The organism is Psychrobacillus sp. OK032 (assembly GCF_900111345.1).
Taxonomy (GTDB): Bacteria; Bacillota; Bacilli; order Bacillales_A; family Planococcaceae; genus Psychrobacillus.
This window is the reverse complement of record NZ_FOGY01000010.1, coordinates 115344-173014: the sequence shown is the minus strand read 5'-3', so window position 1 is coordinate 173014 and position 57671 is coordinate 115344. Positions and strand designations below refer to the sequence as shown.

General features: G+C 36.9%; 54 protein-coding genes and 3 riboswitches (2 of these 57 cut by a window edge). Of the genes, 26 read left to right on the top strand and 28 right to left on the bottom strand.

Going from position 1 to position 57671, the window contains the following annotated elements; all coding sequences use genetic code 11:
- The 3 genes from BMZ04_RS18505 to rlmH all read left to right on the top strand — a co-directional run.
- Window positions 1-1203 carry the 3' portion of a S1C family serine protease gene (locus BMZ04_RS18505; protein ID WP_093275379.1) on the top strand. The gene continues 30 nt to the left of window position 1, outside the view, so only the last 1203 of its 1233 coding nucleotides appear in the window; the start codon falls outside the window, past its left edge; its stop codon occupies window positions 1201-1203.
- A 166-nt stretch (window positions 1204-1369) separates the two neighbouring features.
- Window positions 1370-1537 carry a CxxH/CxxC protein gene (locus tag BMZ04_RS18500; RefSeq protein WP_093275375.1) on the top strand — a complete coding sequence of 56 codons (168 nt, stop codon included), beginning with the start codon at window positions 1370-1372 and terminating at the stop codon, window positions 1535-1537.
- An 87-nt stretch (window positions 1538-1624) separates the two neighbouring features.
- Window positions 1625-2104, top strand: a complete 480-nt coding sequence (gene rlmH / locus BMZ04_RS18495) for a 23S rRNA (pseudouridine(1915)-N(3))-methyltransferase RlmH (RefSeq protein ID WP_093275370.1) — start codon at window positions 1625-1627, stop codon at window positions 2102-2104.
- 150 nt (window positions 2105-2254) lie between these two features.
- On the opposite strand, the gene BMZ04_RS18490 is transcribed toward rlmH, so the two are convergent.
- Both BMZ04_RS18490 and BMZ04_RS18485 read right to left on the bottom strand, forming a co-directional pair.
- Complete coding sequence (locus BMZ04_RS18490; RefSeq protein WP_093275361.1) at window positions 2255-3223, bottom strand: SDR family NAD(P)-dependent oxidoreductase; 969 nt, start codon at window positions 3221-3223, stop codon at window positions 2255-2257.
- Window positions 3224-3247: 24 nt separating this feature from the next.
- Window positions 3248-3826 carry a TetR/AcrR family transcriptional regulator gene (locus tag BMZ04_RS18485; RefSeq protein WP_093275356.1) on the bottom strand — a complete coding sequence of 193 codons (579 nt, stop codon included), beginning with the start codon at window positions 3824-3826 and terminating at the stop codon, window positions 3248-3250.
- A 146-nt stretch (window positions 3827-3972) separates the two neighbouring features.
- Between BMZ04_RS18485 and BMZ04_RS18480 the strand changes: the two genes are divergently transcribed.
- Window positions 3973-4470: an LURP-one-related/scramblase family protein gene (locus BMZ04_RS18480; protein WP_093275351.1), complete on the top strand. Its 498-nt coding sequence runs from the start codon at window positions 3973-3975 to the stop codon at window positions 4468-4470.
- A 74-nt stretch (window positions 4471-4544) separates the two neighbouring features.
- Here BMZ04_RS18480 and BMZ04_RS18475 read toward each other — a convergent pair whose 3' ends face one another.
- The 3 genes from BMZ04_RS18475 to BMZ04_RS22510 all read right to left on the bottom strand — a co-directional run bounded on the left by BMZ04_RS18475 (window position 4545) and on the right by BMZ04_RS22510 (window position 6763).
- The gene (locus BMZ04_RS18475; protein ID WP_093275346.1) at window positions 4545-5459 is read right to left on the bottom strand and encodes an EamA family transporter; all 915 of its coding nucleotides are present in this window, start codon (window positions 5457-5459) and stop codon (window positions 4545-4547) included.
- Between the two features lie 318 nt (window positions 5460-5777).
- A complete protein-coding gene (locus BMZ04_RS18470; RefSeq protein ID WP_093275339.1) occupies window positions 5778-6521 on the bottom strand; it encodes an SDR family NAD(P)-dependent oxidoreductase in 744 nt (247 codons plus the stop codon).
- 101 nt (window positions 6522-6622) lie between these two features.
- The gene (locus BMZ04_RS22510) at window positions 6623-6763 is read right to left on the bottom strand and encodes a hypothetical protein (protein WP_177184498.1); all 141 of its coding nucleotides are present in this window, start codon (window positions 6761-6763) and stop codon (window positions 6623-6625) included.
- Window positions 6764-6994: 231 nt separating this feature from the next.
- On the opposite strand from BMZ04_RS22510, the gene BMZ04_RS18465 reads away from it, so the two are divergent.
- From BMZ04_RS18465 to BMZ04_RS18455, 3 genes are all read left to right on the top strand, one after another.
- Window positions 6995-7780: a nucleotidyltransferase domain-containing protein gene (locus BMZ04_RS18465; protein ID WP_093275334.1), complete on the top strand. Its 786-nt coding sequence runs from the start codon at window positions 6995-6997 to the stop codon at window positions 7778-7780.
- Window positions 7781-8012: 232 nt separating this feature from the next.
- Window positions 8013-8621, top strand: a complete 609-nt coding sequence (safA, locus tag BMZ04_RS18460) for a SafA/ExsA family spore coat assembly protein (protein WP_093275329.1) — start codon at window positions 8013-8015, stop codon at window positions 8619-8621.
- A 117-nt stretch (window positions 8622-8738) separates the two neighbouring features.
- Window positions 8739-9728 (top strand): VanW family protein, encoded by a 990-nt coding sequence (locus BMZ04_RS18455; protein ID WP_093275324.1) that lies wholly within the window; start codon window positions 8739-8741, stop codon window positions 9726-9728.
- 57 nt (window positions 9729-9785) lie between these two features.
- Here the strand turns inward: BMZ04_RS18455 and pgeF are convergent, their stop codons facing one another.
- On the bottom strand, window positions 9786-10556 hold the full coding sequence (pgeF, locus tag BMZ04_RS18450) for a peptidoglycan editing factor PgeF (RefSeq protein ID WP_093275320.1): 771 nt from the start codon (window positions 10554-10556) through the stop codon (window positions 9786-9788).
- Window positions 10557-10653: 97 nt separating this feature from the next.
- The gene (locus tag BMZ04_RS18445) at window positions 10654-11979 is read right to left on the bottom strand and encodes a short-chain fatty acid transporter (protein ID WP_093275316.1); all 1326 of its coding nucleotides are present in this window, start codon (window positions 11977-11979) and stop codon (window positions 10654-10656) included.
- Between the two features lie 290 nt (window positions 11980-12269).
- On the opposite strand from BMZ04_RS18445, the gene BMZ04_RS18440 reads away from it, so the two are divergent.
- From BMZ04_RS18440 to BMZ04_RS18410, 7 genes are all read left to right on the top strand, one after another.
- A complete protein-coding gene (locus BMZ04_RS18440) occupies window positions 12270-13145 on the top strand; it encodes a LysR family transcriptional regulator (protein ID WP_093275313.1) in 876 nt (291 codons plus the stop codon).
- 12 nt (window positions 13146-13157) lie between these two features.
- Complete coding sequence (locus BMZ04_RS18435) at window positions 13158-13943, top strand: GNAT family N-acetyltransferase (protein ID WP_093275308.1); 786 nt, start codon at window positions 13158-13160, stop codon at window positions 13941-13943.
- A 366-nt stretch (window positions 13944-14309) separates the two neighbouring features.
- A complete protein-coding gene (locus BMZ04_RS18430; protein WP_255368011.1) occupies window positions 14310-15881 on the top strand; it encodes a malate:quinone oxidoreductase in 1572 nt (523 codons plus the stop codon).
- Window positions 15882-16025: 144 nt separating this feature from the next.
- Window positions 16026-16364 carry a zinc ribbon domain-containing protein YjdM gene (locus BMZ04_RS18425; RefSeq protein WP_093275303.1) on the top strand — a complete coding sequence of 113 codons (339 nt, stop codon included), beginning with the start codon at window positions 16026-16028 and terminating at the stop codon, window positions 16362-16364.
- 180 nt (window positions 16365-16544) lie between these two features.
- A complete protein-coding gene (locus tag BMZ04_RS18420; protein WP_093275299.1) occupies window positions 16545-17786 on the top strand; it encodes a sensor histidine kinase in 1242 nt (413 codons plus the stop codon).
- Between the two features lie 10 nt (window positions 17787-17796).
- A complete protein-coding gene (locus BMZ04_RS18415) occupies window positions 17797-18699 on the top strand; it encodes a response regulator (RefSeq protein WP_093275295.1) in 903 nt (300 codons plus the stop codon).
- Between the two features lie 128 nt (window positions 18700-18827).
- Window positions 18828-20102: a cation:dicarboxylate symporter family transporter gene (locus tag BMZ04_RS18410; protein WP_093275291.1), complete on the top strand. Its 1275-nt coding sequence runs from the start codon at window positions 18828-18830 to the stop codon at window positions 20100-20102.
- Between the two features lie 51 nt (window positions 20103-20153).
- On the opposite strand, the gene BMZ04_RS18405 is transcribed toward BMZ04_RS18410, so the two are convergent.
- The 9 genes from BMZ04_RS18405 to BMZ04_RS18365 form a co-directional block, all read right to left on the bottom strand.
- A complete protein-coding gene (locus BMZ04_RS18405; RefSeq protein WP_093275286.1) occupies window positions 20154-21335 on the bottom strand; it encodes an SLC45 family MFS transporter in 1182 nt (393 codons plus the stop codon).
- Between the two features lie 76 nt (window positions 21336-21411).
- Window positions 21412-22665: a glycosyl hydrolase family 18 protein gene (locus BMZ04_RS18400; RefSeq protein WP_255368010.1), complete on the bottom strand. Its 1254-nt coding sequence runs from the start codon at window positions 22663-22665 to the stop codon at window positions 21412-21414.
- A 769-nt stretch (window positions 22666-23434) separates the two neighbouring features.
- Window positions 23435-24730: an MBL fold metallo-hydrolase gene (locus BMZ04_RS18395; protein ID WP_093275278.1), complete on the bottom strand. Its 1296-nt coding sequence runs from the start codon at window positions 24728-24730 to the stop codon at window positions 23435-23437.
- Entirely contained in the window at window positions 24727-26061 is a 1335-nt protein-coding gene (locus tag BMZ04_RS18390; RefSeq protein ID WP_093275275.1) for an ABC transporter substrate-binding protein, read from the bottom strand. Before BMZ04_RS18390 ends, BMZ04_RS18395 begins: the two co-directional genes overlap by 4 nt.
- Before the next feature lie 579 nt (window positions 26062-26640).
- Entirely contained in the window at window positions 26641-27465 is an 825-nt protein-coding gene (locus tag BMZ04_RS18385) for a carbohydrate ABC transporter permease (RefSeq protein WP_093275270.1), read from the bottom strand.
- A gap of 12 nt (window positions 27466-27477) precedes the next feature.
- Entirely contained in the window at window positions 27478-28356 is an 879-nt protein-coding gene (locus BMZ04_RS18380; protein WP_093275266.1) for a carbohydrate ABC transporter permease, read from the bottom strand.
- 7 nt (window positions 28357-28363) lie between these two features.
- Window positions 28364-29407, bottom strand: a complete 1044-nt coding sequence (locus BMZ04_RS18375) for an ABC transporter ATP-binding protein (protein ID WP_093275261.1) — start codon at window positions 29405-29407, stop codon at window positions 28364-28366.
- A 383-nt stretch (window positions 29408-29790) separates the two neighbouring features.
- On the bottom strand, window positions 29791-31344 hold the full coding sequence (locus tag BMZ04_RS18370; protein ID WP_093275256.1) for a bifunctional metallophosphatase/5'-nucleotidase: 1554 nt from the start codon (window positions 31342-31344) through the stop codon (window positions 29791-29793).
- A 384-nt stretch (window positions 31345-31728) separates the two neighbouring features.
- Complete coding sequence (locus BMZ04_RS18365; RefSeq protein ID WP_093275251.1) at window positions 31729-33129, bottom strand: purine-cytosine permease family protein; 1401 nt, start codon at window positions 33127-33129, stop codon at window positions 31729-31731.
- Between the two features lie 251 nt (window positions 33130-33380).
- Window positions 33381-33565, top strand: a riboswitch (Lysine riboswitch).
- 127 nt (window positions 33566-33692) lie between these two features.
- Here BMZ04_RS18365 and BMZ04_RS18360 point away from each other — a divergent pair.
- From BMZ04_RS18360 to BMZ04_RS18345, 4 genes are all read left to right on the top strand, one after another.
- Window positions 33693-34532, top strand: coding sequence for a transporter substrate-binding domain-containing protein (locus tag BMZ04_RS18360; RefSeq protein WP_093275247.1), 840 nt, complete (start codon window positions 33693-33695; stop codon window positions 34530-34532).
- Window positions 34533-34595: 63 nt separating this feature from the next.
- Window positions 34596-35348, top strand: coding sequence for an amino acid ABC transporter permease (locus BMZ04_RS18355; protein WP_093275242.1), 753 nt, complete (start codon window positions 34596-34598; stop codon window positions 35346-35348).
- 18 nt (window positions 35349-35366) lie between these two features.
- A complete protein-coding gene (locus tag BMZ04_RS18350) occupies window positions 35367-36101 on the top strand; it encodes an amino acid ABC transporter ATP-binding protein (RefSeq protein ID WP_093275237.1) in 735 nt (244 codons plus the stop codon).
- A 665-nt stretch (window positions 36102-36766) separates the two neighbouring features.
- Entirely contained in the window at window positions 36767-37933 is a 1167-nt protein-coding gene (locus BMZ04_RS18345; protein WP_093275231.1) for a TraB/GumN family protein, read from the top strand.
- A 45-nt stretch (window positions 37934-37978) separates the two neighbouring features.
- Here BMZ04_RS18345 and tatA read toward each other — a convergent pair whose 3' ends face one another.
- The 6 genes from tatA to BMZ04_RS18315 all read right to left on the bottom strand — a co-directional run bounded on the left by tatA (window position 37979) and on the right by BMZ04_RS18315 (window position 42244).
- Window positions 37979-38182 carry a twin-arginine translocase TatA/TatE family subunit gene (gene tatA / locus BMZ04_RS18340; RefSeq protein WP_093275228.1) on the bottom strand — a complete coding sequence of 68 codons (204 nt, stop codon included), beginning with the start codon at window positions 38180-38182 and terminating at the stop codon, window positions 37979-37981.
- Between the two features lie 26 nt (window positions 38183-38208).
- Window positions 38209-38964: a twin-arginine translocase subunit TatC gene (tatC, locus tag BMZ04_RS18335; protein ID WP_093275224.1), complete on the bottom strand. Its 756-nt coding sequence runs from the start codon at window positions 38962-38964 to the stop codon at window positions 38209-38211.
- A gap of 231 nt (window positions 38965-39195) precedes the next feature.
- Window positions 39196-39729 carry a 1,2-dihydroxy-3-keto-5-methylthiopentene dioxygenase gene (locus BMZ04_RS18330; protein ID WP_093275219.1) on the bottom strand — a complete coding sequence of 178 codons (534 nt, stop codon included), beginning with the start codon at window positions 39727-39729 and terminating at the stop codon, window positions 39196-39198.
- Window positions 39730-39744: 15 nt separating this feature from the next.
- Complete coding sequence (locus BMZ04_RS18325; protein ID WP_093275214.1) at window positions 39745-40362, bottom strand: methylthioribulose 1-phosphate dehydratase; 618 nt, start codon at window positions 40360-40362, stop codon at window positions 39745-39747.
- Complete coding sequence (locus BMZ04_RS18320; RefSeq protein WP_093275211.1) at window positions 40359-41024, bottom strand: 2-hydroxy-3-keto-5-methylthiopentenyl-1-phosphate phosphatase; 666 nt, start codon at window positions 41022-41024, stop codon at window positions 40359-40361. The genes BMZ04_RS18325 and BMZ04_RS18320 overlap by 4 nt, the downstream gene beginning before the upstream one ends.
- A 5-nt stretch (window positions 41025-41029) precedes the next feature.
- On the bottom strand, window positions 41030-42244 hold the full coding sequence (locus BMZ04_RS18315; RefSeq protein WP_093275208.1) for a 2,3-diketo-5-methylthiopentyl-1-phosphate enolase: 1215 nt from the start codon (window positions 42242-42244) through the stop codon (window positions 41030-41032).
- A gap of 90 nt (window positions 42245-42334) precedes the next feature.
- A riboswitch (SAM riboswitch) is annotated at window positions 42335-42440 on the bottom strand.
- Between the two features lie 176 nt (window positions 42441-42616).
- Window positions 42617-42771: riboswitch (SAM riboswitch) on the top strand.
- A gap of 73 nt (window positions 42772-42844) precedes the next feature.
- On the opposite strand from BMZ04_RS18315, the gene mtnK reads away from it, so the two are divergent.
- The 8 genes from mtnK (at window position 42845) to BMZ04_RS18270 (ending at window position 52193) form a co-directional block, all read left to right on the top strand.
- Window positions 42845-44035 carry an S-methyl-5-thioribose kinase gene (gene mtnK / locus BMZ04_RS18310; RefSeq protein ID WP_093275205.1) on the top strand — a complete coding sequence of 397 codons (1191 nt, stop codon included), beginning with the start codon at window positions 42845-42847 and terminating at the stop codon, window positions 44033-44035.
- A complete protein-coding gene (mtnA, locus tag BMZ04_RS18305; RefSeq protein WP_093275201.1) occupies window positions 44032-45087 on the top strand; it encodes an S-methyl-5-thioribose-1-phosphate isomerase in 1056 nt (351 codons plus the stop codon). The genes mtnK and mtnA overlap by 4 nt, the downstream gene beginning before the upstream one ends.
- A complete protein-coding gene (locus BMZ04_RS18300; protein ID WP_093275199.1) occupies window positions 45084-46163 on the top strand; it encodes a sugar ABC transporter substrate-binding protein in 1080 nt (359 codons plus the stop codon). Before mtnA ends, BMZ04_RS18300 begins: the two co-directional genes overlap by 4 nt.
- 62 nt (window positions 46164-46225) lie before the next feature.
- Window positions 46226-47731 (top strand): sugar ABC transporter ATP-binding protein, encoded by a 1506-nt coding sequence (locus tag BMZ04_RS18295; RefSeq protein WP_093275196.1) that lies wholly within the window; start codon window positions 46226-46228, stop codon window positions 47729-47731.
- Window positions 47706-48728, top strand: coding sequence for an ABC transporter permease (locus BMZ04_RS18290; protein ID WP_093275193.1), 1023 nt, complete (start codon window positions 47706-47708; stop codon window positions 48726-48728). The genes BMZ04_RS18295 and BMZ04_RS18290 overlap by 26 nt, the downstream gene beginning before the upstream one ends.
- Before the next feature lie 238 nt (window positions 48729-48966).
- Window positions 48967-50166, top strand: coding sequence for an MFS transporter (locus tag BMZ04_RS18280; protein WP_093275187.1), 1200 nt, complete (start codon window positions 48967-48969; stop codon window positions 50164-50166).
- 314 nt (window positions 50167-50480) lie between these two features.
- Entirely contained in the window at window positions 50481-51554 is a 1074-nt protein-coding gene (locus BMZ04_RS18275; RefSeq protein ID WP_093275181.1) for a CapA family protein, read from the top strand.
- A 33-nt stretch (window positions 51555-51587) separates the two neighbouring features.
- The gene (locus tag BMZ04_RS18270) at window positions 51588-52193 is read left to right on the top strand and encodes a class I SAM-dependent methyltransferase (protein WP_093275175.1); all 606 of its coding nucleotides are present in this window, start codon (window positions 51588-51590) and stop codon (window positions 52191-52193) included.
- A gap of 38 nt (window positions 52194-52231) precedes the next feature.
- Here the strand turns inward: BMZ04_RS18270 and BMZ04_RS18265 are convergent, their stop codons facing one another.
- The 6 genes from BMZ04_RS18265 to BMZ04_RS18240 all read right to left on the bottom strand — a co-directional run.
- Window positions 52232-52708 carry an SRPBCC family protein gene (locus BMZ04_RS18265; protein WP_093275171.1) on the bottom strand — a complete coding sequence of 159 codons (477 nt, stop codon included), beginning with the start codon at window positions 52706-52708 and terminating at the stop codon, window positions 52232-52234.
- A 23-nt stretch (window positions 52709-52731) separates the two neighbouring features.
- Complete coding sequence (locus BMZ04_RS18260; RefSeq protein ID WP_093275166.1) at window positions 52732-54657, bottom strand: GTP-binding protein; 1926 nt, start codon at window positions 54655-54657, stop codon at window positions 52732-52734.
- Window positions 54658-54863: 206 nt separating this feature from the next.
- The gene (locus BMZ04_RS18255; protein WP_093275162.1) at window positions 54864-55748 is read right to left on the bottom strand and encodes a metal ABC transporter permease; all 885 of its coding nucleotides are present in this window, start codon (window positions 55746-55748) and stop codon (window positions 54864-54866) included.
- The gene (locus tag BMZ04_RS18250) at window positions 55741-56634 is read right to left on the bottom strand and encodes a metal ABC transporter permease (protein WP_093275158.1); all 894 of its coding nucleotides are present in this window, start codon (window positions 56632-56634) and stop codon (window positions 55741-55743) included. The genes BMZ04_RS18255 and BMZ04_RS18250 overlap by 8 nt, the downstream gene beginning before the upstream one ends.
- A gap of 16 nt (window positions 56635-56650) precedes the next feature.
- Entirely contained in the window at window positions 56651-57400 is a 750-nt protein-coding gene (locus BMZ04_RS18245; protein WP_093275155.1) for a metal ABC transporter ATP-binding protein, read from the bottom strand.
- Window positions 57401-57412: 12 nt separating this feature from the next.
- On the bottom strand, window positions 57413-57671 hold the end of the coding sequence (locus BMZ04_RS18240; protein ID WP_093275151.1) for a metal ABC transporter solute-binding protein, Zn/Mn family. The gene runs 662 nt beyond the window's last position; the window shows 259 of its 921 coding nt (coding positions 663-921); its start codon lies off the right edge, out of view — the gene reads right to left on this strand; it ends in the stop codon at window positions 57413-57415.

Here is a 57671-nt window from a genome sequence, read left to right as displayed (position 1 = left end):
GAAGAACCCAAAATAGAAGAGCCGATAGTAAAGAAAAGAGAGCCAAAGAAGGAAAAGAAACGAGGTGTAGCTGGCTACTTCTTTAGTGCATTAGCGGGTGTATTAGTTGGTGCTTTACTTGTATGGTTTTTAGTACCTTCCGTTGTGACAAATTTACCAGCCGACAATGCAACTAATGCTGGTACAAAAACAGAGCAGTTTTCTGTGGATATAACAACAGACGTGACAAGCGCAGTAGAAAAAGCTTCAGCAGCGGTAGTTGGTGTTTCAAATATCCAATCAGTAACGAATTTCTGGAGTCAATCTCAATCGGAACAGGAGGCTGGAACAGGGTCTGGCGTTATTTATAAAAAAGAAAATGGAAAAGCATATGTCATTACGAATCATCATGTTATTAATAATGCACAGGCAGTAGAAGTAACTTTAGTGGATGGAACAAAAGTAGAAGCCAAATTAGTCGGAAGTGACGTATGGACAGACTTGGCAGTTTTAGAGATTGACGATACGGGTGTGGATACAGTTATTGAATTTGGAGATTCAGATGCACTAAAGCAAGGTGAATCCGTTATTGCAATCGGGAACCCACTCGGACTTGAATTCTACGGTTCTGTCACAACAGGTGTTGTATCTGGTAAAGATCGTGCAGTACCTACAGATATAAATGGAGATGGTATAGAAGATTGGCAAGCGGAAGTATTACAAACAGATGCAGCGATTAACCCAGGTAATAGTGGTGGAGCATTGATTAATTTAGCGGGACAACTAGTGGGGATAAATTCGATGAAAATTTCCCAAGCAACAGTGGAAGGTATGGGACTTGCGATACCGGTTAACTCTGCCATTCCAATTATAGAAGACCTGGAGGCAAATGGAAAAGTAAATCGTCCGTCTATGGGGATTACATTGCTTGATGTAACAAATGTACCTGCTTTCCATCAACGCGAAACTTTGAAGTTGCCACCTGAAGTAACAACAGGAGTTGTAGTAGATCAAGTTATAGAAAATACACCAGCGGCTTTAGGAGGTATGAAAGCGTATGATGTCATTGTAGAAATGGATGGTCAAAAAGTAGAAAATACAATTGAGTTGAGAAAACATTTATATAATGAAAAAGAAATTGGTGATGAGTTGAAAGTAAAAGTATATCGCCAAGGTAAATTAGTGGAACTTACGATTACGTTAAAAGAAACGGATACATTATAAACATGTGGATAACTTCAGTTCGTTAATAAAAGATTTACACAACGAGTAGGAAAAGAAATGCTGTTCTTTCCTACTCGTTTTTCATTTGATAAAATAGATTGTGGATAACAATAATTATTTGTGCATAACTTATTAAATTATTTGAAAAATGAAAGGAAGTATAAAATTGAGAATATTCAGTTGCGAAACCCATATAAATCAGGCTTTAGACATGTTCGTTGCGGAACAAAAAACTTTTCCAATGCTTGAAAAATTAAACGAAGAAGAAAAGTTATCCACAAAATGCACGTACTGTGATGTCGCTCCAGTATATGTTGTAGAAAATGAAGAATAAGACACAATATGTAGATAAGTTATGTGGATATGTGCATAAGTTATGTGGATAACTTGTTTGTAAACAGAATGTAAAGGTGGATAACTTGTGAATATACAAATTGTATCGGTAGGGAAGTTAAAAGAGAAATATTTAAAAATGGGGATAGAAGAATACTCGAAGCGACTAAGTAGCTATGCAAAAATTGATTTAGTGGAAGTACCGGACGAAAAGGCACCAGAAAATTTAAGTGATGCTGACATGGAAATTGTGAAGAAAAAAGAAGGAGATCGTATTCTTTCGAAAATCGGAGCAGATACATATGTAATTGCGCTTGCGATTGAAGGAAAAATGAAGTCATCTGAACAGCTTGCCAGTGATTTAGAGTCGTTAATGACATATGGACGAAGCAAAATTGCTTTTGTTATTGGTGGATCTCTTGGCTTGCATGATGATGTGATGAAACGTTCAGATGAAAAGTTGTCATTTAGTAAAATGACTTTGCCCCATCAGTTGATGAAGCTGGTGTTGGTGGAGCAGATTTATCGTGCTTTTCGGATAATAAAGAATGAACCTTACCATAAGTAGTAAAAGCTTTATGGTAGTACCAAGGAGTAAACATTTATCCCTTTTCATAATACCGGAATTTTTGTAGCATACGATACATTGTAATTGAAGAAGAAATAAAAAGAATAGTGAACGGTGTATGTTCACTATTCTTTTTTGTATAACTAAAGGTTAGATATTATAGGTGGAATGGACAGAATAGTGTTTAGTTAACTCAGCACTTAACTCCCATAGTTGGTCCATAGCATCTTTATTATTAGCATATGTGGGGTAAACGCTGGAACCTAACACTCGTTTTACTTGTTTGAAAAAACCTGGATATTCATTTGGTGTCACTTGCATAACTTCCAATTTATCGTTGAAAAGCTTTCCGGTTACATGTTGAAATGTATCCGAGGTACATATATCATAATAGTTATTTGCCATATAGGAAGTTGGTGGAATAAATAAATTTTGCATCCACGCGATAGGTCGCCACCAAGGTTTGACTTTTTTTATTGTTCGTTTTGACATTTTTGCCCCATTGATTTGTATTGCATTTACTTTGATTCCATCATCCTTAAATATTTCAGCCATTCTAAATGTGAGCATCAATAATGCCATTTTAGATTGGCAATACATTTTATACACTCTATGGGGTCTACTATCCTTGAATTCACCCTGTAAGTTATCAAAAATTATTTTTGTTTTCAAGTCAAAGAAATGCTTAATGATATTACTACCTGCATGTAGGATTCTAGGGTCATCTGATTTTTTTAGATGATCTTTTAATAATGTCGTCATCAAATAGGGACCAAATACATTTGTAGCAAAAGTTAGTTCAATAAGATCAGGGCTCAGTTGATATTTTTCCCCATGGTTAAAATAAGCGGCGTTATGGATTAAGATGTCCACTTTTTCATATTTAATTTTGTATTCGGAGCAAAATGTAAGGATGGAGTTAAAAGAAGACATATCCACTTGCATTAAATCGACATTTTTATTTTTGGATAATTCGACAATTTCTTTTTGAACAGTTTTACTAAACTCCATATCTCTACAAGCCATGACAATGTTGTATCCCTTTGTGGCAAATTTAAGCGCTGCGGCTCTACCAATTCCAGAATTGGCACCTGTAATAATAACATATCTTTTTTGCATAAACCCTTTCCTCCTCTATAATTATCACGCTAGCGATCCACTCTTTCTTAAACGAGCGGCAGCGATAACATCTGCTGCTATGCTGTCTAAAGCATCGATCAACTTCTCATCATCACAATCCTCTGGAAGTAATTTATTGGCTGCCATAACAGAGAGACCAGTTTGGAACGTTTGCATTTTAAATAAAATCGTCTTCAATTCTTCATCAGAAAAAAAAGACAACATAGGATCCTTTTTCATTTGTTCAATAACCATGGAAATGTTTTCGTTCTCATATTTCATATGCTGGTTATTTCTAATTATCAAATCTCTATAAAGCACACTATATTCCTTCGCAAACCTAAGACTAGCAATTCCAATATCTCGAAATGGGTGGCCTGAATTTTCTTCCTCTAGCAACTTTCTTGAAATCTCAAATGTTTTTTTTATTACTTCCTGAGTCAGTTCATCGACATTGTTAAAGTTTACATAAATGGGTGCAATGGAGCTTCCTAGTTTTTGAGCTACGCTTCTAATGGTGATAGAATCCAATCCTTTTTCTCTAGCGAGTTCGAATGCTGCGATTATTATTTCCTGCTTAGTAAATTTTTGCTTCGGTGCCATGGTTAAGTCTCTCCTCTACCAATATATGCAGTGATATGTATCAAGTGATATATAATTATCTTATTCAATTAGGTAGGGGTTTTAGTACCGAATTTCGAAAAATGGTATAATTTTAGTAATACGCTATATCGAAGGAGACCGGCAGTATGAAGAAACTTTATATAAAGCAAAAAGTATTTAGTCTGGGTGGCAAATTTACGATAAAGGATCAACAAGAGAAGGACGTTTATTATGTGGAGGGCAGTTTTATGCAAATTCCAAAGACCTTCTCCATTATGGATACAACAAGAAAGGAAATTGCGCTCATCACAAAAAAGGTGTTCAGTTTTTTACCGAAGTTTTTTGTTGAAGTAAATGGTCTTGAGGTATTAACTATTAAGAAGGAATTTTCCTTCTTTAAAGCACGTTATACGATTGATGCGGCAGGCATTGAGGTAAATGGAAACTGGTGGGATATGGATTTTCAAGTGTTGCAACATGGTGAAGTCATCGGTGAAGTGAGCAAAGAGTGGTTCACTTGGGGTGATAGCTACAAAGTTCAAGTATTGGATGAAGAGATGGAGGGCGTCATCATTGCGCTCGTTGTCGCAATTGATTGTGTCAAGGCTGACCAAGCATCTGCTTCCTCAGCAGCGACGATGTAAGATAGAGAAGTACAATGTAAAGTGCTGACGGTTCTCTCTAAAAGCCAAAACAAAATCATCAAAAAAGCAGGAAATCACGAATGGATTCCCTGCTTTTTCTGTTTCCTAGATCTAAAAATATTACTACCAAGTTCATTAAATATGATGGCTACAAGTATAATAGCCGTACCTAACCATTGAAGTGGCGTTACCTTTTCAGACAAAATAATGCTAGCCGATAGTATTGCGATAGGTAATTCAATGGATGTTAATATATTTGCGATTCCTCCTGATACCAATGGTGCACCCGCTGCGAAGAATAGTGGTGGAAGGACGGCTCCAAATAACGAAACTCCGATGGCTGTAGTTAACAGGTTTTTCTCTAAAGGAAGTACCGATGGGATGTCCTGCATGAATAAGACAAACACTAAAATGGCTGATCCCGTTACCATCAAAGAACTCCGAATCCATGGATCCACATCGACAGCGACCTTTCCGCTGAAAAAAATAAATCCCGCATAAGTGAATGCCGATAGAATACCATATACAAAACCTTTCAAAGGAAGACCTTGTATGTCTCCATTTAAAACATTTGAAGCAAAAAAGACCCCTACTAGGATCAAGAAAATGGATAGTATTGTAATAGGAGCAGGTTTTATTTTACTGAAAATCCATTCTAAAATAATCCCTATCCAAACAAATTGGAACATTAAAATGATGGCCAATGAAGCGGGCAAATATTGCATCGAACCATAATAGAAAATACTTGTTAAACCGATAAAACAACCGGTAATCATTATTTGAAGAACTTTCTTCTTATTAAGTCCTTTGAAGCTAGAGCGTTTCAATAGAGTAAAAGACCATAATAATATAAAGGAAATCGACATTTGAACGATATTAATTTGGCCAAGTGAGTAGCCGTAGCTAAATCCCAATTTAGCAAATATCGGTGTAAAACCAAAAAACGAAGCACCTAATAATATAAATAAAATACCTTTATTAAGTTTCATGATGAGACCTCCTTGGTGCTAAAGTACAACTAGACTATTATATCATAAATAAGCGGAGGATTGGCTGTCTCTATCCTAAATGGTGTATAAGAGTCAACAATTATTGAAACAACTACTGACATTGCAGGGCGGGTTGAAGTGCAACAAACACCTAAATTCTCCATTGATTCGACGGCCTCTTATAAGATTTCTACTAAAGTGTCACGTTTCGCTTCTTGATGTTAGCTGACCGAACAGTCCATAGTAAGCTTAATAAAATCATTAGAAAAATAAAAAGCCGACCTTCTGATGAACAGATGATCGGCTTTTATAATAAAATTATTTCGCAGTGTAACCACCATCAACGTGAATTGTTGTACCTGTAACGAAGTCGTTTTCTGCTAAGAAGACAACTGCGTGAGCGATTTCTTCTGGGTTACCAAGACGACCGATTGGGTGTTTTGCGACTAAACCATCATAGAAATCACCTAGTGCTTCTTTGTTTACTAAACCTGATTCAATGAAGCCAGGAGCAACTGCATTTACACGGATGTTGCGATCTGCATACTCTAATGCAACAGATTTAGTAATTAAGTTTACGGCACCTTTACTTGCTGCGTACGGGATAGACGTCGGTTCACCAACTGTACCTAAAATAGAAGATGTATTGATGATTGCACCACCACCCGTTTTCAACATTTCACGAAGGGCATATTTAATACCGTAGAATACGCCATCTTGGTTAACAGCGATAACACGCTTGTATTCTTCGTCTGTTAATTCATGCGTAGGTTTTTGAATACCGATACCGGCATTGTTGAAAATAACATCTAATTGACCAAATGTATCAACCGCTGTTTTTACAGCATTTTCAACTGATTGTTCATCTGCAACATTTGTTTGCACGAATAGTACGTTTTCGTGCTTTTCTTTCAATTGTTGTTCTACTGCTTTACCGGCTTCCTCGTTGTAATCTGCAATGACAACTTTTGCGCCTTTGTCTAAAAATGCTTTTACAGTTGCTAAACCAATACCTGAAGCCCCACCTGTTACAACTGCTACTTTATCTTGTAAGTTTGTCATCATGTATCCCTCCGATAATTTTAAATAATGTAACAATTTAATTGTAATCCTATTTTAAAATACCTTCAATTAAAGTGTCTTGGATGTGAGATATATTATATTTAAAGTTTTTTAGCTAGTCCCTCTATTTCTTCTGCTACCAACGATAAATTATGCATTGCATTCGAAATTTCATTTATAAAGTCGAATTGCTGGTTAGAAATACGGTTTGTTTCATTGACAATATTTTTAACCTGTTCCACGCTTGTTTTTAACGGATCCATTAATGGGTGGATTTCTATAACTTATTCAGCGCTTAAATCAGGAAGTTTTGTAATTTCTTTAGCAACCACACTAAATCTCTTTCCATGTTCAAAAGATGGTGTTGCTTCAATACCCGGATTAAATCCGAGAATTTGTGTATTTTTTGCTAAAATATAAGTAACAAAGACTATAATTAAATGTAAATTGAAGTTTCGGGAGTGTAGTTTAAAATGAATGAAATAATTCTAAAAAAATTGATGGAAATCGAGGAAAAGTATCAAGTAAAGGTTCTATATGCTGTCGAATCCGGGAGCCGTGCTTGGGGCTTTCCTTCAAAAGACAGTGATTACGATGTTCGATTTATTTATATTCATCAGCCGCAGTGGTATCTTTCTATTGATCCACAAGGAATTGGTGCTAAGAGAGATGTAATTGAGGTGCCAATCAATGATCTACTAGATATAAGTGGTTGGGAAATTACAAAGGCTTTGCGTTTATTTAGAAAGAGTAATCCCCCCCTTTTGGAATGGATGCGAAGTAATATTATTTATTTTCAAAAGTATTCATTTATAGATAAATTACGATCATTAGAATCTGAAGTTTTTTACCCAAATGCAAGCTTGTACCACTACTTAAACATGGCGAAAAATAATTATCGAGAATATTTGCAAGGCTCGGAAGTGAAAATAAAGAAATATTTCTATGTACTGCGACCTGTACTGGCATGCAAGTGGATTGAGGAACATAAAACCGTACCACCAATTGACTTTCAGGAATTATTACAAGCGATGATTTTGGAAGGTTACTTAAAAAAAGAGATTGAACATCTTCTAGAACGAAAGATTATAGGAGATGAATTAGATATTGAACCACGAATTCAAGTAATAAATGATTTCTTAGAAAGTGAAATGATCCGTCTTGAAGAGTACATACAAACTCTCTCAATAGAAATTGAAGACCCGACGAAAAAATTGGATAATTTGTTTAGAGATATATTAAAAGAAGTATGGGGATAAAAAAAGAAAATAATGTCAAATGATGAAATTTATTGTGGTAATTTTCCCCTGTTATAGTTTTGTTTCAAGCATATTACTAAAGTAATTAGAAGGAAGCCTTTTATCCCTACTAATTTAAAAATGTTTATTACACATGTAATGAAATTGTAAAAATCCTTCCATATATTAAGTGGTGAATTACTATACGAAACTACTTACCATGAATATATACAGAACTGGAAGGATTGATTGGATGTTTAAAAAAGTAGGGAAAGTTGCTATTGCATCACTTGTTTCTATATCTTTATTATTACCAATGAGCGCTATGGCAGCTAGTTCATATTCAGTAGCTAAAGGGGATTCCCTTTGGAAAATTGCGGTCAAAACACAAACGGGAGTTCAAGAATTAATCGAAGCAAACCCACAACTCGCAAATCCGAATCTTATCTACCCTGGACAAAAGATTAATGTTCCTACAAAAGAACAAGCTAATATAGAGCAAGAAGTAATCAAACTTGTAAATATAGAAAGAGCAAATGCTGGACTACCAGCATTGAAAAGTGATTGGGAGCTTGCAAGAGTGGCAGAGGCCAAGTCTCAAGACATGCATGATAAGAAATATTTCAATCATACAAGTCCAGCGTATGGTTCACCATTTACAATGATGAAAAACTATGGCATTACATATAAATCAGCCGCAGAAAACATTGCAAAAGGTCAAAAAACTGCAGCTGAAGTAGTGAAAGCATGGATGAACAGCGAAGGCCATAGAGCGAATATCCTTAGTAAAAACTTCACGCATATTGGAGTTGGGTATGTGAAGGACGGTCATTACTGGACGCAAATGTTTATACAAAAATAAGTGCAAGGGTAAATATTATGCATACAATGCTTAAAATCATTCAAACTAAACACACTATCAGTACTACTCGAATACGATGTCTAATGGGAAATACCTTATAGCTAGGAGTACGATAGTGTGAAAAGATGGATTGTTGCAGTATTTGTTTTATGTTCCATAGGACTGTCAGGGTGTCTAGAAAAAAGTAAAGAATTAGAAACAAATGAAGATGAACAGATACAACCGTTGGAGGAGCTAAAAACTCCCGTAACCTATAACGAAGAAACTGAAAAGGAAACAAAGCCTTTAGTTGTAAATATCGTCGATCCAAATACATTAGATATAATTAAAACCTTATCCCCACAAGATTTAGGGTATGAAACAGATTTTGAAACATATAAAAAGGAAATTGAACAATTAGCTAATGAATTGGCAAGAGGTACAGAAGCAGAAGTTGGTTATGACAAGAGAATGGTTCTTGATAAAATGGGCGAAGACGGTCAGATTATTAAAGGAAGCCCGAGAATTATTTTAAAAGAGAGTGAATTGGTAGATAGCATTTTGGAGGCATCAATTAATGGTAACAACGTTAAAATTCCCTTGTATGTAACAGAAAGTAATTATTACGTGGAAGATATTCCTCATTTAGAGAACGTATTAATTGCCTCTTATACAACTCATTTTAATACCACGGATGTAGACAGAAACAAGAATATTGAACTTTCAGCAAAGGCTATTGATAATGTTGTCGTTGGAAGTGGGGATATTTTCTCGTTTAATATGATGACGGGACCGAGAGATGCAGAAAATGGCTACCAACCTGCGCCGGAGATTATAAATAAGAAACTTGTCATGGGTATCGGTGGAGGTGTTTGCCAAACTTCCTCCACACTTTTTAATGTAGTAGATCAACTACCAGTAAAATATGTGGAAAGACATCATCATTCATTAGACGTGGGCTACGTACCAAAAGGAAGAGATGCAACTGTTTCTTATGGTTCATTAGATTTCCGATTTCAAAATACAAGTGGGGCACCTTTTCTAGTAAAAGCAATCTATGGGAATGGTTTTCTTACAATAGAAGTAAGGACCTCCGAGAAATATGAAGATACTCTCACTGCAGAGTGAGTCTGTAAAGAAAATAGGAAAGCACATCAATGTCTAAAATTGATGTGCTTTTTAATGTTATTCTGTAACGCCTTTTTTCATAATAAAACTCATATGCCGTCCACTTTGTTTGTCTTGTCGGTAAGAGAATCCATTCGGGCTCAAAAACGTACAAGTTCGATCGATTATTATTTGCTCAGATGGGATTCCTGCTAACTCACATTGCTTTTTCACGGTTAACTGGTTGTCAATGTGGTATTTGTTCGTTTCGTTCTTGTAATAAATATAATCATCGGCATAGCCAAGGCCTTTAAATTTAACATATACATCTTCATCTACTTCAAATTTTTCTTGGCTAAGGGCTGCACCAAGTTGCACGTGTATATCACTTGGATTACACTGTTCTATTTGTGTTAAATGTTCAAAAAGTTTCAAGGTAATCTCTTTGACGGTACCTTGCCAGCCAGAATGGATTACACCAACGAGACCCGTTGATTCATTGTAAAAAATCACAGGGACACAGTCAGCAGTGAAGCTGCATAATAATATATTTGGCTCATACGTATACAAGGCGTCTGTATCGGCAATAGCGGTATCCATTCGATCAGCGCCTCGTCCTTTGTCATCTAGCGTTACTCGGTGAAAATTAGCGCTATGTGTTTGATTGGCACAAACGAAGGTTTCTAGCTCGCAATGCAAGGATGTGGCTAATTTCTTACGGTTTTCTAATACATTATTTAGATTTTCGCATACATGTAGCGCCATGTTGTTGTTCTCGAGTTCTTTACTATTTTTCAAGCTCATTCCTGCAACAAACTTCTCATTGTTTAAGTATATTTTTGTTTTCATTTCATCACCTAATTTAAATATATAGTAGTACAGAGAAAAAGATAAATAAAAAGGACCTCAAATAGTGTAGATGAGGTCCAAATCAATTTATTATATTTTATAAAAAATAAAATACTGCCGAGATAAAGATTCCTGTTATTAACATGATTATTAATCCATAGCCCATGATATCCTTTGCTTTTAACCCTGCAATTGCTAAGGCTGGCAATGCATAAAACGGTTGAATCATATTGGTCCATGCATCTCCCCATGCAACAGCCATTGCTGTTTTTGGTAAAGAAACTCCTAAATCTCGCGCAGCTTCTAACATAACAGGAGCTTGAACGGCCCACTGACCACCACCGGAAGGAACGAAGAAGTTTACAAGCCCTGCACTCCATAATGTAAGCATGTGGAATGTATTCTCATTAGAAATGGATATAAATGCATCAGATAATACACTTGCAAGCCCTGAAGCAGTTACTATACCCATTAAGCCAGCGTAAAATGGGAATTGGATAATAATGCCGGTTGCACTTTTTACAGAGTTCGTAACAGCTTCTAAAAATAGTTTTGGTGTTTTGTGTAATAGTATCCCAATGATTAGGAATAGGAAATTAATGATATTAAGATTAATAGAAAGTCCGTTAGTAGCGATATAATACCCTAAAAAGGCAAGACCTAATAAACCAATTAGCAAAGAAAGTATTTTACTATTTTCTAAACGATCAGCTGGTGTCATGTCAACATTTTCTACAGTTGCTGCAGGCATAGCATCTGCATCTTCTAATAGACTTCGATCGATAATAAAAGCTTGTTCTTTTGTTGGAGTCATAAATCGATTGATAATAGGAACTATAATGATTAATCCAATAACAATAATTAAATTAAATGATGAAAAAAGAGTTTGACTAGTTGGTACAACGCCTATAAGGTGTTCTGTAAAGTGATCAGGTGTAGCGATGGTTAATGCGATGGATGATGAAAGGCCACCACTCCATATGATAAATCCACTATAGGCACTAGCAACTAACAATCGATAGTCAACACCATCTACCTTTTTAGCAATTTCTCTTGCTAGTAATGCCCCTATAATTAGACCAAATCCCCAGTTAATCCAACACGCGACTAGCGCTACAACGGTAACAAGAATAATTGCTTGTCCTGGTGATTTTGGTACACTTGCTAAGTTTCCTAATAGCTTCTTAAAAAATGGACTACTGGCCATAACATGTCCTGTTACTACTATAAAAACCATTTGCATAGAGAATGTTAACAGGCTCCAAAAACCATCTCCCCAAAAACTTAATAATTGAACAGGTGTGCTAGGTGTTAGTAATAGAGCAAGTCCTCCAACGAGGAAAGTAAGTATAACTACAAGTACATATGGGTCAGGCATGTATCGTTGCATCAACTTGTTTGAAAATGAAATCATTACTTTCATGTTTGTATCCCCCAGATATTTTCTTTAATTACAGTGTTTTGCTCCCTAGAATTACTACGAATCCCTTGATGGAAATTCTTGAGGTAATTCTGCAACATCCTCCAACAAGAACGTTTGGTAGTCCCAAATTTCTGAAATTGATTATGGCGTTAAATTTACTATTCTATTAATATAGATACCTCCTAATTCTTTCTCACAAGAGTGAGTTTACAACCTGTCTGAATATATGTAAAATTCATAATTAGAATAGAATTTATTCAAAAATCGAATAAATGTGAGGTTATATAGAAATGGAGCTGCGTGACCTGAAGTCTTTTATTAAAGTGGCTGATCATGGTAGTTTTACAGAGGCTGCAGAGCACTCATATCTGTCACAGCCTTCGTTAAGCAAGGCAGTAAAAAGACTAGAAGAAGAATTACACGTTAAACTTTTCGATCGTTCAACTCGACATCTTAACTTGACTGACGCTGGAAGAATTGTATATAGACAAGGACAACAAGCACTTAATATGTTAGATGAGTTACCTAGTTCACTAAGAGAGTTAACCGAAGTCGGAATCGGAGAGATTAAAGTAGGAATTCCACCTCTTATCGGCACTTTATTTTTCCCGCATATTGCTCGTACTTTCCACAGTCAATATCCAAATGTGAAGCTAGTACTAGTCGAACGAGGTGCTAAATTGATTGAACAGCTTGTGGAGGAAAGTCAGATTGATGTAGGGTTAATAGTTCTGCCGGCAGATGAATCGATATTTAATGTCCATCCCTATATTAATGATGAATTTGTACTATATATTCATGAAGATCATCAACTAGCTAAACATAAATCTGTTGCTTTAACAGATTTAAAAGACGAACAATTTATTATTTTTACGAAAGACTTTACTTTGCATGACTTTATAATAAATGCATGTAAAGAAGAAGGTTTTACTCCATCTATTTCATACAAGAGCTCACAATGGGATTTAATATTAGAATTGGTTGCTTCCAAACTGGGTATTACTTTATTGCCAAAAACAATTTCTGAAAAACAAGGCAACCCAACGATTAAAACAATCCCGTTAGAAAAACCATCTCTTCTATGGAAATTAGGCATTGTTACAAAAAAAGATGCATATCATTCCTTTGCATTAAGGAAATTTCTACTAACTTTAACCAATAATTAAGGGGAAAATCATATGAAACTTGAATTATTAACACTTGAAAATTTGGCGGATTTTGTCGCTTACTGTAAGAAATATAGATATGAGATAGATGATTCGTTCTTATACGATGAAGATTTAATAAATTTTGAGCTGAGTGCTGATAATCCTACTTATATAATTACCGATGAAGGTGGGGACACCATTGCAGTAGCATCACTCGTAATGGATGATTACTTAAGAAAAGGAAGAAGAGCACGTTTTAGAATTTTTCATGCAAAGCTACAGAATAGTAATTGCTATGAAATCCTGCTAAAAGCAATTCTTAAGCATACTGAAGGGATTGATAGAGTCTTTATTTTTATTCCCTTGACGAATAAAGATTTAATAACTTCTATTAAGAGCCTGCATTTTACAGTGGAGAGATATTCCTTTGTGCTTGTAAGAGAGGACTTGGAAATCGCTGATATTAGCTTTCCTAAGAATTATGTCATTAGACCCTTTAGACCGGGTAAAGACGAAGGAATCTGGTGTGAGGTTAGAAATGCAGGATTTGCTAATCTTAAAGGAAGTGAAACACCAATTTCATCAGAAATGGTTACGAAGATGATAGAGGAGAAGAGTTACATAGAAGGCGGTATGATGATCCTGTTTCATGGGGAAAAACCTGTTGGTATCGTAAGAGGTGAAGCGGATGAATACGAAGGAGAACCGATTATGAGTATTGGACCTCTTGCTATTTTACCGGAATATCAAGGGCAGGGACTAGGAAGAATGCTACCTGCGGGCCTCGCTTCGTTTTGCAAAGGACAAGTCGTATAAAAGAGCAATTCTTTCAGTTAATGGAGAAAATGAGCATGCAAAAGCATTATACATTCAAGAAGGCTTCCAACAAGTAGAAGCGGTTGTTTGCTATGAATACTATTTATAATAGTTGTGAAAGTATAAGGTTTGATGAGATAGTTCAATTAATGAAAAGCAAGTTGAAACTACCCTGGAATTTCGCCCAGAATCTCTCTTATATTCCATGACTTAAAACTACAATATACGACATAGATTGGGATAGAGATGTTTTAATCTTTAAAAAACTGTGATACACTAATATAAGGATATTGATATAGAAAAGATGTGTTCCCAGGTTGCGTCTTGTCTTATTGCGGCGCCAAAGAAGGAGCGTTTACATCCTTTCTGCAAAACTTAACATATAAGGATATGGTAAAAATGAGTAACGGACAAACAAAAACAGATGTTATCTTAATTGGTGCCGGGGTCATGAGTGCAACTTTGGGAACACTGCTGAAAGAACTAGCACCAGACTGGAAAATTACAGTATTCGAAAAATTGGATAAACCAGGGGAAGAAAGCTCCAATGAGTGGAATAATGCAGGGACAGGCCATTCTGCACTATGCGAGCTAAACTACACGACTGAAAAACCAGATGGATCGGTAGATATTAGCAAAGCAATAAAAATTAATGAACAGTTCCAACTTTCTAGACAATTTTGGTCTTACCTTGTAGAAAGCGATCTGATTCGTAATCCACAAGACTTTATTATGCCATTGCCACATATAAGCTATGTACATGGGGAAAAAAATGTACAATTTTTGAAAAATCGATTTGAAGCGCTTTCAGATAATCCCTTATTTGAAGGAATGGAGTTTTCGGATGATCCGGAAAAACTGATGGAATGGATTCCGCTAATGTTAAAAGATCGAACTTTAGATAAACCTATAGCGGCAACAAAAATTGATTCGGGAACTGATGTGAACTTCGGTGCTTTAACGCGTATGTTAATTGACCACTTAGCGAGTAAAAACGTTGATATAAGATACAATCATCAAGTGAATGATCTTAAACGTACGTCTGACGGCTTATGGGAAGTGAAAGTACAAAGCGATAGCGGTAAACTCGAGTATATTAATGCAAAATTCGTCTTTATAGGTGGTGGAGGTGGAAGCCTACCTTTACTGCAAAAAACAGGTATACCTGAAAGTAAACAAGTTGGTGGATTCCCGGTAAGTGGGCTATTCCTTGTATGTAACAATCAAGAGATTGTAGAGCAACACCATGCAAAAGTTTATGGTAAAGCTGCAGTTGGTGCACCTCCAATGTCGGTACCACATCTTGATACTCGATACATTGACAATAAAAAATCATTACTGTTTGGACCGTTCGCTGGCTTCTCGCCAAAATTCTTGAAAACCGGTTCCAATATGGATTTAATAGGTTCTGTAAAGCCGAATAATGTATTAACTATGTTATCGGCAGGAGCAAAAAACATGGGATTAACAAAATACTTAATCCAACAATTGATGTTATCAAAAGAACAACGTATCGAAGAATTACGAGAATTTGTTCCAAACGCCAAAAGCGAAGATTGGGATATCGTAGTAGCAGGACAACGTGTACAAGTGATTAAAGATACCGAAGCAGGCGGTAAAGGTACGCTTCAATTTGGTACGGAAGTTGTTACAGGGGCTGATGGTTCAGTTGCTGCATTACTTGGCGCTTCTCCAGGTGCGTCTACTGCTGTTCACGTTATGCTTCAAATAATCAATAAATGTTTCCCACAACATGTAAAAGAATGGGAACCGAAAATTAAAGAAATGATTCCTTCTTACGGAGTATCTCTAGTGGAAAACCCAGAGCTTTTCCGCGAAGTTCATGCTTCAACTGCGAAGACGCTTGGTTTAAGCGAAGACTTACCGAACGAAGTTAATTCTTCTGGGGAAGAGATGCAAGAATTAGAAAGAGTATAATGAAAGTGCTATACGCAAAAAGGAATTGCTTATCCATTTTTGGATAGGTGATTCTTTTTTTCTTGTTAAGCAGTTGTCAAAATAACTAGACATGGTAGTATATAGGCATAATACGAACTGTTTTTGAAAGGAGGATATGAAAGTATGGCTAACTTACCTAACTGTCCAAAATGTAATTCAGCATATACATATGAAGACGGAAATCTTTTGATTTGTCCGGAGTGTGCACATGAATGGACTGCAGGCGGAGCAGAAGAAAACGAAGATACCCAAATTGTGAGAGATGCGAACGGGAATATCTTGAATGATGGTGATTCTGTGACTGTCATTAAAGACCTGAAAGTAAAAGGTAGCTCATCTACTTTAAAAATAGGTACAAAAGTTAAAAGTATTCGCTTAGTCGATGGCGATCATAATATTGATTGTAAAATCGATGGTTTTGGTGCTATGAAGTTAAAATCTGAATTTGTTAAAAAAGCATAAAAAATAGCGAAAAGGCGAAGCATGTAATTTAATGTTTCGTCTTTTTTAAAAGATAAAAAGCATCTACTTTTTAACCAGGAAGTTGTCCAGAATCAGCCCCTTCCTCCTGCGCTTTTCTTATCTTCTCTATTGTTCGATGTTATACTCAGATTATTAAATATGCCTTTCTAGGAGAGTTTCATGATTTTACGAAATAGTAAGCTTGCAATGGTCTTGATTGTCCTGTTAACTGTATTGACTAGTGAGTTTAAGGTTATTCCTTTTAGCGGAGAAGATTTTCGTTTTGGTCTAGGGAGTATAACATTCTTTCTACTTATCCTTATCAGACCACCTGCTTCCCTTCTTTTTACTGGATTCATAACAGGACTCTTCGTTGTGATTGCTCGAATAATAAGAGATGTATTATTCAATGGAGATTCCTTCTGGTTAAGTCTTGGCAATCATGCGCCAGCTTTTTTATTTTATTTTTTATTTGCATTAGGATTACGATTGATAAATGTAGAAAAATATAAAGCTAATCCCTTTCTTTTAGGAGCCCTCGGGGTTGGGTTTGAATTTATCGCCAATGGCACAGAGCATCTTGTACGAAACTGGTTTATGCATGAGGGAAATTTAGGTTTTGGGGACTGGGCATTATTATTAGGAGTTGCAGTACTTCGTAGCTATTTTGTTGTTGGGTTGTATAGTTCCATCGCTATGACAGAGCAAAAGAAACGGATGGAGGAAATGCTTGGCGTGAACTCCGAATTATATGCAGAAACGCTTTATTTGCAAAAATCGATGAATCATATTGAACAGATTACTGCTTCTAGTCATGATTTATATCAAAAATTAAAGCAACATGATATGCATGTATTAAGTGTACAAGCATTACATATCACACAAGAGATCCATGAAGTGAAAAAAGATTCCCAACGAATTTTAGCAGGGTTGAAGAACATGACGGAAGGGAAGAAAGATAACCCTTTACACGTGTCTGAAGTGCTTCAACTCGTTATCCATGCAAATGAAAAATATAGCCAGTTATTAATGAAACATATTCACTTTTCTGTTTCGGCGCCCTCCGATTTTGAAACAGATCAACAAGTTCCATTACTTGCTTTATTAAATAATATTGTTGCCAATTCTGTAGAAGCGATTATGTATAAAGGAGAAGTACATATAACTATGTATGAGGAATCTAGTTATACTTGTTTTTTAATAAAAGATTCAGGAAAAGGAATCCTAGAAGAAGATATACCAATCATTTTTGAACCTGGATATACGACTAAGTATAACGACAAAGGAGTTGCTGCAACTGGGATAGGCCTATCGCATGTTCAAGAAATTATACAAACGCTGTCTGGTAAAATCCAAGTTGAAGCGCTGAAAAAAGGAACTGTTTTTAAAATCCAAATTCCGACGAACAATCTAAGAAAGTGAGTGAAAGAACCTGCGTTATTTTATTGTGGATGATGATACAGCAAGCAGAAAAATGCTAAAAAAGATAATAACTGAAGGGGATCTTGGTTTAGTAATTGGTGATGCGGATAGTGGTATCAGTTCCCTTTCACCAATCACTACAATGCACCCAGATGTTGTGCTAATCGATTTTTTAATGCCCGAATTAGACGGGATTGAAACGATAGAACAGTTAAGGAAAAAGGGATATCAAGGGCAATTTATCATGATTTCACAAATCATTAATAAAGAAATGGTCGGTCAAGCTTATGAAATAGGTGTAGAATATTTTATACATAAGCCGATTAATCGAATTGAAGTTCAAAGCATTTTGAGAAAAACTGCAGAACAGTTTCGATTACAAGATTCGCTACTGGCGATTAAAGAGTCTCTGGCTAATATTACACCATCTAGACCAGTAGATAAAAAACAAAGTGTGAAAGAAATCATCTATTCAATCTTAAGTGATATGGGCATCATCGGGGAAGTAGGAAGTGATGATATCGTTGCAATAATGGAGTTTCTTTTCGATCAAAATGATTCAATGATCCAATTGCCACCGTTAAAAGAATTATACGAATCCATTGCGACAAAATCAGGAATTCCCTCATCCAATATTCAAAAGGAATGCAAAGCAATGGAGCAACGCTTACGTCGAACAATACTAAGTGCGATGAATAACATAGCTTCTTTAGGTGCAATCGATTACACAAATCCAGAGTTTGAACATTATGCACCTCGTTATTTTGATTTCCAAGAAATAAGAAGTCAAATGATTCAGATGCAAGAAGGAAAGAAAAGCTTAGCTAAAATGAAAGTAAATAATAAAAAGTTTCTTCAGGTTCTATATTTAGAAGTGCAAGAAAAATACAACCATATTCAAACTAATAGATAACTTTGTGAAATAATTAATAAATATATTTGTCGGATTATGTCGGATTGTGTAAGTTACCCATAAAATTTTTCTTAAGCTTACTCTTAAAGTAGGAAAGCGTTTTCACAGAATTAAGGGGGGACTTACGTATGAAGAAAAAATTCAAATTTACATTAGCTTATCAAATTCTAGTCGGGCTTATACTAGGTATCATTGTAGGTGCTATCTTTTTTGGTAACCCTGCTGTAGAAACTTACTTGCAGCCTATTGGTACGATTTTTATTAATATGATTAAAATGATTGTTGTTCCAATCATTGTTTCTACACTAATTTTAGGTGTAGCGGGAACAGGAGATATAAAGAAACTAGGTAAACTTGGCGGGAAAACATTAATATATTTTGAAGTTGTGACAACAATTGCGATTATTGTTGGTCTACTAGCAGCGAATATTTTCAAACCAGGTGAAGGTATAGATATGTCGTCACTTACTAAAGGTGATATTGATTCATACGTTCAAACGACGGAACAAGTACAAGATAACGGAATCATGGATATTATTGTAGGAATTGTTCCAAGTAATATTGTGCAGGCCATGGTAGAGGCCGATATGCTTGCCATTATTTTCTTTTCAGTTCTATTTGGTTTAGGTATCGCAGCAATTGGGGAGAGAGGAAAGCCAGTTCTTGCCTTCTTCCAAGGAACGGCAGACGCAATGTTCTGGGTGACAAACTTCATTATGAAATTTGCGCCATTTGGTGTGTTCGCTTTAATAGGGGTAACCGTCTCTAAATTTGGGTTGGAATCCTTACTGCCACTCGGTAAATTAATGATATTAGTATATGCGACGATGATTTTCTTCATCCTTGTTGTACTAGGTGGAATTGCAAAACTAGTTGGAGTGAATATTTTCCATCTTATGAAAGTATTAAAGGACGAGTTACTTCTTGCATATTCGACTTCTAGTTCGGAAACAGTATTGCCAAAAGTGATGGAGAAAATGGAGAAATTTGGTTCTCCAAAAGATATTGTAGCATTTGTTGTTCCAACTGGATATTCCTTTAATCTGGATGGTTCTACTTTATATCAAGCGCTTGCCGCGATTTTTATCGCACAAATGTATGGCATTGAACTAAGTATTACACAGCAAATTACATTAGTGCTTGTATTAATGGTTACTTCAAAAGGAATCGCTGGTGTACCGGGCGTATCATTCGTTGTATTACTAGCTACGTTAGGAACAGTAGGTATTCCTTTAGAAGGACTAGCGTTTATCGCAGGGATCGACCGACTATTAGATATGGCACGTACCGTTGTAAATGTAGTAGGAAACGCATTAGCAACCGTTGTTATGGCTAAATGGGAAGGTAGATTTGATAAAGAAAAAGAAGAAAAGTATGTTGCTTCTATGGAGAAGCTAGCATAAACCTATAAAAGCGTGAACAAAAACCGGCTATCCATTTGGAGGTCGGTTTTGTTATGTGGTTATCGTTGACTTCTGATTGGGAACGTTTCTGACTCTTAACATGCAGATTAATGCAAAGACCATACTACCAGCTGTTGCATTAAATAAAACACCAAAGCCAAATACATCAATTAGTAATCCTAAAGTCGGTGGTGAAATGATGGCTGCTAACGAGGAAACGAAATAATATAAGCCCGTTCGTGTTCCGAAACTATGTTCATCTCCAAGGGAAACAATATAAGGGTAAGAATTGATATTAATGCATGCCCAAAATACGCCACCTACTAAAAGGAGACTTCGTAACGAGAAGACTGATTCGACCCAGTTCAATAAAAAGAAAACGAAAAATAACCCGACTATGCCAAATAAGATCATCTTCTTCTTTCCAAACTTTGCACCCAAGATACCACTTGGAATAGCTGAAAGAACAAAACTTAAAGAAAAAAAAGCTAAAGAAAATGCAGATGCACTTTTGGATAACCCAAGCTCATTTACTCCATATAATGTAAACAATGCTTCCATTCCTTGTATAGCCATAAACCAAAAAAAGATTGCGGCTAGAAGAAAAATAGTTGGTTTATTTAGTTCTGCTCTGTAATTTATTTTTGGTTTCGTTTGTTCAATGAAAGGAATAGTGTCCTCTTTTTCGCGAATATTTTTAAAAACGACAAATAACGCTACTATTAATGTAGCGGATACTGCTAAAAATGGTAAAGATTCTTTAATACCAAAAAGGTAAGAGCCAACACTAAACGCTAAAATACCACCGCAACCACCCATGAAGTTAATAATACCGTTTGCTTTTGTACGTTTTTCTTCTGGTGTTATATCAGGCATTAATGCAATTGTAGGTGATCGGAAAATAGCCATGGATAAATTCATGCAAACCATAAAAAGGATTAACGTAAGCAAACTTGTATGAAAAGGGATAAGCCCGTAGAATATTGCGGCAAAAGGAATACCGATAAGTAAATAAGGCATGCGGCGTCCAAATCGGGTATCCGTACGATCACTACGGTTCCCAATATAAGGTTGCAAAAAAAGGGCGAAATAATTATCAATTGTCATTAGAAAGCCAATTAGGGCGGTACTTGAAAGATAATCATTCAGAAAATATGGGACAAATCCATTGTATAATGCCCAACCTAAACTGATGCTAAAAAAACCAAACCCTAGTAGCCACGTTTTTTTCACTACGTTCCCCCTCGTATAGGTTCTTTAAGCAAAAGGAGATCCCACTTTAAATGGCAGGACCTTGTCTTCCTTTCTACTACAATACTTTCTTCGTGTTGAAAAACTCTTCAACCAAGACAGCGGACTGGACAAATAGTAATCCCAATTGCCAAGCTCCAGCTCCTTTTAAACGATACTCCACGACTAGTTCTAGCTTTTCTGCACGAGCTCTGGAATCCTCATACCAAACGATATGTCTTTGGCCATTTGAATCCCAATATTGATAAAAGGGCTGTTGATACTCGGTAGAATAGGAGATTGGCACTTGATACGTCATTGCATTTTCAACTGCTTCAGCTACAGAAACTGCCCTAGCACTTACCGCATTTCCATTATCCATTGTCCAATCGTATCCATAGCGGGGAACACCGAGAATTATTTTATTTCTATTCATATGGTGAAGTGCATACTCAATTGTTTTTCTTACTTCAGTTATAGGAGCTACAGGCCCAGGAGGACTACTTGCTTCGTGAAAGTCATAAGCCATCAGAAAGACAAAATCTACAGATGCACCAATCCCGCCGTAATCATACCCCCTTAACCAGGGAATATTATCACTCGTCTTAGGCGGAACTGCAACAGACGTATAATATCCCTCTGGCTTTAATATGGCTCTTAATGCATGCAAAAAGCCAGTATATAGATCTCTTAGCTCCTCTGGTACTTGCTCAAAGTCAATATTTACTCCTGCGTAGTTCTTGTTCTTAACTAACAGGTATATATTGTTGATAACGCGATTTCTTATTTCGGGTGAACCTAATACTTGCTGCGTTAATTCGGGGTCAAAACCAGTAGAAGTCAGATTCGTAATAACGGCAAGAGGAGCTACACTATTCTCTCTTGCTGTTTGAATAATTTGCTGATCGTCCAATGTACTTAAACTTCCGTCTTCTAAAACATGATATTCAAAAATACCTAAAAAAGTATTAATAGGTGCAAAACTCTGCACGAGCCTAGTATTTCTTTCAGGTGTCGATGGCGTTAAATAGCTAAAGTTTTCAGCGCTATATTTCGTTCTTGGTGGCAAATAAAGGCTCATGCCAACCATTAATACATCCGAGTGTAAGCCATTAAAGAGGCGTATTTTTTCAATTGAAATGAGACTCATTTGGGAAATAGAATAGAGAGAATCTCCAGGTTGCACCGTATACATATTTGTCGGGATAATTAAATCCTGTCCTGCCACCAATCTGTCCGTTGTTAGACCATTAAAGATACGTATACTATCCAATGAAATTTTGTATTTGTTTGCAATGGAAAATAAAGAATCGCCCGTTTTAACTACATAAATGAATATAGAAATCCCTCGTCTCCGCTTTAGTCATTCATTTAACCATATGTCATTGCTTTTTTATTCATAACTAACGGACTGAATCCTTTGAAAAGAAAAAACAAGCACCCACCTATAAAAGTGAGTACTTGTCTGTATTAATGATTAAAATATTGCAGATTATGAACCCAGTGTTCCTAGTGTTTGAAATGAATAGTTTCTGTTAACCGAATCCGCTGATCCTGCAGGAGTCGCCGCCTTCCGCTCCAATCAACTAATTGTTTCCAAATAATTTATCATAAAAGAAAATACAACTAATAGAGGTATATACTTTTTAAGTGTATAAAGTCACTGGCACTTCAAACGATAGGAAAATGCAGTGGATTGCTTATAAGGTAGAGGGGCTGAGACCAGAATCTTTAAGAGGATCATTTCTCCTGGCATTCTTCTATTAGTAAAAAAGTATATGAACTAAAAATAGATAGTGTCTAACGTATAGAGCAACACTAGAGCTCCTGAAATTGCATCTTCAGGAGCTTACTTTATATATTGGAAAGCATCTTTTTTCTTATCATCCGAAAAGGTCTTAAATTCCTTATTCTCACAGTTGAAGGATTGCGAAGGATAGACAAATGCCATAAGATTACCGAAAAAAGAGAGGCTGATCGTGACTTCAGTCACGACCAGCCTCTATAAAAAATCAAACGGTAATAATATAGTAACAAGTCTGTCCAAAGCTCCCCTGGAAACGATAGAAATAGGTTTTACCTTAAGGACACTTGAACTTTTATTATTTTTCTTCTATAAGTTCCGAAACTGGATAAATGGTTCCAGTTTCAGGTAAGAACGTTTTATACGGTCCTTGTAGTAGCTCCGGAGTAAAACCGTGTAAAGGGATGGTCACTTTTGCTTGCATTGCATCTGCCAGCCATTTTATTTGAGCAGCAGCTGCATGACCAGAAACGCCTAGAACAACGTACTCCATACTAACCTTGTGAATCCATTCCAACAACTCATTATATACAGGGTCAAAGCTTCCTAGTGGCACACCATTCGAATGTACATACGTAGCGCCTTGAACGGGCAATTCTTGAAGCAACCTTATATTATGATATGAAGACTGCAGCCACACTTTTGAAAAATTACGATCCAACTCGGCTAATGTAATCGGTTGAATTGTATCAATAGAATCAATTATTCTGCTTTGTTCTACTTGTAAAAAACGTACATGAGGTGCTCCCATTTGGAAAGCTTGTACTAAATAAGCTGTTTCAGGTTCAAAGACAATTAGTTTATCTTTTTGCTTTGCTGCTTCTATTAATATTTCCAAACGATTGATATTGCGATGATAAACATTAAAAATGATTGGTGTATCAATCTTCAATAAAGCCGGTGTTAATACGTCTTTTTCACTTGAAATGACTGGATTTACATCGAGAAATTCTTCTTGTACGTTTGTTGTCTCAATGATTAAAATATCAGGTGATCCCGCAACTTTTGGTAAGTTTGCTGTATCTATATCCGATTCGTGTAGACGAACGTCGCCAGAATAGACAATCGTCGAATCAGGTGTTATGATCCGCATCGCAGAAGCACCTAGTGCATCGTGATTGACTGGGAAAAATTCGACTTGTATATGTTCAGATACTTGAATAGGCTGATGAAAAGGTACACTTTTTACTTGTTGCGCTACATTTACATGAGGCTCTTCCTCTATTGTATGCAAGTGCTCATATAATGCCTTGCTTTCCTCACCCATGATTATAGGTACATTTGGGTGTACATATTGTAACAACCCCATATGATCTAAGTGCAAGTGAGAGATGGCGATGGTGGCATTTCGATCAATCTCGTCGTTTTTCAACACACCGCTAATCGAAGGGATCACACCAATTGCTTGTAATTCTGAAATTGTAGTTTGAGGGCGCAGTTGCACGCCTTCTTTGTTTTGAAAAATCATCCCAAAATCCGCTATAAATCGTTCTTCTTTGTACTTTACTTCAAAAATAGTTCCACCGATTGTTTTTAAGCCAGCATAAAATTGAATCGTAGTATTACTGTTTTTGATTGGGTTTACTACTGTCATTTGGCTTGATCTAATGCTTCTTGAGCTTTTGAGCTCATTGCTTCTAAAGTATCCGCTGGCGTTGCATTTTCATATAGCATTTTATCTAATTCTACTTGCATAGCGTTTTTCATCGCAAAAGAACCAGGTAAACGAACATCGATAAATCCGTATGCATATTGAGCATTACCTGCTTGGAATGGTTCATTTTCTTCAATGAAAGATGTCCAATCTGCACCTTGTTGAGCAGATTCACGAACTGGCAGATAACCTGTTGTTTTTGCCCAATCTACAGTGTTTTCTGGCGTAATCAAGTATTTCATATATTCAAATGCTCCAGCTTGCTCTGCTTCTGTGCTATTAGCAAACATTGTAATGTTTGTTCCTTGGAAAGGAGCAGCTTGTTCTACGCCTTTTGGAAGTGGAGTTGTTGACCATTGCATATCTCCAGCATCTTTTGCTACATATGCAATACCAGCACTTGAACCGATGTACATCCCAACATCACCTCTTGTGAACGGACCAGACATGTAACCATCTTCACCAGCCATACGAGCTGTACCATCTTTTAGCATTGTATCGATAAATGTTAATGCATTTAAACCAGCTTCTGAATTAAATAACACTTTTCCTTCTTTTTCATCAACGAAATCTCCGCCTGCTTGTTCAATCCACATGCTAAGCTCTGTACCCAATCCGTTTTCAAAGCCCATTCCAATCACATTTTTACCATCAATTTCTTTTGTTAACGTTGTAGCGGCAGTTGCTAATTCATCCCATGTTGTAGGAGGTGTTAAGCCATTATCCTCAAAATACGTTTTGTTGTAGAAAAGTACACGTGATGATTTATTAAATGGTAGACCTAAGATTTTATCGCCAAACGTATTATCGTCACGGAAAACTTCGCTAATGTCTTCATAGCTTTGGTCAGCTGGGAACCCATTTTCACCATTAATCATAGGAGCTAAATCTACTACAAGATTATTTTGATCGTAATCCGTCATCCATTCCGCATATGCTTGTGCAATTGTAGGAGACGTTTTCGCTTTAGCAGCAGCTAATAACTTTTGTGATAAATCACCGTAGCTACCTTGATTCACTAATTTTACTGTAATATTTTCATGTTCTTCATTGAACTTTGCAGTTGCATCCTCTAACCATTTTTCGTGCGTATCACTCATTGCATGCCAAAATTCTACTTCCACTGGTTCTGTTGTTTCTGGCGTTTCAGCTGTTTCTTTTGTATCTGTTGCCGAGTTATTTGAAGTATCACTTTCGTTTGAACTGTTACTACAAGCTGCTATTAACACACTCACCATCATAATAAATAATAATAAAGACAGTTTTTTCATGTTCTATTCTCCCTTATTTTTAGTAGTTTTTATAAATAGAATGTAGACGTATCAACACTTCAAATCGTTAAGCAACACCTCCTTAAATGCATGTTTTCTTATTAGTTTTCCGCGGGACGGGCGGTGAGCCTCCTCGGTCGCTTGCGCTCCACTGCAGGGCCTTACCTGTCCCGCTGATCCCGCAGGAGTCTCATACCTCCGCGCTAAATCGGACATTTTGTAGTATGTTCTAAGAATAAAATCCAATAAGTGTTTGAATAAGACAAATCAAATCAAATCAAATCAAACAGATAAACAGTTGAACCGTTATTTGCATCACACCATTTATTAGGTAGTTATATCCAGATAGATAGAGCGGATAATTTTACCACAGCGTGGTGGCACTGAATAGCTAGCAAGTTCCATAGGATTGCAGCGAAAGGGCGGCGACTCCAGCGGGATGAGTGAACAGATGAGACATCACAACGAACGCGGAGCGGCGGTGATGGCTCATCGCTCACCCTGCGGAAAGCGTCCGCCCTGTAGCGGAAATCCTAGCGGAAACCATTATGGCGCAATATCCCTACATAGCGAGTCGTGTTATCCTTTAATACCAGCTCCTGCAATTCCTTTAATGATATACTTCTGAAGGAAAATGAATAATATAATCATTGGGAAAATAATCATCGTTGATGCTGCCATCAGAAGCTCATACACAGTACCTGCTTCTGTTGAAAAGCTTGTTAATCCAACAGGTAATGTTCTCATCTCCTTTGAATTTGTGACGATCAATGGCCATAAAAATGCGTTCCAAGAACCAATTGCTTTCAACAAAATAATCGTAATTAACGCAGGTTTAGCAATTGGAATCATAATTGACCATAAAAACCTAAAGTTCGTACATCCGTCGACACGAGCAGCATAGTTTAACTCTTTTGGAATCTTTAAGAAAAACTGACGTAACAAAAAGATAGAAAATATACTAGCCGTCCATGGAATGATTAAAGCCTCATAACGATCAATCCAACCTAAATCAGAAAGTAAAACAAAATTAGGAACTAATAATACTTCTCCAGGAACCATCATCGTTCCAACTAAAAGGGCAAATAACGCATCTTTTCCCCAAAAGTTTAGACGGCTAAATGCATAGGCAGCTAAAATTGTTGTGATAACTTCGCCCAATGTACTAAGGACCATCACAATGACGGAGTTGACGAAGTATGTTGCAAAAGGTGCTTTCTCAAAAGCTGCTACAAAATTATCAAAACGAAGTGTTTCTGGTATCCAAACAGGTGGCATGATCATCACTTCATTTCCACTTTTAAGCGAAGTGGAAATCATCCAAACGAAAGGCAATAGCATTAAAATGCTACCAATACCAAGCATGACGTATATAAATGTCTTCGAAAGAGGACTGGTTTTCATGAGCTTTCTCCCTTAATAAGTGATTTTTTTCTTACTTATGTAAAACTGGATTAATGTAAAGATAAAAATAATGAGGAATAGAACATATGCAGCTGCGGATGCAACACCAAAGTCCCACTCTCCGTAAAACTTATTGAATACATAATAGACAACCGTCAATGCACTATTAGAAGGACCAGCTTGCCCATCAAACAATGCATAAATTTCATCAAATACTTTAAATGAATTGATAATGGAAATAATCGTTATAAAGAATGTCGTAGGTGCAAGTTGCGGCAACGTAACATGTATAAATCGACTCCAGCGATTTGCTCCGTCAATTCTAGCGGCGTTGTAATAGGAATCTCCAATTGTTTGTAAGCCTGCTAAAAAAATAATAATGTTATAGCCTAATCCTTTCCAAATAGACAATATGATTAACGCAGGCATTGCCCATTCTGTACTCGTTAGCCATTGAATTGGATCAATACCAAATAATCCAAGAAAATAGTTCATGATTCCATAGTTTGAGTGAAATATCCAACGCCATACGATAGATACTGCAACAACACTCGTAACAAAAGGAATAAAGTAAACCGTTCTAAAAAACTTACTCAGCACAGTAATAGAGTTCAACATTAAAGCAATCCACAACGACAAAATAATAGAAATTGGTACAACACCTAGTACAAAAATAAACGTATTTCTCAATGCTTGATGAAAGACCTCGTCATTCCACAAATAAATAAAGTTATCCAACCCATATCGATAAACGACATCATTAAAAAAGTCATAATCTGCATAAAAACTCATGAGGAATGATTTAATCATTGGGTAAATGACAAATACTCCAATAATGAGGAGTGCAGGAAATAAGTAAAGAAAGGCTTTAGCTGTATCTTTAAGTTTCATCGTAACTTTACTCCTTTATATAGATTCTTTCCCCAGTTTTTTGGAATACGCGAATTGTATCTTTATCTGCTTGTACATATACTGCCTGTCCTACTTCTACCGTTTCCCCTTTTTGGAGGAAGAGACGTTTTTTAGCTGTGTCGTTCCCAATAACGGCAAGTGTATCTTTTCCTACGCGTTCCACTAATCGCACTTCTTCTTTCAATCCACTAGTAGAAAGATAGAGATTTTCAGGACGAACTGCAATTTGAACGGATTGGTTAGGTGCTTCTATAGCCAAGTCATATCCGAACGGAGTTTTAAGTGTTCCATCCACAATCTCTGCATCAAAATAGTTCATGGACGGGGAACCGATAAAGCTTGCGACAAATCGATGATTTGGCTCATCATACAGATTGGAAGGAACATCGAACTGCATTAGTTTCCCTTGGTTCATCAATAAAACATGATCGGATATACTAAGTGCTTCTTCTTGGTCATGCGTAACAAAAACAGTCGTAATTTTAAGTGCTTGTTGAATTCTTCTGATTTCTTCTCGCATCGTTAATCGTAAGCGTGCATCTAAGTTAGATAGTGGTTCATCTAGTAATAGAATTTCAGGTTCTCTTACTAAGGCTCTTGCAATCGCAACACGTTGTTGTTGACCACCTGACAGCATACTAGGCTTTCGATCCAATAAATGATCAATTTCCACAAGTTTCGCCATTTCTATCGCTTTTTTCTTTGCTTCTGCTTTTTTCATTTTGTGCATTTTTAAAGGAAACATAATATTTTGTAAGACAGTCATATGTGGATAAAGGGCATAGTTTTGAAATACCATCCCAATGCCACGTTTTTCCGGCGTGAGTTTCGTGACGTCCTTGTCGTTAAATAAGATAGAGCCACCTGTAGGCTCGTAAAGTCCAGCAAGCATAAATAACGTAGTACTTTTCCCGCAACCACTTGGTCCCAATATAGAGACAAGTTCTCCTTTAGGAATAGTGACAGATAGTTGGTTTACAGCAGTTGTATTATTAAATTTCATAGAAATATTATGTAATGTAATAGTCATCGTAATGCTCCTCTGGTTAATTTTGTGTAGCAGTTCAGTATAGCAGTGAAAGTGCATTTGAAAATGGAGGTACTGTAAAGATTCAATTAACGTTGTGTAAATTAGAAATGCGCAAGCGCCTATGTTAGAGGAATACAGTCTAAGTCCTCGACATCGTATCGTAACGACTGTATGACCTGCATCGTGCGGGCCCAGGAGGAAAGCGCTGGAGCTGGATCGATACTGTGTAAAAAAGTATATACTTTCTTATCTTTTAAAAAACACAAGCGCTCTTTAACTGCATCTAGTTGGCTGCTTCTCCAAATAACATAAGAAATAATCAAAAATAGGACACTTCCTGTTTAAAATCAAACAAGAAGTGTCCTATTTATATTTATAAAAGACTACCAAATAACTTTCCAATTATGATTGACGGTAGCTTTTACTGTTTGTCTTTCCCGTATATAGTTTACTAGTATTTCTGTCATGTCCATTGGGATGTCTTTGATAACAGGTTTATCCTGGAACATTGTAAAATTACCTCCGCCTCCAGCACGATAATTATTCATCACCACATCATATGTACCAGCTAACTGAATAGGAGCATCTTTATAGTTTAGAGTAGTTACACGTTTTCCGACGGGATTACGTATATCCAAAACATATTCTATGCCTTCCCACATATCGTAGTTATAATGCTGGGGTTTTGGATATATATAGGCAGGGTTTACTTCTATTGAGCCTGCTTCATTCAAGCTAAAATATTGAGCACTTTGTTCTAATGCTTCTTTTATATCTTTTCCAGATAACCGAAGGACTTTTAGTGTATTAGGAAACATATAGTTGGAAATAATATCGCGCATCGTTACATTACGTTCAAAGCCGGGAGATGCATCGTTAAACAAAGATGTATTGGAGATTTCTACTCCGGCAATGTCCATTTGTACATTATTGATAAATTCGATAGCAGCATGGTCACTTGTTCTAACTAACAGTGGATCTGAGATTACCATATCGCCTTCAATTTTTCCAATCGGCTGATCTAGCCACATTTGTGTTTCTTCTTCGAAATGGGCAGTCATTTTTAAAATATATTCATCTGCTTCTATCTCATCTACTGCCAATAATTCAGATGCTTTATGCATAATTTCATTTTTTTCATTTAACGTCAGTACAATTTTACCAATCATTTGTCCATTATTAGATGGCTGAACAATTTCTACTCCATTGATATTGCCGATTAACGAGCGATGTTGGTGTCCAGTGAGCAAAACGTCAATTCCTTCTACCTCTTGGCAAATAGCATACCCTTGATTTTCTCCAGTTAACTTTTCAGTTGGTTCGCCATTCTCTATATCTCGTTCAAAACCACCATGATAGGAAACAATAAGTACATCTGGATTTTCTTGTTCTTTTATATACGCAACCCATTTCTTTGTTTCTTGAAGGGCATCCTGGAATGCTAAACCGGCAATGTTTTGTTCATTTTCCCAATTTGGTATGTAATGAGTTGTGACACCTAATATCGCTATTTTAATAGAATCTATTTCTTTTATCGTATATGGAAGGCCAAAATAAGGTTCTTTCGATTTCGCGTCTATAATATTTGCGGATAGCCAAGGAAATTTTGATTCATGCACTGCTTGGCTCAACACGTTCATACCATAGTTAAATTCATGGTTTCCAATTACTGCGGCATCATACGACAAGTAATTTAAGATGCGAACCATTGGATTCTGTTCATTTTGCAAGTACTGAACCGAATAATAAGTGAGGGGCGTTCCTTGGATCAAATCGCCATTATCGATCAGCAACAATTGATCATCTAAATGTCGCTCCTGATTTATGATAGATGCGATTTTTCCAAGACCCACATTTACGTTTTCATTATTTCCATAGTTGATGGGATAAACACTCCCGTGAATATCGCTAGTTTGGAGTATTGTTATTTTTTTCATCCAGCATTTCGCCACTTTCTATTGAATGTTTTATACATCATAACAAAATATTGATGAAAATTTGCTTGGTTTACAAAAAATTTACAGTGTAAATTGTCTTATACAAAAACTAAAAAAGAGTAGCCAGACTTTATTGGTCTGAATAGCTACTCTTGTCTATTTTATTTATTGTAATTATGTGGAAGTTAGTGAGGTGTACAGGTTTGAAGAATTAACAATGAAGAACCAATCAAAATGATCAGCAGGCTATAAATACAACTTCATGAAAGAAATAGAAGTATAAAATATAGCTTAAACGAATCAAATGCCTAGACAATAGGCGGTATAGAAATCAGTTGTTAAAATGAATGGTGGGCTGATCGATTGGTTAATTGTAATTAGCAGTTAAGCAATATAATCTTCTTTAGGAATGTCGGTAGGTGTGCCTTTGCTATAATACTTTCCTTTAGTATAAATCGCTAAAATAACAGTAAGTATTGCTGCTAAAATTGCTGCAAAAAATGCCGCGGTACTTTGCAAAAATGATCCCATATATCCTAATGCGGCTATTGTTCCTAAGCCACTCGAGATAATGAGTGATACAACTCCAACAGGATTCCATTTATATAAAAATTCGTGTCGAGCTTCATAATAACCAGGTCCAATTTTTAATAGCTTTTTCACAATCATCGCATCGGCAACTAATATAGCTGCCCAAGAGAGTAAAAAGACTCCTTGGAATGTCATTGCCGTATCCAGATGATCGACGATTCCACCTAGCATTAATAGAATTGCACTTATTCCTGAGACAACAACCCAAAATCGTCTACCTGGTGTAAATTTAAAAATGTTCTCGAAGAAATTAGCAAGCGATAAGGAACTACTGTATATATTTGTAACGTTTATTCGTAATTGCGTTAACATGGTGAATAACACGCCACCAATACCTAAAAGCAGAACGATATAAACTCCTGGATTTGGTTCACCTAAACGAACACCGAACCATATACCAAGACCACCCATTACACCAAAACAGAAAATTTGGGGAATAAACCCAATTGCTAAAGCACCAAGTTTAATGTCTTTTGGTTTAAGGAAGCGTGCGTAATCTGAAGAAAGTAAGGCTGTTAAACCCATTATTCCATGTTGCATACCAATACAAAGGAGTAAAGCATGTCCACCCATTTGGACACCCTCTGGCATATAAGTCCAAAAAGCCCCATCATAAACGGAAGGTTTGTAAAATGATATAACAATGGCAGCCACTAAGAAAATAACAAAAACCGGCAGTGACCACTTTTGTAATTTATCGAGCTGTTTGATTCCAAACCAATTTAGTGGAATAACAATTAATCCGAAGAATATGATTAGCGCCCATTCTGGTAGGATGGGGAAGAAGGTGTGAATTGCGGAAACTAAAATTAGTCCTTCAAATGCACAATACATGATGAAGTTTGTAGCATAAATGAATGAGGTTAACGATGCACCTATGTAACCGAAGCCTCCACCCCTAGATAATAAATTGACGTTCATACCGGATTTCGCGGAAAGATAAGTAATAAATGTTCCGAGTATACCAGCAACAATTATCGCGTATATGGAGGATATGATGGCATTGATGGCTCCGAATTGGAGTGCCATAACGCTACCCGTTTGAAAATAAAAAATTGCCGTTGCGATACCAAAAGTGATGTTAGTAATACTAAACCAACCGGCTTTTCTCTGATCTCGTGGCACTCTATCTAGTGAATAATCATCTTTCATATCTTCTGACACTTTGTGATCTGCGACTTGGACAGATCCCATAATATCAACTCCCTTTTATATAAAATAATGTTAAATTTACTTCCATTTTATTGTATTTGAGATTCGTTCACCAATTCATCCGTTTTCTATTATACCAGTAATAGCAAGGTTTTATCAAATCTCGTGTTTTTAAGGACATAAGAAAAATGATTTTTTTGGAAGATTAAAAAGTCATTATAAATAGACCGGTTGACACATATCTGATGTTGTTGTAGACTATGAAACATAAATTAAATATAACCTCACTTGATAAGTGGGGTAGAGGCGCGATATTTATTAGTCCTTAGTGGAGTTTGAGAAGCAATGATGCTAGGGAGAAGGAAATGTCGCCGAAGTTTGTAAATATTTCTCCGTATTACATGCTGGGTCTGCAGTGAATAATTGCAGGACTGTCCACTTTAAACGTCCCAGTTTATTGTGGTGTGCTATCTCATTTGGGTAAAGTAGAGGATTTAGGGCAACTATACAAATTGCGACCTGAGTTCATCTTAGGTCTTTTTTATAGGTTGTCCTTTTTTAATGTTCATAAACATAAACTAAAAAATAAAAGGGGAGAAATACACGTGAAGAAAAAATTTTTATTACTAACAGTGTTTGTATCAGTGTTGTTACTTTTAGTTGCATGTGGAACGGATAATACAGAAAACAGCGGTTCTACTTCTAAAGAAAGTGATACATTTACAATCGGTTTGGAAGCTGGATATCCACCATTTAACTGGACACAAATGGACGATTCTAATGGTGGAGTGAAACTTGACGGCAACGCAGAGTATGCAGGTGGATACGATGTAGAAATGGCTAAGAAAATTGCAGAAGGATTAGGTAAAGAATTAGTTATTGTTAAAACTGAATGGGATGGTCTAGTACCAGCTTTAACATCAGGTAAAATTAATGCCATTATGGCGGGTATGTCTCCAACAAAAGAACGTAAAGAAACAATTGACTTCTCTGATAATTACTATACTTCAAATTTTGTAATGGTCGTAAAAAAAGGTGGACCTTATGAGGGTGCTACTTCCATCCAAGATCTTAAAGGGGCAAAAGTGACTGGTCAGCTAAATACATCTCATTACGGAGTAATCGATCAAATTGACGGTGTAAAAAAACAAACAGCAATGGATAATTTCCCGACTATGCGAGTTGCATTAGAATCAGGTAAAATTGATGGTTATGTATCCGAACGTCCAGAAGGAATTAGTGCCTCATCTGCAAATGAAAACTTTGTAATGGTTGAATTTACAGATGGATTCAAGGCATCGGAAGAAGAAACAGCTGTTGCAGTAGGGCTTAAGAAAGATAGCGAACTAACAGAAAAAATTAATGAGATTTTAGCGAAAATTACAGAAGAAGAACGTCAAGATATTATGGATAATGCAATAAAAAATCAACCAGCTGCAGAATAATGATTAAACATATCGGCTGCAATTTTATTGCAGTCGTTTTTTACGCTTAAAAGGAGGAATATGATGAGTCTCGAGTGGATTATATCAATCGTTTCCGATAACTGGCCAATGTTCCTTCGAGGAGCAGGTATTACTTTACTGATTTCTATAATTGGTACGATCATTGGTTCAGTAATTGGATTATTGGCAGGGGTTATACGAACAATTCCTAAGCCAGAAAGAGCAACAAAAAGGATTTTCTTAAAATTAATAAATATTATTCTATCTATATATATAGAGTTTTTCCGTGGAACACCAATGATTGTACAGGCTATGGTCATTTACTACGGATCGATGTTAGCCTTTAATATCGATATGAATGCAATCATGGCAGCTGTATTTATCGTATCAATTAACACAGGTGCGTATATGGCGGAAATCGTTCGCGGTGGGGTTATATCCATTGAAAAGGGGCAATTTGAAGCTGCACAAGCAATCGGGATGAATCATATACAAACAATGCTACATGTTGTTTTACCACAAGTAATTCGTAACATATTACCAGCAACGGGTAACCAATTTATCATTAATATTAAAGATACATCGGTGCTAAACGTTATTAGTGTTTCGGAATTATTTTTCCAAACAAAATCGATTGCAGGTAACAATTTTCGCTATTTCGAATCATTTTTCGTTGCGTGTATCTTGTACTTTGTTATGACGTATACCGTTACATTAATACTACGTTATTTCGAAAGAAAACTAGATGGACCGGAGAACTACAGCATGATTGGTCAACCAGCACAAGTAACCTTAACAAATACGAAAGAAAGCTAAGACGAAGGAGGAGCAGCAATGGAAAAAGTAATTGATATACAACATTTAAGCAAATCCTTTGGAACTCGTGAAGTACTAAAAGACATTGACTTCTCTGTGAAAAAAGGAGAAGTGGTTAGTATAATCGGTTCGTCTGGATCTGGTAAATCCACGCTTCTTCGTTGTATCAATCTTTTAGAAAAGCCAAGCGGTGGTCAAATTATTTACAACGGTGAAAATATATTAGACGATAAACACGATATCCATGCTTATCGCACAAAGTTAGGGATGGTTTTTCAACAGTTTAACTTATTTAACAACCATAATGTTTTGAGCAATTGTGTCGTTGGACAAATAAAAGTGTTAAAACGCTCTAAAGAAGAGGCAGAAAAAATAGCCGTGAAATATTTAAAAGTCGTTGGGATGGATCAATATGTAAATGCAAAAGCAAACCAGCTATCTGGCGGTCAAAAGCAACGTGTGGCAATCGCTCGTGCACTTTCGATGGAACCAGACGTGATGTTATTTGATGAACCAACATCCGCCCTTGACCCTGAAATGGTAGGGGAAGTTCTAAAAGTAATGAAGGAGCTTGCTGAATCGGGTCTTACGATGTTAATCGTCACACATGAAATGGAATTCGCGAAAGAAGTTTCTGACCGTGTCGTGTTTATGGATAAAGGAGTTATTGCAGAAGAAGGAAGCCCAGAGCAAATTTTCAATACTCCTACACAGGAGCGTACAAGAGAGTTTTTAAAACGTACGCTAAAATAACAAAGGACATCCATTTATGCTGAAACGTAGATGGATGTTTTTTTATAAAGAAAATAGCATCCTATGCGCAATATTTCCTTTCGAACTTGCAACATTATGGTCCAATTACACAATGTATAATATAGCTAATTAGAAAAATCATCTCATGAAAAATGAAGGCTTTACTAAGAGAAATGAGGCTTTAAGTTATTTACTGGATTCACACATTTTATTACTACATTATATTGAGATTTAGTGCGGCTGTTCTTATAAATCTAAAGCTCAGTTCTGTTTAGATGCTAATTAGTTAGCAAGTTCCATGGATTGTAGCGGAAGGCGGCGACTCCAACGGGATGAGTGAGACAGATGAGACATCACAACGTACGCGTAGCGGCGGTGATGGCTCATCGCTCACCCCGTGGAAAGCGTCCGCCTGAAGCGGAAATCCTAGCGGACTCTTAATCGAACTTTATAATACGCATTATTTCTAAAATGTCCATAGAAAATAAGCAACCTTACCAAAAATCCTATAGTAATAGTAATATGTACAGAAATGCCTTCATTTTTCTTATGCTAATTGATAAAACATAATTGAAATTTACCTTAATCTACTTCATTATAAATAATAGACAGTCTTTTGTTATGCATTTGTGCAAAAGAAATATGCTCAACGAAGGAAGAAACTTGTGAGAGAAGAGAATATTACTCGTATAAATTTAGATGGTAAAGAATTAATATTAATCGGAACGGCACACGTCTCTAGACAAAGTGCAGAACAAGTAAAAGAAGTAATTGAAGCAGAAAGACCAGATTCAGTATGCATAGAGCTAGACGAACAACGATATCAATCTGTGATGGAAGGAAGCAAATGGAAAGACACTGACATTTTTAAAGTAATCAAAGAGAAGAAAGCAACATTACTTTTGATGAATCTAGCAATATCTTCTTTCCAAAATCGTTTAGCAAAGCAATTTGAGATAAAACCCGGACAAGAAATGATCCAGGGGATTGAATCAGCGAAAGAAACTGGAGCAGAGCTAGTGCTTGCAGACCGGAATATTCAAATAACCTTTTCTCGTATTTGGCATAATCTTGGATTTATGGGAAAAGCAAAACTGCTTAACGGAGTAATCTTTAGTATATTTAGTAAGGAAACAATTTCGGAGGAAGAACTAGAAAAAATGAAAACGCAAGATACGCTAAATGCAGTTCTTGCCGAATTTACAGAATCTTTTCCTAAGCTAAAGACTCCATTAATCGATGAACGAGATCAATATCTTGCACAGAAGATTAAAGATGCACCAGGAAAAAAGATAGTTGCTATTTTGGGTGCTGCACATGTTCCTGGTATTACGAAAGAGATTCATAAGGAACATGATTTAGATGTGCTTACAGAAATTCCTCCAAAGTCAATTGTGCCGAAGATTTTAGGGTGGGCGATACCGGCTCTACTAGTTGCTATAGTTGTGTATACCTTTATAGCAAATCCAACTGCTGGCTTTGATCAAGCGTTAAGTTGGGTTCTATGGACAGGTAGCTTCGCTGCTATTGGAGCTGCAATTGCACTTGGTCACCCGCTTGCGATTCTATCGGCATTTATCGTAGCGCCAATAACGACGTTGCATCCTTTAATAGCATCGGGCTGGGTTTCAGGGATTGTTCAAGCATATTTCCGACGTCCGAATGTTGGTGACTTTGAAACACTCTCGGAAGACGTTTTTACGATCAAAGGTTTTTGGCGAAACAAAGTGACTCGTATTTTATTGGTCGTCGTATTAACGAATCTTGTCGGTTCTATCGGGACATTTATAGGCGGCGCCGATGTAATTCGAGTATTCTTTAATAACTTATAAAAATTGTAAAAGCCAGCTATTCAAGAGAATAGCTGGCTTTTCATATTAGATTTTCTTTTTAGCGTCTGTTTCTTTGTCATCTAGCTTGAATTCTTCCGCTACATCATCCACGATATCTTTCGTAGAGTTTTTGAATTCTTTTAATGTTTGCCCTACTGCTCTACCTAATTGAGGTAGTTTAGAAGGTCCGAAAACGATTAAAGCAATTACTAAAATAATGATTAGCCCTGGTACACCGATGTTTGGCATGGGATGTTCCTCCTCGCAATAATAGGTTAGTTTTCTAAGTTTTCTTCTTCAAGTGCTTGTCTTGCTAGTTGTTTTTTATACGACCAACTAGAAACGAGAATACTAATTTCAAAAAGTAATAATAATGGAACAACGATGATAAAATCAGAGATAAAGTCTGGTGGTGTAATAGAAACTCCAATTACTACTAGTATGAAATAGGAAACCTTTCTCATCTTTCTTAATCGATCTGGTGTTATTATTCCTAGCTTAGTTAAAAATAAAATAATTACTGGCAGTTCAAAAACTATACCTACAGGAATGATTAAATTAAACATGAATGTGAAATATTGTTGCATTCCATAAGTTTCTATTGCACCAATAGAATCATTAATACTCGACATAAAGTTTAACATCAGTGGAAAAAGAATAAAATAACTAAAACTTATCCCTGCTAAAAACAAAAAGAATGAAACAGGTATAAAGTAAATTGTTCCTTTTGCTTCTTTTTCTAATAAACCTGGTTTTACAAATAGCCAAATTTGGTGCATTGCAATAGGTAAAGTAATTAATATAGCTAAGATTAAAGCACATTTAACATAAATCAATAGACCATCTGTATAGCCAAATACGTTCCACTCAACATGGGCAGCTGTAGGTTGTTGCTTAATAAAATTTAATGTTTTTGGAGCTATCCAAAATCCTAAAGCAAGAGATAGGATAAATGTTGTTGCTACAATGATAAGCCTTTTGCGTAGTTCTGTTAAATGTTCGACAAGCGTCAATTCTGGTTCTTGTGTCATTAGGTTTTACCACCCCATCTTCTCAAACAAAGTGAAGTTTGTTATATTTTATAGAAAACAACTATTAGAATCCACTTACACAAAAAAAGATTCAAAAGTGAGTAATATAGAGTTACGTCACCTTCACATTATACTCTTTCCAATGAATTTGTAAATAATAGTACCCTCTATTTACTTAATAATTGATAAAAAACTCCTAAATTGCATAAAAGCAATTTAGGAGTTTTTGATTTAGCTTTGAGCGACTTCGTCTTGGTAAACTGGTACCCAACCTTCTGTTGTAACGAAAATTCGTACCGCAACTACTTTACGGTCTTCAGCAAGCGTAAAATAATGCGTAATATTTTCAGGAACAGAAATTAGGTCTCCAGGTGTTAGATGAACTTCAAAGAAACGCCCATCTTTTCCTTGGATGATAAACACGCCATGGCCGCTTACAATATAGCGCACTTCGTCGTCTGTGTGAATATGCTTGCGTTCGAAGTTTTTCAAAAGTTCATCTAAGTTAGGATTAGAATCAGATAAAGAAATGATATCGGATGCTTGATAGCCACGACGTTCTGAAATATCATCAATTTCTACTTGAAAAGCTTGCAGAATTTCCTCTTTTTCTGCATCACTAAGATCAAATTTTTCGCGAAGATGTACCGGTAACTTTTCAATATCCCAATGTTCATAAACAACTTCTTGGTTTTCTAAAAATGCTGCAACCTCGTTTTGTGCTTCAATTGTTTCATTTGTTCCTTGAATTTTAATGATAGCCATTTCAATCTTCCTCTCTTACTTTGATTTTATTTGAATTAATGCCAATTGATACTGAAATAAAAACTCACAAGCTTCTAATAGTTTCTTTGCTTCGAAACCATCCTTCCCCCAAACGGTGATGCCATGATTTCGGATTAATACCGCTCCTTTATCTGCATGTATATGGGAACGAAATTCTTCCGCAAGTGTTGGAATATGCGCGTGATTTGGAATAATAGGAATAGAGAGCAATGCATCCTCTTCCCATAAATCAAAAGCTTTAATAAGCTCCTGCCCTTGAAAATCAATTTTTCCGTCATTACCATATATTTCAGAAATAACATTATTCGCCACGGTATGTACATGCAGACTACATCCAGCTGATGTTTTGTCGTATATGGCACAGTGCAGTAATGTTTCTGCAGAAGGCTTTAAATCGGTCTTTTCAACTGAAAGTCCACTAGTGTTTACGAGTAAGAAGTCTTCCATTGTCCGCTTCTTTTTATCTTTTCCACTAGCTGTCACTAAAAAGTGCAGTGGACTATCACTCACTTTTATCGCTAAATTTCCGCTAGTCCCCATGAACCAGTCTCGTGCAGCTAGTTCGTCTTTTATGTCCGCTAACTCTTCCCATTTGCTTTGAAGTGCTGTCATATTTCTACACCTAATTTTGCATCTATTATGTTAATGACATCATGGAAACTTTCAAACGGCTCAAACGGAATATGAAGCTCTTCGCATTTTTCAATGAGGAAATCTCTTGCAATGACGATGTCTGCTAATTTAGCAGCTTCTAAATCAGTAATAGAATCTCCAATGACAACACTTAATGTATCACTGCCTTGAAGCTTGCGAATAATGGATGGCTTACAGCAACCACAGCCTTTGTTTGTACATTGCTCATCACATTCATGCGGAAAATTAATCTGTATCGTATCCCCTGAAAAGTCGGATTCGTTACAATAAACACCGGAAAACGGTCTGAACGGCTCAAGCAACGGATTCACAAAAAAATCAATTCCACCGCTCACGATATAAAGCGGAATATTATTTTGTTTTGTATAGGAAACAAATTCAGCAAAACCATCGCGAATTTGTGCTTGCTCTAGTAAAAAAGAGGTAATTTGATCTTTCAGTGAAACAGGAAGCAGTGCGAACATATCCGTTACACCTTCACGAATCGATTGCTTTTGTCCCAGAATATTCTCTTTAATCGGCAAATATTCGGGAGGAGCAAATTGCTTCATAATAGCGATGATATTATCTTGAGTTGTAATAGTGCCATCAAAATCGCAAAAGATGACTAGTTTTTTCATTGTGCTTACCCCCATAATTCAATTGCTGATTTGAGTTCAACATGCTGTTTTGCTGCTTCTGAAAGTGGAATTCCAGCTAGGACAGCTTCCACGGCTTGTCTGAATGCCAGTCCCCCGCCAATCGCACCTGCAGGATGTCCATGAACCCCACCCCCTGCATTAATTATGCAATCGATTCCATAATCTAGCATTAATAGAGGTACTAAACTTGGGTGAATACCTGCAGATGGAACTGGGAAAGTTTGTTTTACAGTACTTACTTTTGTTAACTCTTTTCCTAGAGAAAGTGCTGCTTTTTTCTCTAGCGCAACACTTCCATAAGGAGAAGGGAATAATGAAAAATCAGCTCCCGCGTAGCGTGTTAATTTGCCCAGTAAAAGGGATGTTGCAACGCCGTAAAATGGGGAAGAAGTAAAAGCTCCGCTAAATGCGGGATGCGCCATAAAAGGTAGTTGAATGTCATCATCTTCTACAAGTTCTTGGAGTACATCGAGTCCATATGAATGGACATTTAGTAGTAAAGCATCTGCTCCAAGTTCTTTCGCTATTTTAGCCTTTTCCCGTAACTGCGATGTTCGACCAGATAAATTTACTGCATAAAGCGTACGATGTCCGGTTTCTTCATATACTTGACGCAACACCTCTTTGGCAGTTGTAATTCGCTTCTCAAAAGGGGTCAATGGATTGTCAAAAAGTATCTCATCGTCCTTTACAAGATCTACTCCACCAAGTGCCTGATGTCGAAGTTGTTCCGCTAAATAATCGATATCTCGCCCAATGACGCCTTTGAATATACTCATGATTAGTGGTCGATCGTGTACATTTAGCAATTCTCGAATATGTTCGATACCAAATCTCGGTCCAGGGAACTTAGCTAAAAGTTCCGGTGAAAATTCTAAGTCTAATAGCTTCACTTCACCATCTAGTGATAATTTACCGAAAACGGTTGTTAAAATGGCAGGCAAGTCTGCTGAAAAATTGGCACTAGGGTATTCTATTTTGATCTCTGCTTTTATTTGACCTGGTTTAGATGGATGTTGGATATGTTCAAATTCCGTAACCGAGACAACATTTCCTTTATGTTGTTTTAATTGTTGTTGCTCCAGTAAAGGTAGGTCGGTCCATGAACCGATCGTTAAACCTAAAGCAATGCCTTCTGCTTTTTTTTCGAATGATCCGGGGTTTCCGTACAACTGATAGTGGGCGATTATTCCACTCATCGAGTTCACGCTCCTTTTTAATAAAATTTGTCGAGACGGAATATAGTAAAAAAACCTCTTCAAATAAGAAGAGGTTAAATGGTTAACAACTTCTTATTTCTCAGTCTGTTGACTGCAAGAATTAGCACCGTGTTCAAATACTGAATCGGTTGCCGGGTATCATTGGGCTCGTCCCTCCACCTGCTCTAAATAAGAAAAAATATTTAATTGAAATTTCGTTTTATTGTCAAAGTAGTAATAATTATTTCATGCAATAGACCTTATGTCAATACAGTTTTTAGACTTTTTATATAATTGAAAAATGTTATTGACATTCCTTTTTGGAATGTGCTAGGATTCTAATCAAATAACATTACGTTACAAATAATAGCACTCTTATCAAGAGCAGGCAGAGGGTAATGGCCCGATGAAGCCCAGCAACCGACTGTAATACCGTTGTGAGACGGGGCGCTTTTTGCGCCGAGATGAAAATCTCTTAAGGCACGGTGCTAATTCCATCAGAAAGGAAACTTTCTGAAAGATAAGAGGCGAGAAATCTCTTATTCTACGCCTCTTTCTTTGGAAAGAGGTTTTTTATTTTGTAAAGGAAGGTAGAGAAAAATGACAATTGCTACGAAGAAACAATATGAATCTTTAACAGAAGAACAGGCAATCTTATACGCCAAAAAACTGAATCTTTTTTCGGATGACGCGCCTTTAGAGTGTAGTGAAATTGGTGATGGTAATCTGAATTATGTTTTTCGCATTCAGGATCGGAGAAGCGGGAAGGGAATCATCTTAAAACAAGCACTACCGTATGCAAAAGTAGTTGGTGAAAGTTGGCCACTCACATTAAAACGTGCGCAAATTGAAGCGAATGCACTGAAAAAACACGGAGAATTTGCAACAGCACTAGTACCAAAAGTATACGCAATAGATGAAGAATTAGCGATTACAGTAATGGAGGACTTATCTCGTTTGACAATTGTAAGAGAAGGATTGATTGGCCTTGAATCCTATCCGAAGTTAGCAACCGACATTGGCAAATATCTTGCACAAACTCTATTTCATACATCTGATTTTGCATTACATCCATTTGAGAAAAAGAAACTAGTTTCCGAGTTTTCCAACCCGGAGTTATGTAAAATAACGGAAGATCTTATTTTCACCGATCCATTTTTTGACCATGAAACAAATGATTTTGAACCTTCGTTACGAGAGACTGTAGAAGCTATTTGGAGCAATGAGCCTTTAAAACTTGAAGTAGCAAAATTGAAGAAAAGCTTTTTAACAGAAGCAGAAGCATTACTCCATGGAGATTTGCATACAGGAAGCATTTTTGCGAGTGAAACCGAAACAAAAGTGATCGATCCGGAATTTGCTTTTTACGGACCAATTGGATTTGATGTTGGGTTATTTTTAGCAAACTTAATTGTTCAAACGATAACAAGAGATGGGGAACAACGAAATATTATCCTCCGCCATGTAGAACAAACATGGGAAGTGTTTTCTGTTGAGTTTTCGGAACTTTGGAAAAACAAAGCCGTAGAATCATATAAAGATACAAAAGGATTTAAAGCGTATGTATTGGATAAGATTTTCCAAGATACACTCGGTTTTGCTGGCTGTGAGTTAATCAGGCGAACAATTGGCTTAGCGCATGTGAAAGACTTGGACGGAATAGTAGATGAGGACCAAAGAATTCTATCTAAGAAACAAGCTTTACACATTGGAGAACTTCTTCTATTGAATCGCAAAGAAATTAGTTCTATCCAAGTGGTAATCGAGTTACTTGAGGAGTTACAAAAATGAGTATTCCATTATCGATCAAATGGAACAACAACCATCTTGAAATATTAAATCAGCAAAAGCTGCCGCTTGAAGTAGAGTATACTGCGCTTGAAAAGCTCGAGGATGTGTACGATGCAATCATTACTTTAAAAGTACGAGGAGCTCCAGCAATCGGTATTACCGCTTCCTATGGGTTAGCTGCAGCGGCACAGTGTTACGAAACAAATTCTTTAGAGACATTCCATCAATTATTAAGTAAAGATGCGCAGTACTTAGCAGAATCAAGACCAACAGCCGTCAATTTAGTGTGGGCTCTGGAGCGTTTACGAGGCTCGGTACTACATGCAAACACGGTGCAAGAAGCGAAAGAAAGGTTATTAGAAGAAGCAGATAACATATACGAGGAAGATGAGACGTCCTGCCGTGCTATTGGAGAATATGCCCTAACATTACTTGAAGATTATACAAAAGTCATGACTATTTGTAATGCAGGCACCATTGCAACGGCGAAATATGGAACCGCATTAGCACCTTTCCATTTAGGTAGTGAAAAAGGAAAGGGATTCCAAGTATTTGCTTGTGAAACACGACCTGTATTTCAAGGTGCACGACTAACGGTATGGGAGCTTCAACAATCAGGAGTAGATGTCACACTAATTACAGATAGCATGGCTGCACACACGATAGGTGCAAAAGGGATTGAAGCAATTATTGTTGGGGCAGACCGAATTGCTGCAAACGGCGATACGGCTAATAAGATCGGCACACTTAACTTGGCTCTATTAGCTGCAGCCTATCAAATTCCATTTTATGTGGCGGCACCTTCTTCGACTTTTGATCTAGCCATTGAAAATGGTGAAACAATACAAATTGAAGAACGTCCACCGGAAGAAATTACGCATATCGCTGGTAGACAAATAGCTCCAGACGATACGAAGGTATATAATCCCGCTTTTGATGTGACACCGGCGCATTTAATAACGGCAATCATTACGGAAAAAGGAATCATTTATCCAGAATACAACAAAAACATTGTTGCATTACTCGGTACAAACAAAGGAGAAGAATCATGAAAACAAAATTAGCTTCGTTCATATCGGTACTATTAATAATTGGTGTTCTATTAACGGGATGTCAGCCAAAGAGCAATGCAAAAGAAGAAACGCCTACGCCTAGCTCAGAGAAAGCATCGGAAAATCCACTAGCTGGAAAGAAAATCGCACTGATTTTACAACAAAATCTTGGTACTTTTTCTGCACAATATATTGAAGGTGTAAAGGAACAAGTAGAAAAATTCGGTGGTACGATTACCGTATTTAACTCAGAAGGTGACTTAGCAAAAATGGCATCTAATTTAGATGCAGCAGTAAACCAAGGAATGGACGGAATATTAATAGACCACGGTACAAAAGAAGCGTTAAACCAAGGAGTTCAAAATGCTGTCGACAAAGGAATTCCAGTAGTAGCATTTGACGCAGGTGTGGATGTAGAAGGAATTACTGTTTTAGAGCAAGGCGATCAAAAAATGGCGGAAATGACATTGCAGAAGTTATCGGAAGATGCAAACGGTGAAGCAAATATCGTGAAAATTTGGGTAGCTGGCTTTGCACCAATGGAAAGAAGACAAGTTGCTTACGAACAGTTTTTATCTGAAAATCCAGGAATTAAAGAAATAGCTACATTCGGAGCAGCGACACAAAACACTGCTTTAGATACGCAAGCACAAATGGAAGCGATATTAAAACAATATCCAAATGAAGGGGATATTACTGCAGTTTGGGCAGCTTGGGATGAATTCGCAAAAGGTGCGGTTCGCGCGATTGAACAGGCAGGTAGAACAGATATTAAAGTGTACAGCATAGATATGAGTGATGAGGATTTACAAATGATTCAAAAGGAAAACAGTCCTTGGGTTGCTTCTGCTGCAGTTGATCCAATGGATATCGGTCGTATTCAAGTACGTTACTTATACCAAAAGATTAATGGTGAAAATCCTGAAGCAAATGTTGTACTAAATCCGGTATTTGTCGATGCCTCTAAACTTCCAGAAGAAACCGTGACGACAAATAGTTTACATGAGTTTATCGAAGGCTGGGGCGCAAGTGAACAAGGGTACACGGATGCTTTGAAAGAGTTGGAAAGTCAATAACCTCAACTATTAGCAGCTGTCCTGTAAAATGGACAGCTTCTTTTAAAGAAAGGAGCATGTTTATGGTGAGTCCTTTTCTTTCAATGAACGCGATTCAAAAATCATTTGGACATGTAAAAGCATTGGAAGGTGCACAATTTCAATTAGTTAAAGGCGAGGTCCATGCATTACTTGGTGTAAACGGTGCAGGAAAAAGTACACTGATCAAAATCTTGTCGGGTGTTTATGAACAAGATGCGGGGGATATTTTGATAGACGGTCAAAGTGTCCGACTCCGTTCACCGAAAGCAGCGAAGGAACATGGAATTTATTGTGTTTATCAGGAAGTAGATACAGCAATCGTTCCAGAATTGTCTGTAGCGGAAAATATTATGCTCGATACAATTGCCACAGCAAAAAACGTATTTCTTTCCATGCCAAAGCTATACGAAGAAGCACGAAATACGTTGAAGCAGTTGCAAGTAGAAAATATCCAAGTGCAGCAGCCAGCTTACAAACTCACTTTAGCGGAAAAGCAATTGGTGCTTATCGCGCGTGCGCTTGTCAGCTCAGCAAAAATTATTATTTTCGATGAACCCACCGCCCCGTTATCTATTCATGAATCCGATAAACTATTTTCGGTCATTCAAAAACTAAAAATGCAGGGTGTAGGCTGTATCTTTATTTCGCATCGACTTCCCGAAGTGTTTGAGATTAGCGACAGAATTACCGTTATGCGTGACGGGACGCTAGTGGACGTTTTTCAAACCGCAGATGCAACTGCAGAGGAGATTATTGAAGCAATGCTTGGTACTTCGTTTCATCAAGAGCAACATACTAGAAATTACCCTTTAGGCGAGACGCTACTGGATGTAAAAGAACTGTCTGACGGTAACAAGTTAAACAATCTTTCATTTACCGTTTCAGAAGGAGAGATTGTCGGTATTGTTGGTCTTGTAGGAGCGGGGAAAACGGAGTTAGCGAAAACATTATTTGGCTTAGTGTCACTAACAAAAGGAAGTGTGAAGCTTTCAGGTAAGGAATTAAGAGTGAAACATCCCGGAGATGCTATTAATGCAGGGATGGCACTTATTCCAGAAGAACGTCGAAAAGAAGGGTTATTCGTACATGAATCATTACAAACGAATGCTTCTTTTCCCAACTTACGAAAGTTTTCTAATCTATTATTTATGAATAAAAGCGCTGAAAAAAGTTTTGCGAAGGATATTATCAAGCGATTACAAATTAAAACGGATAACACGGAAACACCACTCGTTCATTTAAGTGGTGGAAATCAACAGAAAGTAGTGATCGGTAAATGGATTTCGCGTGATTCCATCCTCTATTTGTTCGATGAACCGACAAAAGGTGTCGATATTGGAGCAAAAGCAGATATTTTCCGGCTTATTCGTGAACTAGCGGAGAGTGGAAAAGGCTGTCTTTATTTTTCAAGCGAAATTCAAGAAGCAATTAATATTTCCGATCGTATTTTAGTTATGTATAACGGGCAAATCGTGAAGGAATTTTCACGGGGAGATGCAACCCAGGAAAGGATTTTGTTGTATGCAAGCGGTGGGAAAGAAGAATAAGATTAAGGAAAGTGGAATTCAGTTTTTATTTAAGTACGGGGCTATTGCATTATTAATCATCATTATATTGTATTTTAGTTCCATTAGTGAAGCATTTTTAACTTATGCTAACTTTACAGATATTTTACGCTCGATATCTATTGTTACGTTACTAGCGTTAGGGGTCACCTTTACTTTAGTGGTAGGCGGGTTTGATCTATCGGTTGGATCCACGATGTCGTTGTCAACAGTCGTAACAGCTTCCTTAATGGTATGGTATGAAATGCCGCTTTGGCTCGTTATCATTTTACCAATTTTAGTAGGAATCATAGTAGGTGTACTCAATAGTTTTCTAATAGTTGTATTAGGAATTCCTGATTTGCTTGCAACATTAAGTATGATGTATATTGTTGCAGGTTTTCATCGTACATACACGGAAGGTTATTCTATTTACAACAATATGCCACTTACTGCTGGTGGTACAGCTCCAGGTCAATTATCTGAGGCGTTTCTTTGGATTGGTCAGGGAAGAATGCTTGGTTTGCCGGTTCCTGTATGGATCATGCTAGGAATGGTGTTAATAGCTTATGTAGTACTCCATCATACTCGTTGGGGACGAGTTTTATATATGACAGGTGGAAATGCAGAAGCTGCTACTTTGTCTGGTGTAAATACTCGTAAAGTGAAATTTGCGGCGTATGTGATTTCTGGTGTGTTTGCATCCATGGCAGGTATATTGTTTACTGCACGTGTTGGTTCGGGACAAATTGATGCTGGTGCACCCATGTTAATGGAAGCCGTAGCGGCTGTTTTTGTTGGTTACTCTGTACTTGGGGCAGGGAAGCCAAATGCGATCGGAACGTTTTTTGGAGCGGCGGTAATTGGTATTTTGCTAAACGGTTTAACAATCTTGAACTTGCCATATTATGCATTCGATATTATTAAAGGATTAGTGTTAGTGTCAGCGCTTGCCGTTACGTATGTTTATGCGAAAAAGAGATTCAGCCAAACAGGATAAATTTTTTTTGTCTTCTTAGGAAATTATAAAATTCTAACATGTGAATAGCTTTCTATAAGAATTTCTACATCCAGACTCCAGCGCCTTGCTCCTGCGCACAGCTCGTCGCAGAAGAGCGTTTCCCCTCGGGGGCAAAGACAGGCGCTTGCGCTTTTGTTGTTCGAAGTACTTGTTTTCTCCTCATACGAGTATATAATTCTAGCATATCCTTTATTATTTTTAGGAATGGACGGAATTTATGAGAACGTATAATGAAAAAATTAGTATTTATCATGGAATGGCTTCAACTATAGCACTTAACTTTTCAAATAATTTTTTTCCAATATTCGCAATTACGATATTAGGAGCTACTAATTATCAAGTTGGGCTAATAAGTTCGTTGCCTCCTTTTATTGCACTATTAATGACTATTCCAGCAGCAATATTATTAAACAGAGCTAATGCTCAAAAGAAACTAGTGGCCATGTCTGTGCTCCTCGCCAGGTTAATGTTTTTGTTCATTGTAATTGTTGTTTATTTGCCATCTTCCTCCACTCAATCATGGGCATTTTTAGCGATCATTGCTTTTATTAGTGTACCGAATACGGTCGCTAATGTAGGGTGGCAAACGCTTATTAGTGGGATGATTGAGGAATCTAGAAGGGGACAGTTTTTTAGTGATCGAAATCGTTTACTAACGATGGTAGGGCTGGTGTCGACATTACTGATCGGTATTTTAATGAAGGACGCTTCGGAAAGTATTATTGCCTATCAGATCCTATTTGCAATTGCTTTCGTCTTTGGTTTGTTAGAGGTATTTTTCTTATTGAAACATGAAGAAGATGTTGTGAAAGTAGAAGATGACTTACCAAAAAAGAAATTAATGGACTGGAGTATTTTTAAACATTCTAATTACGTTTGGTTCTTAGCTGCGGCGCTCTTTTTTAACTTTGCTTGGCAAATGGCTTGGGGACTTTTCAATATTTATAACGTTCGTGTGGCTGGAGCAACTATTTTTTGGATTAGCATGTTCTCCGTTGGTAGTATGCTTATGCAAATAATAACATTTCCTCTATGGAAAAAATGGGCTGATAAATATTCCAATATGCGTGTATTTATATGGGCAGCACTTGGAATGGCAACCACTCCTTTTTTAGTTGTACTCTCTACAAATTTGTATTATTTAACACTCATTCAAACTACTTCGGGTTTCTTTCTATCTGGTACAGTATTAATATTATTTAATTTATTATTAGAGAAATCTCCTGAGCATTCTCGTACGTATTGTATAACGACGTACAATGTTTTACTCGCTTTTGTGGCTTTCATTGCTCCACAAGTTGGCATTTGGTTTCTAGATCTATTTGGTATGGAGAATGCAATGTATACTAGCTCCATATTACGTTTTTTAAGTGCCTTTGGGTTTTTATACGTTTATATAAGACAAAGAAAAAAATAAAAAATAAAAGCGCCAATTCTGTGCGCTTTTATTTTTTATTTTTAGTCTTTTTTCCTAAGTCCTTGCATGGTAAATTGAATAATGCGCTCGAAGGGAATGTCTTGTATCATAATTTTAATTTTAACAACTGGAAGCATTTTTTATGATGGCACCTCGCTTTTTTGTTGATTTTTACTTCTTCAAATAATTGTTTTTAATACAAGGGCAAATTCTAATAATGAACACAGTCCGTTTTTTAATCATTTATAAAAGATACAATGAGAAAAAACATAATAAATTGCAAAAAAGTAGATGATTAAGAGGGAGGTGCTTTTATGAAAACATTAATATCACTACTAGTTATACTAATTGGGGTTTTATTTTATTTTAATCTACAAATAAAAGAACCTTTTCATGAAAAGTTCCACGGGAAACATTATTCGACATTTCATATTGATTATCGGGAAGATACGATAAAAATCGGGATGATTGGTGATATTCTGTTGCATCTTCCGTTGTACAATTATGAAAGCTTTTTATCTTCTTTTGAGCCAGTCAGAGAAGAGCTGGATTCATTAGATATATTGTTGGCCAATCAGGAATCTATACCAGCGGGTGTTCAATTTGGATTATCCGGATATCCGGATTTTGCTAGTCCTTCGCATATTGTTGATGACTTAAAGACAGTTGGTGTTGATATGGTATCGATGGCAAATAATCACACGCTTGACCAAGAAGAACAGGGATTACTAGCAGCTATTGAACATATGAAAACAGTTGATATGCCTTATTTTGGGGCTTATGAATCATTGGAAGATTTACAAACAGATCGTATCTTCAAAGTAGATAATATTGACTTTGGATTCCTTAGTTATACATACGGGACGAATGGCCATGAAACTCCAAGTGGGAAGGATTATTTGGTGAATCGAATCAATGCCGAGCAAATAACAAAGGATATTCGTACATTACAACAAAAAGTGGATTTTGTTGTAGTAAGTATGCATTGGGGAGCGGAGTATGAACTAGAACCTAACGATGAACAAAAGAGTCTTGCAAATACGATTGCAGGTGCAGGAGCAGATATTATTTTCGGACATCACCCACATGTCATTCAGCCGTATGAAATGGTCACGACAAATAGTGGTCACCGAGCACATGTGTTTTATTCGATTGGAAACTTCTTTTCTGCGCAAAAACAGGAGAATACGAACGTTGGTGGGATTGCAAAAATAGAAATATTGAAGAAAACTATTAATGGCAAGCAAGTGCTAAGTATAGAGAATCCGAGTTTTGTGGCCACTGCTGTTATGAGAGGGGAGCCTTTTACGGTGAATCTGCTAGAAAACGTTGAAAATGAAATTGGAAAATCAGACAAATGGGTACAGCAGCATGTATTTGGTGAATGATTTATATATATTCTAAAATAGGAGGGACTAGCCGTGAGAGAACAAGATCATGATCGGTTATTACGTATAAAAACAGAAGGGGTTCGGGAATGGCAACATCAATCTGCACATTATAATCGGTATGAAGCAACTCCTTATATGGCACTTGAAGTGCTATTTGATGCATATGAATGCAGAAGTAGCGATAGATTTGTAGATTTTGGTTGCGGTAAGGGTCGTTTCTCCTTTTATATTCATCACCATCTTCATGTAGCTGCAACAGGAGTAGAGATGAATGGACAGCTTTATCAAGAGGCTTTAGGAAACTTAACAAAGTATATGGAGCGAGCAAAGAATGCAAAGGCATCTATTCGATTTGAGCATATTTTCGCCGAAGGGTATGATATTGAACCGGATGATAATCGTTTTTATTTCTTTAATCCGTTTTCTATTCAAATTTTTCAAAAGGTTATCTATAACATTCTTTTATCTGTTGAACATGATCCTCGTCCAGTCGATGTCATACTTTATTATCCGACAATGGAGTACATACGGTTTATGGAAGTTAATACTGCATTTAAGTTATTAAGGGAAGTTAGGGTGCCGGAGTTGTACGAACAAAATAACAATGAACGCTTTATGATATACCGATATGAATAATGAAAGCACCTCTTCATGTGAAAGGTGCTTGATTAATATTATTTTACTAGTTTGTCCAGAAGTTCTTTGTATTTTACATACCAAACTTCCCATTCATCTTTTCTAGTTATTGATCTATCATCTAATATTGCTTCAATTACGTCCAAACAAACATGCCAGCCTGCTAGGTCTCTTGGTGTATGTTCAGTGATAGATGTAATCGTTTCGATGAATGTTAATTGACAACCTTCAGAAACTGGAGATAAATCAAATCGAGCAATATCTTTATCCCATTCAAATGCTAAAACTTTTAAAGGCTCATAATCTAAAATTTGCATATCAATGAAAGTTCCGTCTTGCATATCAAACTTGATGAGGCCATCTTTACGTAAATCGACAATTCGAAGTTCAGTGAACCATTGCTGTAACTTTTCGTTGTCTGTTAGCATAGACCAAACCTCTTCTACCGAATGTTGGAGATGACGTTCATAACGTGCCGTATAGATATTATTTTCTTTTTGAATCGTTGCGATCATAAAATATTCCTCCTCGGCTTGAATTATAGACAATGCATTGCTTCTTCCGCTTCATCCCATGGAACTTTATAGCCTTTACCTCTCGCACAGAAAATAGAAGTCGATGTGTATTCAGGATCTGCTTCTTTATTGTAGCTAATCTTTTCGATAACTTCATCTTTATTGTGACAACGATCATACCCACCGAATAGTAGGCTCAGCGTTCCTTTCCCATGTGTGAAGGAAGCAAACGTTGTACTGTAGTTCATGAAGGTTGCAACAGGTACTCGTCCTTTAACAATCACTTTGTCTCCAATGTTTTCAGGGGAATCGAAGCTTCCATGTGCTTGCTGAACATCAGATAATACTCTACCTATAAGGTCCATATCTACTTTTATTTTGAAGTCGTAGAAAGGTTCTAAGAGCACATTTTCAGCTTTCTCTAGACCTTGTCTTAAAGCTCTATATGTTGCTTCCCGAAAATCTCCACCATGCGTATGCTCGTTATGTCCACGACCAGTAATAAGTGTTATTTTAACGTCCGTAAGAGCAGAGCCTGTGAGTATTCCGTGGTGGTCACGTTCTAATAAATGATGTAGCACCAAATTTTGATTACCTATTGATAAATCGTTTGCATGGCAAGCATTATCCAAGTAAATTCCACTGCCGCGTTCTGCCGGTTCGATTAATAGATGCACTTCTGCATAATGTTTTAAAGGTTCAAAGTGACCGTATCCTTTAACTGTCGTATCGATTGTCTCTTTATATAAAATTCTAGGATCACCAAAAGAGACGTTGAATTTAAAACGTTCCAAGACTATCTGTTCGAGAACTTCCAGCTGAATAACGCCCATCACATGCACATGTATTTCTTGAAAATGCTCATCCCAATAAACATGTAAAGAAGGATCTTCTGCATCTAGTAGCTTAAAGCATCTCAACATTTCTTTGACGTGAATAGAAGCATCAAAAATAACTTTTGATTTTAAAGTAGGAATCATATCAAAAGTTGTCTTCTTTGCAATCGCCCCTATTCCATCCCCAATAGAAGCGATAGATAGACCAGTTACGGCAACTAGCTCTCCAGCAACTGCTTGATTGACTGTTTTATATTTGTTTCCGCTGTACACGCGAATTTGCGTTATTTTTTCTGTAAGCTCGCCTAGAGTTACTTCATCACGTACTTTTAGTGAGCCACTTAATAACTTGAGGAAGGTTATTCTGTTTCCACTTTCATCATGACGAATTTTGTAAACTTGTGCAGCGAAATCATCTTCTTGATTATAAGAAGTTTCGGTTAACCATTCGAGTTTTTCCAAAAACTCAATAACACCGATATCTTTTAGGGCAGCACCGCTTGCACAGGCGAAAACTTGATTTTCCTTTATCATTCGTTTAAATGCCTGCTTCCACAATTCCTCGTCAAAACCAGTTTCCATGTAGTGTTCCAAAAGGTCTTCATCCCGTTCAGCGATAAATTCAATAAGGTCCTCATCGAAACCATTCGTCATATTACATACATCTTCTGATAAATTAGCACGAATCTCTGCAAACACTTCTGCTACATCGGTTCCTTCATAATCAGTTTTATTGATAAAGAAAAAGGTTGGTACTTGATGCTTCTGAAGTAGCTGCCAGACGGTTTCTGTATGGCCTTCAACACCATCTACTGCACTAATAATGATAATCGCAAAATCCATCACTTGGATAGCCCGTTCCATTTCTGGTGAAAAATCGACGTGACCAGGGGTATCTATGACATAATAAGTGGAATTGTTATACGCGAATATTCCTTGGTCAGCAAAAATCGTTATTCCTCTATTTTTTTCTATCGAATGACTGTCTAGAAAAGAGTCCTGATGGTCAACGCGACCTCTTTGTCGAATAGTCTGTGTGTGATAAAGCAGTTGCTCGGAAAAAGTCGTTTTTCCTGCGTCTACATGGGCAAGTATGCCAATTGTTTTATACATGAAGTCACCTCTGTTCGTTTGTAGCTAATGCATTTATTATAGCAAAAAGCAAAAAGCAAAAAGCAAAAAGCAAAAAGCAAAAAGCAAAAAGCAAAAATGGAATAAGGTGATAGCATGATTATTTTTATGATGAGCTTTCTTCGCTGCTGCACGCAGAGAAGCCACGGTGTATTTCAATATACACCGTGGCTTTTTAGGCATTAGGATTACACATGAACATTTGTATCTTTTAATTTCATACGTTTAAACAATTTCCAAGTCCATCCGTCATGTGGCTTGAATAAAAACACAATCATAAATAATGCACCTATCATTGCTGCCATCATTCCAGCAATGGAAGTATTCCATAGCTTTGCTAAATAGTATCCTGTAATTGCTGCAGTAACTCCGAATGTCATGCTCCAAATAATCATTCCTGAAACACTCTTACTCATAAGGTAAGCGGTAGCGGCAGGTCCAATGAGCATGGCAACAACAAGAACTGCACCTACGCTGTCAAAAGCAGCAACTGTTGTTAAAGAAACAAGTGTCATATAAGAATAGTGCATAGCTAATATTGGTAGCCCGATAGATAGCGCAAAAACTGGATCGAAAGTAGAGAGTTTGATCTCTTTGTAAAAGAAAACTAAAAACAATACATTGAGTAAAAGAACAAACAATAACATCCAAACTGCCTTAGGCATGGAAAAACCGAGAATATCCCAAGTATCCCATGGAACAAACGCAATTTCACCCATTAGCACATGCTCCACATCTAAGTGGACGTTTCCCGCAAATAAAGTGATAAATAAAACACCTAAAGCAAACAAGGAAGTGAATACAACCCCAATAGCGGCATCTTCTTGTAAGCCTCCTGATTGGAGCACTTGCACAAGAAAAGTAGTAAGTAATCCAGCGATTGCAGCTCCAAGAAGCATCCAAAATCCACTTAACGATTGAGTAATCATAAATGCCACAACAATTCCAAATAACACAGTGTGACTAATAGCGTCTGCTATCATAGCGGTTTTGCGTAGGATTAAAAATACACCAGTTAATCCACAAGTTATACCAACTAATGATCCAGTTAAGAGCACCCAGAATTCATTCATGGTTTGTCGCCTCCTTTGCTACGTTTCTTTGCTTAAATGTTTTTTTCTTTAATGATTTGGAGATGAATCCTCTTGTTGGTGCGAAAAAATAAGATATTAAAAAGAGACTAGCAGCACATAATACGATTATTGGTCCGGTAGATAGTCCTGTACGAAAAGAGCTTATAATGGTACCTAACGCACCGGAAAGAGCACCAAATAAAGCACTCGTAACAAGTATTATTCCAAGATGATTGGACCAAAATCTTGCAGCTGCGGCAGGTATAATGAGCATAGCTGCCATTAATATAACACCAACCGCTTGAATTCCTGTTACAATCGTTAGAACTGTAAGAGCAGTCAATAAAACACGCAATCGTTCGACCGGTAAGCCGATCCCTTTTGCAAATACCGGATCAAAGATCATTAGCTTCCATTCTTTAAAAAAAAGCAAACACATTAATATGATTAACAAGGCACTACTAGATAGCCAAACTAAATCGCTTTTTGCCATTGTAGCGGCTTTTCCAAATATAAAATCATTCAATCCACTTTGATTTCCTGATCCGCTTTGATTGACAATAGTGATGAGAACGATTCCGATACCAAAAAATACAGATAAAACAAACCCAATTGCTGCGTCTGCTTTTAGTTTAGAGTTCCCAACAATCCATTGAATCATATATACAGCAAGTGCAGAAGTAATAGCAGCGCCTAACATTAGGAGTGGTAAATCCTTTTGCTGAAAAACTAAATACGCAAGTGCAATTCCAGGGAGAGCGGCATGTGCCGCCGCATCTCCTACTAGACTTTGTTTCTGAAGAAAGGCAAAAGTTCCATTTAAACCGGCAGCTACCCCTAGCAAGATAGCTCCTATAAGAACCCAAAGCAAGTTTCCTGTTAACATTATCTTTTCACCTCTCTTAGTTGAACGATTTGTTCGATTTTGTCTGATCCATAAAAAATAATTTCCCGCCATATGCTTCTTGTAGATTGTCTTCTGTAAATGTTTGTTCTGTTGGTCCTGATGCAGTAATCGTTTGATTCAACAAAATCATCCAATCAAAGTAGTCAGATGCAGTTTGTAAATCGTGATGGACAACAAAAACAGATTTACCTTTTGCTTTTAAATCTTTTAAAATAGCAATAATTGTACGCTCTGTTGCCGCATCAACACCAACAAATGGTTCATCCATAAAATAGACTTCCGCTTCTTGTGCTAGTGCACGTGCCAAAAATACCCGTTGCTGCTGTCCTCCTGATAATTGACCAATTGATCGATCAGCATAGGCCTCCATTCCAACATCTTTTAGACAATTCAATGCAATTTGTTTATCTTTTGTAGAAGGTTTTTTGATCATACCTATATGTCCGTAACGTCCCATTAGGACAACATCTAAAGCATTTGTAGGAAAATCCCAATCGACTGCATTTCGCTGTGGAACGTAGCCGACTGTATGATCTTTTGGGTTAAGTGGACGTTCTAAAATATGAACAGTCCCTGTTTTGTTTGGTAATTGGTTAAGTATTGCTTTGATTAATGTAGATTTCCCCGCTCCATTTGGTCCGATAATCCCTGTTAAGTGACCTACCGGAATGGTTAAATTCACATTTTTTAAAACGACTTTTTCTTCATATGCAACCGACAATTTTTTTACTTGTAACGCATCCATGTTGTTCATCTCCTATTTAAGTGAATCGACAATTGTGTTAACGTTGTGTTTGTACATCCCAATATAAGTGCCTTCTTCTGTCCCTTCAGCACCCATTGCATCAGAGTATAACTGCCCCCCAATTTGGATTGAATGGCCTTTTTCTTTAGCACCTTCTATAACAGCTTTCATCGCTTTGTCAGAAACACTGGATTCGATGAAAACAGCTTTAATATTTTTCTTCACTAGAAAATCAACGATATTTTGAATATCTTTTAAACCATACTCAGAA

Excerpts from the sequence above, each read along its gene's own strand:
- BMZ04_RS18490 (WP_093275361.1), bottom strand. The coding sequence starts at position 3,223 with ATGCAAAAAAGATATGTTATTATTACAGGTGCCAATTCTGGAATTGGT.
- BMZ04_RS18485 (WP_093275356.1), bottom strand. The coding sequence starts at position 3,826 with ATGGCACCGAAGCAAAAATTTACTAAGCAGGAAATAATAATCGCAGCA.
- BMZ04_RS18480 (WP_093275351.1), top strand. The coding sequence starts at position 3,973 with ATGAAGAAACTTTATATAAAGCAAAAAGTATTTAGTCTGGGTGGCAAA.
- BMZ04_RS18475 (WP_093275346.1), bottom strand. The coding sequence starts at position 5,459 with ATGAAACTTAATAAAGGTATTTTATTTATATTATTAGGTGCTTCGTTT.
- BMZ04_RS18470 (WP_093275339.1), bottom strand. The coding sequence starts at position 6,521 with ATGACAAACTTACAAGATAAAGTAGCAGTTGTAACAGGTGGGGCTTCA.
- BMZ04_RS18465 (WP_093275334.1), top strand. The coding sequence starts at position 6,995 with ATGAATGAAATAATTCTAAAAAAATTGATGGAAATCGAGGAAAAGTAT.
- safA (WP_093275329.1), top strand. The coding sequence starts at position 8,013 with ATGTTTAAAAAAGTAGGGAAAGTTGCTATTGCATCACTTGTTTCTATA.
- pgeF (WP_093275320.1), bottom strand. The coding sequence starts at position 10,556 with ATGAAAACAAAAATATACTTAAACAATGAGAAGTTTGTTGCAGGAATG.
- BMZ04_RS18445 (WP_093275316.1), bottom strand. The coding sequence starts at position 11,979 with ATGAAAGTAATGATTTCATTTTCAAACAAGTTGATGCAACGATACATG.
- BMZ04_RS18440 (WP_093275313.1), top strand. The coding sequence starts at position 12,270 with ATGGAGCTGCGTGACCTGAAGTCTTTTATTAAAGTGGCTGATCATGGT.
- BMZ04_RS18435 (WP_093275308.1), top strand. The coding sequence starts at position 13,158 with ATGAAACTTGAATTATTAACACTTGAAAATTTGGCGGATTTTGTCGCT.
- BMZ04_RS18425 (WP_093275303.1), top strand. The coding sequence starts at position 16,026 with ATGGCTAACTTACCTAACTGTCCAAAATGTAATTCAGCATATACATAT.
- BMZ04_RS18420 (WP_093275299.1), top strand. The coding sequence starts at position 16,545 with ATGATTTTACGAAATAGTAAGCTTGCAATGGTCTTGATTGTCCTGTTA.
- BMZ04_RS18410 (WP_093275291.1), top strand. The coding sequence starts at position 18,828 with ATGAAGAAAAAATTCAAATTTACATTAGCTTATCAAATTCTAGTCGGG.
- BMZ04_RS18395 (WP_093275278.1), bottom strand. The coding sequence starts at position 24,730 with ATGACAGTAGTAAACCCAATCAAAAACAGTAATACTACGATTCAATTT.
- BMZ04_RS18390 (WP_093275275.1), bottom strand. The coding sequence starts at position 26,061 with ATGAAAAAACTGTCTTTATTATTATTTATTATGATGGTGAGTGTGTTA.
- BMZ04_RS18385 (WP_093275270.1), bottom strand. The coding sequence starts at position 27,465 with ATGAAAACCAGTCCTCTTTCGAAGACATTTATATACGTCATGCTTGGT.
- BMZ04_RS18380 (WP_093275266.1), bottom strand. The coding sequence starts at position 28,356 with ATGAAACTTAAAGATACAGCTAAAGCCTTTCTTTACTTATTTCCTGCA.
- BMZ04_RS18375 (WP_093275261.1), bottom strand. The coding sequence starts at position 29,407 with ATGACTATTACATTACATAATATTTCTATGAAATTTAATAATACAACT.
- BMZ04_RS18370 (WP_093275256.1), bottom strand. The coding sequence starts at position 31,344 with ATGAAAAAAATAACAATACTCCAAACTAGCGATATTCACGGGAGTGTT.
- BMZ04_RS18365 (WP_093275251.1), bottom strand. The coding sequence starts at position 33,129 with ATGGGATCTGTCCAAGTCGCAGATCACAAAGTGTCAGAAGATATGAAA.
- BMZ04_RS18355 (WP_093275242.1), top strand. The coding sequence starts at position 34,596 with ATGAGTCTCGAGTGGATTATATCAATCGTTTCCGATAACTGGCCAATG.
- BMZ04_RS18350 (WP_093275237.1), top strand. The coding sequence starts at position 35,367 with ATGGAAAAAGTAATTGATATACAACATTTAAGCAAATCCTTTGGAACT.
- tatA (WP_093275228.1), bottom strand. The coding sequence starts at position 38,182 with ATGCCAAACATCGGTGTACCAGGGCTAATCATTATTTTAGTAATTGCT.
- tatC (WP_093275224.1), bottom strand. The coding sequence starts at position 38,964 with ATGACACAAGAACCAGAATTGACGCTTGTCGAACATTTAACAGAACTA.
- BMZ04_RS18330 (WP_093275219.1), bottom strand. The coding sequence starts at position 39,729 with ATGGCTATCATTAAAATTCAAGGAACAAATGAAACAATTGAAGCACAA.
- BMZ04_RS18325 (WP_093275214.1), bottom strand. The coding sequence starts at position 40,362 with ATGACAGCACTTCAAAGCAAATGGGAAGAGTTAGCGGACATAAAAGAC.
- BMZ04_RS18320 (WP_093275211.1), bottom strand. The coding sequence starts at position 41,024 with ATGAAAAAACTAGTCATCTTTTGCGATTTTGATGGCACTATTACAACT.
- BMZ04_RS18315 (WP_093275208.1), bottom strand. The coding sequence starts at position 42,244 with ATGAGTGGAATAATCGCCCACTATCAGTTGTACGGAAACCCCGGATCA.
- mtnK (WP_093275205.1), top strand. The coding sequence starts at position 42,845 with ATGACAATTGCTACGAAGAAACAATATGAATCTTTAACAGAAGAACAG.
- mtnA (WP_093275201.1), top strand. The coding sequence starts at position 44,032 with ATGAGTATTCCATTATCGATCAAATGGAACAACAACCATCTTGAAATA.
- BMZ04_RS18300 (WP_093275199.1), top strand. The coding sequence starts at position 45,084 with ATGAAAACAAAATTAGCTTCGTTCATATCGGTACTATTAATAATTGGT.
- BMZ04_RS18295 (WP_093275196.1), top strand. The coding sequence starts at position 46,226 with ATGGTGAGTCCTTTTCTTTCAATGAACGCGATTCAAAAATCATTTGGA.
- BMZ04_RS18290 (WP_093275193.1), top strand. The coding sequence starts at position 47,706 with ATGCAAGCGGTGGGAAAGAAGAATAAGATTAAGGAAAGTGGAATTCAG.
- BMZ04_RS18280 (WP_093275187.1), top strand. The coding sequence starts at position 48,967 with ATGAGAACGTATAATGAAAAAATTAGTATTTATCATGGAATGGCTTCA.
- BMZ04_RS18275 (WP_093275181.1), top strand. The coding sequence starts at position 50,481 with ATGAAAACATTAATATCACTACTAGTTATACTAATTGGGGTTTTATTT.
- BMZ04_RS18265 (WP_093275171.1), bottom strand. The coding sequence starts at position 52,708 with ATGATCGCAACGATTCAAAAAGAAAATAATATCTATACGGCACGTTAT.
- BMZ04_RS18260 (WP_093275166.1), bottom strand. The coding sequence starts at position 54,657 with ATGTATAAAACAATTGGCATACTTGCCCATGTAGACGCAGGAAAAACG.
- BMZ04_RS18255 (WP_093275162.1), bottom strand. The coding sequence starts at position 55,748 with ATGAATGAATTCTGGGTGCTCTTAACTGGATCATTAGTTGGTATAACT.
- BMZ04_RS18250 (WP_093275158.1), bottom strand. The coding sequence starts at position 56,634 with ATGTTAACAGGAAACTTGCTTTGGGTTCTTATAGGAGCTATCTTGCTA.
- BMZ04_RS18245 (WP_093275155.1), bottom strand. The coding sequence starts at position 57,400 with ATGGATGCGTTACAAGTAAAAAAATTGTCGGTTGCATATGAAGAAAAA.